The sequence below is a fragment of the Candidatus Amarolinea dominans genome (assembly GCA_016719785.1).
Classification (GTDB): domain Bacteria; phylum Chloroflexota; class Anaerolineae; order SSC4; family Amarolineaceae; genus Amarolinea; species Amarolinea dominans.
On record JADJYJ010000028.1, the window covers coordinates 115,344 to 173,014 of the forward strand.

Annotated in this window: 39 protein-coding genes, 1 tRNA gene and 1 other RNA gene (2 of these 41 cut by a window edge); 15 read left to right on the forward strand and 26 right to left on the reverse strand. The window is 61.5% G+C overall.

Features of this window, described 5'->3' with window-relative positions:
- Window positions 1-270, reverse strand: partial view of a hypothetical protein gene (locus tag IPM84_21615; GenBank protein MBK9095304.1) — the 5' portion only. It extends 2,673 nt beyond the left edge of the window; the window shows 270 of its 2,943 coding nt (coding positions 1-270); its start codon is at window positions 268-270; its stop codon lies off the left edge, out of view.
- Between the two features lie 502 nt (window positions 271-772).
- Here IPM84_21615 and lon point away from each other — a divergent pair.
- Both lon and IPM84_21625 read left to right on the forward strand, forming a co-directional pair.
- Entirely contained in the window at window positions 773-3,151 is a 2,379-nt protein-coding gene (gene lon / locus IPM84_21620; protein ID MBK9095305.1) for an endopeptidase La, read from the forward strand.
- A 192-nt stretch (window positions 3,152-3,343) separates the two neighbouring features.
- A complete protein-coding gene (locus IPM84_21625; protein MBK9095306.1) occupies window positions 3,344-5,221 on the forward strand; it encodes a putative DNA binding domain-containing protein in 1,878 nt (625 codons plus the stop codon).
- A gap of 116 nt (window positions 5,222-5,337) precedes the next feature.
- Here IPM84_21625 and IPM84_21630 read toward each other — a convergent pair whose 3' ends face one another.
- Window positions 5,338-6,255, reverse strand: coding sequence for a decaprenyl-phosphate phosphoribosyltransferase (locus tag IPM84_21630; GenBank protein ID MBK9095307.1), 918 nt, complete (start codon window positions 6,253-6,255; stop codon window positions 5,338-5,340).
- Between the two features lie 98 nt (window positions 6,256-6,353).
- On the opposite strand from IPM84_21630, the gene IPM84_21635 reads away from it, so the two are divergent.
- The 4 genes from IPM84_21635 to IPM84_21650 all read left to right on the forward strand — a co-directional run bounded on the left by IPM84_21635 (window position 6,354) and on the right by IPM84_21650 (window position 17,129).
- On the forward strand, window positions 6,354-7,163 hold the full coding sequence (locus IPM84_21635; protein MBK9095308.1) for a TlyA family RNA methyltransferase: 810 nt from the start codon (window positions 6,354-6,356) through the stop codon (window positions 7,161-7,163).
- Between the two features lie 342 nt (window positions 7,164-7,505).
- The gene (locus IPM84_21640) at window positions 7,506-11,396 is read left to right on the forward strand and encodes a DNA-directed RNA polymerase subunit beta (protein MBK9095309.1); all 3,891 of its coding nucleotides are present in this window, start codon (window positions 7,506-7,508) and stop codon (window positions 11,394-11,396) included.
- Between the two features lie 78 nt (window positions 11,397-11,474).
- Window positions 11,475-15,932: a DNA-directed RNA polymerase subunit beta' gene (locus IPM84_21645; GenBank protein MBK9095310.1), complete on the forward strand. Its 4,458-nt coding sequence runs from the start codon at window positions 11,475-11,477 to the stop codon at window positions 15,930-15,932.
- Window positions 15,933-16,196: 264 nt separating this feature from the next.
- Window positions 16,197-17,129, forward strand: coding sequence for a hypothetical protein (locus tag IPM84_21650; GenBank protein ID MBK9095311.1), 933 nt, complete (start codon window positions 16,197-16,199; stop codon window positions 17,127-17,129).
- A 155-nt stretch (window positions 17,130-17,284) separates the two neighbouring features.
- Here IPM84_21650 and IPM84_21655 read toward each other — a convergent pair whose 3' ends face one another.
- Window positions 17,285-17,692 (reverse strand): response regulator, encoded by a 408-nt coding sequence (locus IPM84_21655; GenBank protein MBK9095312.1) that lies wholly within the window; start codon window positions 17,690-17,692, stop codon window positions 17,285-17,287.
- A gap of 425 nt (window positions 17,693-18,117) precedes the next feature.
- Here IPM84_21655 and IPM84_21660 point away from each other — a divergent pair, with 425 nt between their 5' ends.
- A complete protein-coding gene (locus tag IPM84_21660; GenBank protein MBK9095313.1) occupies window positions 18,118-18,993 on the forward strand; it encodes a tRNA (adenine-N1)-methyltransferase in 876 nt (291 codons plus the stop codon).
- A 107-nt stretch (window positions 18,994-19,100) separates the two neighbouring features.
- Here the strand turns inward: IPM84_21660 and IPM84_21665 are convergent, their stop codons facing one another.
- The 4 genes from IPM84_21665 to IPM84_21680 form a co-directional block, all read right to left on the reverse strand.
- Window positions 19,101-21,209 carry an immune inhibitor A gene (locus tag IPM84_21665; GenBank protein MBK9095314.1) on the reverse strand — a complete coding sequence of 703 codons (2,109 nt, stop codon included), beginning with the start codon at window positions 21,207-21,209 and terminating at the stop codon, window positions 19,101-19,103.
- 73 nt (window positions 21,210-21,282) lie between these two features.
- On the reverse strand, window positions 21,283-21,738 hold the full coding sequence (locus IPM84_21670; protein MBK9095315.1) for an NUDIX domain-containing protein: 456 nt from the start codon (window positions 21,736-21,738) through the stop codon (window positions 21,283-21,285).
- Window positions 21,739-21,805: 67 nt separating this feature from the next.
- Window positions 21,806-22,630, reverse strand: a complete 825-nt coding sequence (locus IPM84_21675; GenBank protein MBK9095316.1) for a hypothetical protein — start codon at window positions 22,628-22,630, stop codon at window positions 21,806-21,808.
- A 168-nt stretch (window positions 22,631-22,798) separates the two neighbouring features.
- Window positions 22,799-23,386 (reverse strand): sigma-70 family RNA polymerase sigma factor, encoded by a 588-nt coding sequence (locus IPM84_21680; protein ID MBK9095317.1) that lies wholly within the window; start codon window positions 23,384-23,386, stop codon window positions 22,799-22,801.
- Between the two features lie 242 nt (window positions 23,387-23,628).
- Between IPM84_21680 and IPM84_21685 the strand changes: the two genes are divergently transcribed.
- The 4 genes from IPM84_21685 to IPM84_21700 all read left to right on the forward strand — a co-directional run bounded on the left by IPM84_21685 (window position 23,629) and on the right by IPM84_21700 (window position 32,135).
- Window positions 23,629-27,327, forward strand: a complete 3,699-nt coding sequence (locus IPM84_21685) for a DUF11 domain-containing protein (protein ID MBK9095318.1) — start codon at window positions 23,629-23,631, stop codon at window positions 27,325-27,327.
- Entirely contained in the window at window positions 27,215-28,546 is a 1,332-nt protein-coding gene (locus tag IPM84_21690; GenBank protein ID MBK9095319.1) for a hypothetical protein, read from the forward strand. Before IPM84_21685 ends, IPM84_21690 begins: the two co-directional genes overlap by 113 nt.
- Window positions 28,547-28,821: 275 nt before the next feature.
- Entirely contained in the window at window positions 28,822-30,780 is a 1,959-nt protein-coding gene (locus IPM84_21695; protein ID MBK9095320.1) for a DNA primase, read from the forward strand.
- A 29-nt stretch (window positions 30,781-30,809) separates the two neighbouring features.
- Window positions 30,810-32,135 carry a sigma-70 family RNA polymerase sigma factor gene (locus IPM84_21700; GenBank protein ID MBK9095321.1) on the forward strand — a complete coding sequence of 442 codons (1,326 nt, stop codon included), beginning with the start codon at window positions 30,810-30,812 and terminating at the stop codon, window positions 32,133-32,135.
- Window positions 32,136-32,213: 78 nt separating this feature from the next.
- Here the strand turns inward: IPM84_21700 and IPM84_21705 are convergent, their stop codons facing one another.
- A complete protein-coding gene (locus IPM84_21705; GenBank protein MBK9095322.1) occupies window positions 32,214-33,365 on the reverse strand; it encodes an ATP-binding protein in 1,152 nt (383 codons plus the stop codon).
- A gap of 266 nt (window positions 33,366-33,631) precedes the next feature.
- Here IPM84_21705 and IPM84_21710 point away from each other — a divergent pair.
- From IPM84_21710 to ssrS, 4 genes are all read left to right on the forward strand, one after another.
- Window positions 33,632-33,704 (forward strand) — tRNA-Asn (locus IPM84_21710).
- 75 nt (window positions 33,705-33,779) lie between these two features.
- A complete protein-coding gene (locus IPM84_21715; protein MBK9095323.1) occupies window positions 33,780-34,811 on the forward strand; it encodes a homoserine dehydrogenase in 1,032 nt (343 codons plus the stop codon).
- 24 nt (window positions 34,812-34,835) lie between these two features.
- A complete protein-coding gene (gene carB, locus IPM84_21720) occupies window positions 34,836-38,231 on the forward strand; it encodes a carbamoyl-phosphate synthase large subunit (GenBank protein MBK9095324.1) in 3,396 nt (1,131 codons plus the stop codon).
- Window positions 38,232-38,299: 68 nt separating this feature from the next.
- A non-coding RNA gene (gene ssrS, locus IPM84_21725) (6S RNA) lies at window positions 38,300-38,478 on the forward strand.
- A gap of 49 nt (window positions 38,479-38,527) precedes the next feature.
- Here the strand turns inward: ssrS and IPM84_21730 are convergent.
- The 18 genes from IPM84_21730 to metH all read right to left on the reverse strand — a co-directional run.
- On the reverse strand, window positions 38,528-39,601 hold the full coding sequence (locus IPM84_21730) for a radical SAM protein (protein MBK9095325.1): 1,074 nt from the start codon (window positions 39,599-39,601) through the stop codon (window positions 38,528-38,530).
- Window positions 39,602-39,605: 4 nt separating this feature from the next.
- Window positions 39,606-41,129, reverse strand: coding sequence for a radical SAM protein (locus tag IPM84_21735; GenBank protein ID MBK9095326.1), 1,524 nt, complete (start codon window positions 41,127-41,129; stop codon window positions 39,606-39,608).
- Between the two features lie 18 nt (window positions 41,130-41,147).
- Window positions 41,148-42,638 (reverse strand): radical SAM protein, encoded by a 1,491-nt coding sequence (locus IPM84_21740; GenBank protein ID MBK9095327.1) that lies wholly within the window; start codon window positions 42,636-42,638, stop codon window positions 41,148-41,150.
- A gap of 16 nt (window positions 42,639-42,654) precedes the next feature.
- A complete protein-coding gene (locus tag IPM84_21745) occupies window positions 42,655-44,097 on the reverse strand; it encodes a cobalamin-dependent protein (GenBank protein ID MBK9095328.1) in 1,443 nt (480 codons plus the stop codon).
- A 32-nt stretch (window positions 44,098-44,129) separates the two neighbouring features.
- A complete protein-coding gene (locus IPM84_21750) occupies window positions 44,130-45,296 on the reverse strand; it encodes a radical SAM protein (GenBank protein MBK9095329.1) in 1,167 nt (388 codons plus the stop codon).
- Entirely contained in the window at window positions 45,287-46,756 is a 1,470-nt protein-coding gene (locus IPM84_21755; protein MBK9095330.1) for a radical SAM protein, read from the reverse strand. The genes IPM84_21750 and IPM84_21755 overlap by 10 nt, the downstream gene beginning before the upstream one ends.
- Window positions 46,757-46,932: 176 nt before the next feature.
- Window positions 46,933-47,703 (reverse strand): radical SAM protein, encoded by a 771-nt coding sequence (locus IPM84_21760; protein ID MBK9095331.1) that lies wholly within the window; start codon window positions 47,701-47,703, stop codon window positions 46,933-46,935.
- Window positions 47,633-48,436 carry a cobalamin-dependent protein gene (locus tag IPM84_21765; GenBank protein ID MBK9095332.1) on the reverse strand — a complete coding sequence of 268 codons (804 nt, stop codon included), beginning with the start codon at window positions 48,434-48,436 and terminating at the stop codon, window positions 47,633-47,635. The genes IPM84_21760 and IPM84_21765 overlap by 71 nt, the downstream gene beginning before the upstream one ends.
- A gap of 196 nt (window positions 48,437-48,632) precedes the next feature.
- Window positions 48,633-49,064, reverse strand: a complete 432-nt coding sequence (locus IPM84_21770; protein MBK9095333.1) for an HNH endonuclease — start codon at window positions 49,062-49,064, stop codon at window positions 48,633-48,635.
- A 4-nt stretch (window positions 49,065-49,068) separates the two neighbouring features.
- Window positions 49,069-49,440, reverse strand: coding sequence for a hypothetical protein (locus IPM84_21775; protein ID MBK9095334.1), 372 nt, complete (start codon window positions 49,438-49,440; stop codon window positions 49,069-49,071).
- A 90-nt stretch (window positions 49,441-49,530) separates the two neighbouring features.
- Window positions 49,531-49,881: a rhodanese gene (locus IPM84_21780; GenBank protein ID MBK9095335.1), complete on the reverse strand. Its 351-nt coding sequence runs from the start codon at window positions 49,879-49,881 to the stop codon at window positions 49,531-49,533.
- Window positions 49,882-49,883: 2 nt separating this feature from the next.
- Entirely contained in the window at window positions 49,884-50,252 is a 369-nt protein-coding gene (locus tag IPM84_21785; protein ID MBK9095336.1) for a DUF5615 family PIN-like protein, read from the reverse strand.
- The gene (locus IPM84_21790) at window positions 50,249-50,482 is read right to left on the reverse strand and encodes a DUF433 domain-containing protein (protein MBK9095337.1); all 234 of its coding nucleotides are present in this window, start codon (window positions 50,480-50,482) and stop codon (window positions 50,249-50,251) included. Before IPM84_21790 ends, IPM84_21785 begins: the two co-directional genes overlap by 4 nt.
- Window positions 50,483-50,541: 59 nt before the next feature.
- Window positions 50,542-51,993, reverse strand: coding sequence for an RtcB family protein (locus IPM84_21795; protein ID MBK9095338.1), 1,452 nt, complete (start codon window positions 51,991-51,993; stop codon window positions 50,542-50,544).
- Between the two features lie 113 nt (window positions 51,994-52,106).
- Window positions 52,107-52,481: an iron-sulfur cluster assembly accessory protein gene (locus IPM84_21800; protein ID MBK9095339.1), complete on the reverse strand. Its 375-nt coding sequence runs from the start codon at window positions 52,479-52,481 to the stop codon at window positions 52,107-52,109.
- A 63-nt stretch (window positions 52,482-52,544) separates the two neighbouring features.
- A complete protein-coding gene (gene moaA / locus IPM84_21805) occupies window positions 52,545-53,534 on the reverse strand; it encodes a GTP 3',8-cyclase MoaA (protein ID MBK9095340.1) in 990 nt (329 codons plus the stop codon).
- Between the two features lie 41 nt (window positions 53,535-53,575).
- On the reverse strand, window positions 53,576-54,235 hold the full coding sequence (locus tag IPM84_21810; GenBank protein MBK9095341.1) for an ArsR family transcriptional regulator: 660 nt from the start codon (window positions 54,233-54,235) through the stop codon (window positions 53,576-53,578).
- 109 nt (window positions 54,236-54,344) lie between these two features.
- A protein-coding gene (metH, locus tag IPM84_21815; protein ID MBK9095342.1) for a methionine synthase crosses the window boundary here: on the reverse strand, window positions 54,345-57,671 show its 3' portion. Its footprint extends 222 nt past the window's final position; the window shows 3,327 of its 3,549 coding nt (coding positions 223-3,549); its start codon lies off the right edge, out of view — the gene reads right to left on this strand; it ends in the stop codon at window positions 54,345-54,347.

The window sequence follows — 57,671 nt, forward strand, 5'->3', positions numbered from 1 at the left end:
AAGCGCCACTCGAGAGAAAGGGGCTGCAGTTGGCTGCACCTGCGCACGAATCGAGCCTGCTTCCTCATGCGCAAGCGTGAAGGTTGTTCTCGCTGGCAGCATGGATGGTGGTTGGGCCGCCACAATCGGCTGTCCGAGCAGGCAAATGCAAAGACAACATAAGGTTAAACGGCTTACCAGGCTCCTGGAAAGACTGACGGCGGTCTTGGAAGACAGAGGCGTTGCGCGTGAATTGGACAAACGCGAGCGTGAAGAGGTGAGATGGAACATGACCACGGACTCCTTTCATGCAGCAATCGAAACAGGACGGGTCAGGGAGATTCCCGGAAGGCTTCGGGTTTCTTCGAGAAATCCGAAGTCTGGGAAACCGCTGACTGCTGAAGGAGGTCGCGGGCGGGAGAAAACACTCTCGCCAGGGACTTCCGGCGGCGAGAGACGACTCGGAAGGCGGGGGGCAGGCTTGTGACTGGTGACAGCATACCACGCGCGCGGCGCGCTGTCAAGAGGCAGAATTCGGGGGCAGACCGCGGGATGATCTGTGATTGCCGCTCACCCCGGCTTGTGGTACAATGACGCCTTGTACTTTGTTGCCTGAACAAGGAGGTTGATCGTGCCACTATTTGGACGCGATCGGGGACGCAAGAAGTCAACTGACGAACAGAATACGATCATCGAGCCGGTTGCCAGCCCGCATGTCAACGGGTTTGATGACGAAAGCCATATTCCAAACGATCTGCCCATTTTGCCCTTGCGCGGGGTGGTGGTCTACCCGATGATGTGGCTGCCGCTGACGGTCGGGCAGGAGCGTTCGATTCGCCTGGTCGAATCAGCGGCGGATGACAGCCGGGTCATTGGCCTGGTGACCAGCCGCAACCCCGACGCTGAAGAACCAACGCCCGCAGACCTGTATGAAATCGGCACGGCCGCGGTGGTACACCGCCTGCTGCGCGCGCCGGATGGCACCATCCGCCTGATCGTGCAGGGCTTGGAGCGTATTCGGGTGGGCCGCTATATCCAGGATGAGCCTTTCCTACGGGCGCAGGTGATGGCGGAAGTGGATGCGGAAGAGGACTCGGTTGAGGTTGAGGCGCTGTCGCGCAACGCACAGGACCTGTTTCGCCGCCTGATTCAACTGGTGCCGCACCTGCCGGACGAATTGGAGATGGCGGCCATGAACGTAGAGGATGCGCGCCAGCTCGTCTATCTGATCGCTTCCAGCCTGCGCCTGGAACTGGCCGATGCACAGGAGATCCTGGAAATCAACCGGGTGCGCGATAAGCTGATCAAGCTCAATTCGCTGCTCTCCAAAGAACTGGAAGTCCTGGAGTTGGGCCGTAAGATTCAGTCCGAAGCCCAGAATGAAATGGAAAAGATGCAGCGCGAGTTCTATTTGCGCGAGCAACTGAAGGCCATTCAGAAAGAGCTGGGCGAGGAGGATGAGCAGGCGGCTGAGATCAAAGACCTGGACGAGCGCATCGCCCAGGCCGGCATGCCGGCGGAGGCGCAGAAGGAAGCCAAGCGCGAGTTGGAGCGTCTGCGCAAGATGCCCCCCCAAGCCGCCGAATATGGTGTGATCAAGACCTACCTGGACTGGATGGTCAGCCTGCCCTGGCAGATGGTGACAGAGGACAACCTCGATATTGCGCACGCCCGTCAGGTGTTGGACGAAGATCACTATGACCTCAAGGAAATCAAGGAGCGCATCCTGGAATTCCTCGCGGTGCGCAAGCTGCGCGTGGAGCGCAAGGGGCAGTTTGCGGCCGAAGACGAACATCCCGACCTGATCCGCAAGCAACGCGAAGGCGTCATCCTGTGCTTTGTCGGCCCGCCCGGCGTGGGCAAGACGAGCCTGGGGCTTTCCATTGCACGGGCGCTGGATCGCAAGTTCGTGCGCCTGGCATTGGGTGGCATCCATGACGAGGCCGAAGTACGCGGCTTCCGTCGCACCTACATTGGCTCCATGCCAGGGCGCATCCTGCAGATGCTGCGTCGCGTGGAAAGCCGCAACCCTGTCTTCATGCTCGATGAGGTGGACAAGTTAGGGCGTGACTTCCGCGGCGACCCGTCCGCGGCCCTGCTGGAAGTGCTCGATCCTGAGCAGAATAGCGAATTTCGCGACCATTATCTGGACGTGCCATTCGATCTGTCACAGGTCATCTTCATTACCACCGCCAATTGGCTGGAAACGATCCCTGATCCATTGCTCGACCGCATGGAAATTCTGCAGCTCTCCGGTTACACCGAACTGGAGAAGGTGAAAATTGCCCAGGGTTATTTGATTCCACGCCAGTTGCGCGAAAATAGCCTGCACGCCAGCGAGGTCATCTTCGAAGAGGCGGCGCTGCACCGGATGATTACGGAGCACACGCGCGAGGCAGGCGTGCGTGCGCTGGAGCGACAAATCGGCAAGATCTGCCGCAAGATCGCCACACGCGCCGCGGAACGCGGCCCCAGCAGCGACGGGACGCTGCCGACGATCACGATTACCGTGGACAATCTGACCGAATACCTGGGTAAGGCCAAATTCTACAATGAGGTGGCTGAGCGCACGGAGCGACCTGGCGTAGCCACCGGCCTGGCGGTCACGGCGGTGGGGGGAGACATCCTCTTCATCGAAGCCACGCGTATGGCGGGCAACAAGGGCTTCATCGTGACCGGCCAACTGGGCGAGGTGATGAAGGAATCGGCGCAAGCGGCCCTGAGCTTCGTGCGCTCTATGAGCCGTGACTTGGGCGTGGACGAGGATTTCTTCAACAAGAGCGATATCCACCTGCACATTCCGGCCGGCGCGGTGCCCAAGGATGGCCCCTCGGCCGGCGTGACCATAGCCACGGCGTTGGCGTCCCTGCTGACCGGTCGCCTGGTGCGCTCCAACGTGGCCATGACGGGAGAAATTACCCTGCGCGGGCAAGTTCTGCCGATTGGCGGCCTCAAAGAAAAAGTGCTGGCCGCATCACGGGCCGGGCTGGACACCGTCATCATGCCCAAGCGCAACGAGCCTGATCTGGATGACTTGCCGGATGAGGTGCGTCAGAAGATTCGCTTCGTGATGGTGGAGTCTGTGTCCGATGTTTTTCAGGCCGCCCTGGAGCCACCGGCGGCCCTTGGCGCCCACACAGAACAGACGCCGGCAGTGATAATCCAGCCTTGAGAAGGCAGAAAGGAGAGAATGAGGGTTCGCAAAAGAATGAGCTCCCGCATCTTGCCGAGAAAACGCTGAGAAATACGGGAAGTGCAGTTTTTACGAACCCTTCTTCAGAAAATTATTGGTATGATTGAACCTGAAAGGAGAAGGGTACCCAATTTGGCACCGAAAAAGACTCTCAAACGTCAATGGTGGTGTATGGACATGCACCTGCACACGCCGGCTTCGGCCGACTGGCAGGAGCCAAACACCACCTATCTCGATTGGTTGCAAAAGTGCGAGGCTCGTGGCCTCGACATCGTAGCCATCGCCGATCACAACACCGTCGCGGGCATCGCGCAGTTGCGCCAGGACATTGAACGCCTGGGCTGGCTGGAAGAACAAGGACGCCTGCGCCCGCAAGAAAAACGCACGCTCGACGAATACCGCCGCATCGGCAACAAGCTGTTGGTCCTGCCGGGCTTCGAATTTACAGCCACGTTCGGCTTTCACATCCTCGGCATTTTTCCGCCAGAGACTTCGATCCGTGAACTGGAACTACTGCTCCTGCGCCTCAATGTGCCGGCAACTAAGCTGGATGTTGGCTCAACCGAGGTAGGCGCCACCACCGATGTGCTGACGGCCTACAAGCTGATTGATGAAGCGGGCGGCCTGGCTATCGCGGCCCACGCCAATTCGACCCACGGCGTTGCCATGCGCGATTTCCCCTTTGGCGGCCAGACCAAAATTGCCTACACGCAAGACTCTCACCTGCACGCCCTGGAAGTGACCGACCTGGACAGCCGCAGCCGGCGCGCGACCGACAGTTTCTACAACGGCTCTAAACCAGAATATCCTCGCCGCATGCACTGCATTCAAGGCTCAGATGCGCATCGCCTCCACCGATCCCCAAGCGAAAAGCATATTCTGGGCATCGGCGACCGCGCGACCGAAATCTCATTATCCGATATTTCCTTCGAAGCCATTGCCGAGGTGCTCAAGGGCAGCGATTTTGCGCTGACACGACCCTATCGCCCAAAGAAGGAACCGTTCGACTACATCGCTGCTGCACGCGAGCAAGGCCCCAATATCGTGCAGTCGTTTCATGAAACCTGGACCCGCTCCGGCGGCCGGTTGACCGCCATTCTGAGCGACGTCGTGGCCTTCGCCAACACCAACGGCGGCACGGTCTACGTGGGCGTAAGCGCCACGCGCAAAGGCACACCCACCGGGGTGGAAGGGGCGGACGAAGCGATCGTCGCGCTGAAGCTGGAAATCCAGAGCAAGATCGTGCCGCCGCTCGACGCCACCGTGGACGTGTTGGAATCACAGGCGCGCCCAGTGCTGCGCGTCATGGTGACGGAGGGCAAGGAAAAGCCCTACTGCCTGGATGACAACAAAATTTACGTGCGCCAGGAAGCCGAAACGAGCATGGCGGTACGTGACGAAATTGTGCAGCTCGTGCGCGCCACCCTGCTCGATCAAATGCGGGCAGAAATCAGCACCGAAGCCACGGCCGACAAGAAGGCAGCTCCGGCCAAGGCCCCGCGGCGCAAGCCCAAGGCCGCCAGCGAAACGTTGACGATCACTGCGGCGCCCGAACTGGCCGAGCTTCCTGTCCCGTTCGAGCGGCCAGCGCCAGCCGAGCCTGAAAGCGATGCGGTGCGCGACGACGAGGCAGACGAAATGGCGGCGGCCGCGTTGGCGCTGGTGACCCCGGACGATGGCACACTGCGTCCGCCGCGCGTGGGCGTAGAGATTCTGGAGGCCGAAGCCGGTCGCGGCTCAACGAGTTATGTCATCAAAGACCTGCGCAACGGCGGCGTCATCCGCAACGTCACGCCCAAGTCGGCGCGCAAACTGTGGAGTTACGCCATTGCCCAGCATGAAACCAACCCATTACAGGCAGACCGTATGCAGTGGGTCGGCGACATTGGGCTGTGGCAGGCCAGCAAGCGGGCCGGCAAGATGCGCTACGACCTGGTGCAGCGCATTGGTGACACCCTGCACGTCTATTACGGCGTCACTGATGATGGCATGAGCGGACCGTGGCGCCAGTTCTTGCAGGAGAACGGGGTGTCCGAGACCACGAAGTAAGGGATAAGTAAGGGACGAAAAAACCGCCTTCGGAAGTCTGCGCAGGTGCGTTGCGACCGACTTCCGAAGGCCGGAAATAGATGAAAAAAAGCGGGCATGGCCTTGCGCCTGCCCGCTTAACGCCAGAAGTAGAGTGCGGCGATGACCACCGCGACCCAGAGCACCACATCAATCAGCAAGGGCCAGTCGCGCAGCAGCAGTTCTTCAGGCGCGCCGCCCTGGCCCTGCACGTGGATCAAATAGAGATAGCGAAAAAGCCCGTAAATCACAAAGGGAATGGTGAGCATCATCGCGTGGTTGGCCGGCATGTTGGGCGCAGAGAAGGTGTAAAGCGAATAGGCCATCACCAGGGAGGCCGTGACCATGGCGATCATCTCGTCCAGAAAACGCACCGTGTAGTCTTCGAGGATGGCGCGATGGCTGGCTGCGCTGGCGGTCAACAGGTTGAGTTCGTGACGCCGCTTGCCCATGATCATGAACAGGGCCAGCAACCCCATGCAGACATACATCCAGGGCGAAAAGCGAGCGACACGAATCACGGCCACCCCGCCGGCCACACGCAGCACAAACCCGGCCGCGACCACGATCAGATCAACGATGACGATGTGCTTCAGATAGAAGGTGTACGATAGCGTCAGCGCCAGATAGCCGAGGAGGATCGCGCTGAAGAGGCTGTCAAGTCGGTAGGCAGCTGGCAGACAGACGGCCATGAGCACCGCCGCCGCCGCGACAGCGACCCACGGCGGCAAGATACCGGCCGCCAGCGGGCGCAGGCGTTTGGTGGGATGCTGCCGATCCTTTTCGATGTCAGCCAGGTCATTGATGAGATAACCGGCGCTCGAGACCGCACAGAAACAGACAAAGGCCGCCACGGTGCGCAAGAAGGAATCTATGCTGAAGAGCTGCCCATCGAAAATCAGTGCGGCGAACACGAAGCCGTTTTTCGGCCATTGTCGCGGCCGCATGGCCCTGAAGAGGGCACGTAGAATGACCAGTGGCTGGTTGCCGTTATGAGAGGTTGTGGTTTCAGACATAGGGCCACATCTTACCGTAAACCGCCCGCTTCGTCAAACCAACTTGGCAGGATGCAGGCGCAGATGATGTCATTGCCCCAGGAGTCAGAGCAACGCGCGTGAGCAAACAGCGGATAGATACCCTGTTGATGGAACGGGGCCTGGCCGCGAACTGGGCGCAGGCACGTGGGCTGATTTTGGCCGGGCAGGTCATGGTTGACGGCGCCGTGACCGACAAAGCCGGCGCCCTGGTGAAAAACACGGCCCAGGTGACGGTGCAGCAAGGGGCGGCCTACGTCAGCCGGGGCGGCATCAAACTGGCAGCAGCCCTCGATGCCTTTGCCATTCCGGTGGATGGGCTAATCTGCGCGGATGTCGGTGCGTCCACGGGCGGCTTCAGCGACTGCCTGTTGCAGCGCGGCGCCGCGCATGTCCTGGCGATTGATGTGGGCTACGGGCAGTTGGCCTGGAAACTGCGTCAAGACGCCCGCGTGACGGTGCTGGAGCGCACCAACGTGCGTTATCTATCCAGCCTGCCGGGTGATTGCCTGGTTGACCTGGTTACGATTGATGTCTCATTCATCGGCCTCAACCTGGTCATCCCGGCCGTGGCGCCCTGGTTGCGTGCCCCCACCGGCAGCATCGTGGCACTGATCAAGCCGCAGTTCGAGGCCAGCAAGCAGCAGGTGGGCAAGGGTGGTGTCATCAAAGACACGCGTGTACACTGGGCTGTGCTCACCCAAACGCTGACCTGGGCACAGCGCCAACAGTTGGATATCCTGGGGCTGATTCGTTCGCCAATTACCGGGCCGGCCGGCAACAGCGAGTTTCTGGTTTGGCTGTGCCCCGGCAGCGGCGCGGGCGCGGTGTCGGCCCTGGTTGACGGCTGCCTACCGGCCGACAACACGCCGATCCTGTCCGTCTCCTGACCGGCAGCCAGCCAGGCCCGCGCCGCCGCACCGCACCGCACCGCACCGATGGCGGTAGCTTTTTTTGACACAGCGCGTCGTCCACGCTATAATTGCTGCTTGCACGCAGTGCATCTGCACGTTGTCCATGGCCTATCATGAAGTTGTTATCGAGAGACACCCATCCGCGGAGGAATTGGGTCACGAAGACCTATCCGCAAGATGGGTCATTTGTTGTTTAATGGGCAATATCTGGACAGCGGCAGGCCCAGTATTGCCTTCCGATCTACCTGCCAGTTGACTGACAGATTGCACAACCACGGCATCGGTTGATGCGAGCCTGATCTAAGGAGTGGAGAGCGCATGACGAACTTTGCCACTGGTCGCCAGAACATACCGGCTTTTCGCAAGAACTATGGTCGTATCCATGATGTTCACCCCCTACCACCGTTGATCGAAGTCCAGTTGGAAGCCTTTGAATGGTTCAAGGCCGAAGGATTACGCGAATTACTCGAAGAGATTTCGCCGATTGTAAGCTTCAACAAGCAATTAGAATTGCATTTTGGTGATTTTTGGTTTGGTACACCAAAGTATTCAGAGAAAGATTGTCGCGATCGCGATATGACGTTTGCCGCGCCGCTGTGGATCAAGGTACGCCTGATCAACAAGGCCACCGGTGAGATTCCCGAACAAGATGTGTTCATGGGTGATTTCCCGCTCATGACCGAGAATGGCACCTTTGTCATCAACGGCGCGGAGCGCGTGGTGGTCAGCCAGCTCATTCGTTCGCCTGGTGTGTACTTCAAAGTGGATGAAGACCGCACCACCGGCCGCGAGCTGTGTGCTGCCAAGCTGATCCCCAGCCGCGGCGCCTGGCTTGAGTTCGAGACCAGCAAGCGTGATATCATTTCGGTCAAGGTGGACCGCAAACGCAAGCTGCCGGTCACGATTCTGCTGCGCTCCATCGGCTTTGGTAGCGATGAAGAAATCTACGAGTTGTTCCGGGACGTGGATACGGTACCCGAACATCAGTACATCAGCGCAACCCTGGAACGCGACCCCACCTCGACGCCCAACCGTGGCGATTCCGAAAAGGGCATGCGCGACGCCTTGTTGGAGTTCTACAAAAAGTTGCGCCCTGGCGACCCGCCAACCGAGGATAACGCCCGTAGTTTCATGCAGAACCTGCTCTTTGTGCCGCGTCGCTATGACCTGGGCAAGGTTGGGCGCTACAAGCTGAACAAACGGCTGGCTTCGCAGGTGCCGCTGGCGACCCGCATCCTGACCAAGGAAGACCTGGTTGCGGTCATCGCACGCATCATCCAGGTGAACAACGGCGTCTTTGCCGAGGATGACATTGACCACCTGGGTAATCGCCGCGTGAAGACCGTGGGCGAGTTGATTCAGAATCAGCTGCGCATCGGCCTGCTGCGCATGGAACGCGTGGTGCGCGAGCGTATGAGTACGCGTGACCCGGAGCAGGTCACGCCGCTGGCACTGGTCAACATTCGCCCGGTGGTGGCTGCAACGCGTGAATTCTTCGGCGGCAGCCAGCTCAGCCAGTTCATGGATCAGACCAACCCACTGGCCGAGTTAACCCACAAGCGCCGATTGAGCGCCCTCGGACCTGGCGGTCTTCGTCGTGAACGCGCCGGCTTTGACGTGCGCGACGTTCACCACAGCCACTATGGCCGTATCTGCCCCATCGAGACGCCGGAAGGCCCCAACATCGGCTTGATCGGCTCGATGGCGACCTTTGCACGGGTCAATGAGTATGGTTTCATCGAAACCCCGTACCGCCGCGTCTTCAGCGCGGTGCCCAACCGCGCCGACAACCTGACGGGCCGAATCCTGCGCGAACGTCTGGTTGATCCCATCAGCAAGGATGTGATTGCCGAGCCAGAGACGGAAATTACCGCGGACATGGCTGAGTTGATCGCGTCTTATGCTGAGGCCTACAGCGAGGTGCGGGTCAAGTCCTTCGCCTCCACGAACGTCGTCTACGCAACGGCCGATGAGGAAGAGAGTTTTTCCATTGCGCAGGCCAGCGCCGCGCTCAATAGCCGTGGCGAGTTCCTCAACCCACGCGCATCGGCGCGCCACAGCAAGGATTTCCTGTTCGAGGTGCCGGAGCGTATCGAGTTCATGGACGTGTCGCCCAAACAGAGCGTCAGCGTGTCAGCCGCGTTGATTCCGTTCCTGGAGCATGACGATGCCAACCGCGCGCTGATGGGATCGAACATGCAGCGCCAGGCCGTTCCCCTGTTGCGCCCCGAAGCCCCCATCGTCGGCACCGGCATGGAATACCAGGCGGCCGTGGACTCTGGTCAGGTGGTGGTTGCCCGCAAACCGGGCGAGGTTACCAGCGTGACCGGTCGAGATGTGACGATCCTGGAAGAGGATGGCAGTCGCCGCGTCTACGCGCTGCGCAAATTCAACCGCTCGAACCAGTCCACTTGCATTGACCAGCGCCCTGTCGTCCGCAAGGGCCAGTGGGTGCGTGAGGGCGCCGTCCTGGCCGATTCAAGCTCGACGGAGGTCGGTGAACTGGCGCTAGGGCAAAATGTACTGGTGGCCTTCATGAGTTGGGACGGCGGCAATTACGAAGACGCCATCCTGATCAGTGAACGCATGGTCATGGAAGACAAATATAGCTCCATCCACATCGAAAAGCATGAGGTGGAAGCGCGCGATACCAAACTGGGGCCGGAAGAAATCACCCGCGATATTCCCAACGTGGGTGAGGATGCACTGAAGGACCTGGACGAGGAAGGCGTGATTCGCGTCGGCGCCGAGGTGGGACCGGGCGACATCCTGGTCGGCAAGATTACACCGAAGGGTGAAACCGAACTGACGCCAGAAGAAAAATTACTGCGAGCCATTTTTGGCGAAAAGGCGCGTGAGGTCAAGGACTCCTCGCTGCGTCTGCCCCACGGCGAAAAAGGCAAAGTGGTAGACATCAAGGTTTTTGGCCGCGATGACTACCGCGACCTACCGGCAGGCGTGGAAAAAATGGTGCGCGTCAGTGTGGCACAACGGCGCAAGATCATGGAAGGTGACAAGATGGCCGGCCGTCACGGCAACAAGGGTGTCATCTCCAAGATCGTGCCAGTGGAAGACATGCCCTACCTGGAGGATGGCACACCGGTGGACATCATCCTCAATCCGTTGGGCGTGCCGGCCCGTATGAATATCGGTCAGGTGCTGGAAACCCACTTGGGCTGGGCAGCCGACCGCTTGGGCTTCCGCACCAACACCCCCGTTTTCGATGGCGCCAAGGAGCGCGAGATCGAGGCCGAACTGGCCCGTGCCTGGTTGATTGACCTGGCCTGGCGCGACGCCTCGCAGCGAGCCTGGCACTGGGTGGCGGCACAAGGTATCCCCGCCGAAGAGATCGAGGATGATGCCGATGCCCGTACCCGCTTCCTGATTGATTTCCTGTCGGAGCGCGGGTATGACCCGGAACTGGTGCTCAGAGATACGACCTTTGCACGTCGCGCCACGCTGCGCGAGTGGCTGAGAGATCAGGGGTATCATCCCGATGACGTTTTGATGTTCGAGGATGTGGCCTACAATCGCGACCTTCGCGACCGCGCGGACACCCAGGCCATTGATGTCTGCCTGCACGAATGGATCAAGTATTACGATCCAGACACCAGCCCGGGGACATTGGCCCTGTCGGAATTAGCCTTGCATGAGGCGGCCGAGCAGGTGAGCCTTAAAGTCGGCTGGCCCCTACCCACGACGGGCAAACAGGTGGTGCATGACGGCCGCACAGGTGATCGCTTCGACCGCCCAGTGACCGTGGGCATCATCTACATGCTCAAGCTGGCACACTTGGTCGAAGATAAGGTGCATGCCCGCTCTACCGGCCCGTACTCGCTGGTGACGCAGCAGCCGCTCGGTGGCAAGGCGCAGTTCGGCGGTCAGCGCTTCGGAGAAATGGAAGTGTGGGCGCTGGAAGCCTACGGCGCCGCGCACATCCTGCAGGAAATGCTGACGGTCAAATCGGACGACGTCACCGGGCGTGTGAAGACGTACGAATCAATTGTCAAGGGCGAGCCGATTGCCGCGCCGGGCGTTCCAGAATCGTTCCGCGTGCTGGTGAAAGAACTGCAATCGCTCGGCCTGTCGGTTGAGGTCATCAACGAGAAGGACGAGATCATCCAGTTTGGCAAGGAAGATACCGATGAGCGCCTGCCGAAGCTGGGATTTAGCCTGAGTTTACCGGGGCCAATGGCCGGACGCGACTGAGAAATGCTGCAGGCCGCGCGTCGAACGAACGGTTCGACGCGCGGTGTTCAGCGTTGCGCCTTTCGATAGGGGGTAACCGTGGAAGTAAACGATTTTGATGCGATTCGGATTAGTCTGGCGTCGCCGGAGCAAATTCGCTCCTGGTCACACGGGGAAGTCCTGAAGCCAGAAACAATCAACTACCGGACGCTGCGGCCCGAACGTGATGGATTGTTCTGTGAGAAAATTTTCGGTCCCACGAAGGACTGGGAGTGCTACTGCGGCAAATACAAGCGTGTGCGCTACAAGGGTATCAAATGCGATAAGTGCGGCGTCGAAGTGCTGCCCAGCCGCGTGCGCCGCGAGCGCATGGGGCACATCGAGCTGGCCTCGCCGGTCAGCCATATCTGGTACGTCAAAGGTGTGCCCAGCCGGCTCGGCCTTCTGCTGAACATCTCGCCGCGCAACCTGGAGCGCGTGCTCTACTTTGCCCAGTTCATCATTACGCGGGTAGACGAGGAAGCGCGGGCGCGCATGATTCAGCGCCGCGACCGCGATCTGAATCTCAAACTGCAGCGCATGGAAAATGACCTGCAGACCAAGCTGGCCGATTATGAACATCGCCTGGCCGATGCCCTGACCCGCCTGGACAATGAAGAAGCGCGCCGCATCGGTGACATCGAAGATGAGATGGCGCGTAAGACCAACGAGGCGATGGGCACGGGCAGCCAGATTCAACGCCAATTGGAAGGCCAGATCGGCAAGGTCGCGGCCGAGGCTGTGAACCTGCCCTGGCTGAGTGACGCCCTGGTGCCGGTCGGCGAGCCGATTGACCGCCACAGCCTGAATCGGCTGGGCGATAGTATGCAGCAGCGCCTGACCGAGATCAAGGAGTCCGGTGATCAGGACAAGGCGCAGATTGGTCTGCAGGCGGCTGCTCGGCGCGACCGCTTCCGCCATGAGGTGTCCGAGAAGAGCGAAGGTCAGCGCCGGGATGTGGAACGCGAAAAAGAAAAACTGCGCGTGACCCATGATCAGGATGCGGCCGAGATCAAGAGCATCAAGGAGCTTGATCTGCTGACCGAGACCCGCTACCGCGAACTACAGGAGCGCTGGAGCTCGCTGTTCGATGCCGCCATGGGCGCCGAAGCCATTCGCGATGTCGTGGCCCGCATTGACCTGAACAAGATGGCCAAGGAACTGCGCCACGAGATTCGCATCAGCAAGTCGAAGCAGCGCCGCAAGAAGGCAGCCAAGCGCCTGCGCGTGGCCGAATCGTTCCGCAAGTCGGGCAACCGGCCGGAGTGGATGATCCTGACCGTGCTGCCGGTCATCCCACCGGATCTGCGCCCGATGGTGCAGTTGGACGGTGGACGTTTCGCGACCAGTGACCTGAACGACCTGTATCGCCGCGTGATCAATCGCAACAACCGCTTGCGCCGCTTGCTGGAGCTGGGCGCGCCCGATGTCATCGTGCGCAATGAAAAACGCATGTTGCAGGAAGCCGTGGACAGCCTGATTGACAACGGGCGCCGTGGCCGGGCCGTCAGCCGCAGCGGTAAACGTAAGCTAAAGAGTCTGAGCGACATGCTCAAGGGCAAGCAAGGACGCTTCCGCCGCAACCTGCTGGGCAAGCGCGTGGACTATTCGGGCCGCTCTGTGATCGTGATCGGCCCCACGCTGGCCCTGCATCAGTGCGGTCTACCGAAGAAGATGGCCCTGGAGCTGTTCAAGCCCTTCGTCATGCGCAAACTGGTGGAAGCCAACTTCGCGCACAACATCAAGAGCGCCAAGCGCCTGGTGGACCGGCTCAGTCCGGAAGTGTGGGACGTGCTGGAAGAGGTGTCGTTGGAGCGGCCGGTGCTGCTCAACCGTGCGCCTACGCTGCACCGCCTGGGCATTCAGGCCTTCGAGGTGGTGTTGATCGAAGGTCATGCCATCCAGATTCACCCGCTGGTCTGCTCGGCCTTCAACGCTGACTTCGACGGCGACCAGATGGCCGTGCATGTGCCGTTGAGCGATGAAGCGGTGCGTGAGGCGCGCGAACTGATGCTGTCGTCACACAACCTGCTGAAACCGGCCAGCGGCGAGCCGATCGTCGGGCCGTCCAAAGACATGGTTCTCGGCATGTACTGGCTGACGGGTGAAAAGCCGGGCGTCAAGGGTGAAGGCAAGGCCTTCGGCAACATGGACGAGGTCAAGCTGGCCTATGACCTGGGCGCGGTGGATCTGCGTGCCAAAATCAGGCTGCGCTACCACGATTGGCTGCGCGACGTGTCCCTGGGCAACCTGCACTTGGGGCCGAAGGCGCACGCCGCGCTGGAAGCAGCCGGCGTCACCACAGCCGCCCAGGTGGTCGAGCTGATGCAGCAGGCGTCAAGCGGCCAGCCCTCGCCGGTGATCGGTCATACTGAGGAAATTCGCGCACATCTGCTGCGCCTGGGTGTGGCCGCCGAAGCCCCGCGGATGCATGGTCTCATCGAAACTACGGTTGGACGCGCGATATTCAATATGGAGCTGCCGCGCGAGCTGCAGTTCGTCAACAAAGTGATGGACAAAGGCTCGGTCAACACGGTGGTTGCCGACTGCTACCATCGCCTGGGTGTGCGTAAGACGGCCGACCTGGTGGACAAGATCAAGCAACTGGGCTTCATCTACGCCACCCGCAGCGGTATGACGATTGCGGTGAGCGACATCCAGGTGCCGGAAATCAAACAACAGATCATTCAGGACACCACCACCGAGGTCGAGAAGGCCGAGCGCCAATATCGCCGTGGCCTGATCACGGAAGAGGAGCAGTACAACCGCATCGTGGAGCTGTGGACGCGTGCCACCGATGACCTCACGCAGGCGGTGAAGCAGCAGTTGGATCCGCTGGAAGGGCTAGGCGCGATGGCTATCAGCGGCGCCACCAAGGGCGGTGTAACGCCCATTCGCCAATTGGCCGGTATGCGCGGCTTGATGGCCGACCCTTCAGGTCGTATCATTCCGCTGCCCATCCGTTCCAACTTCCGCGAGGGCCTGACCGCCCTGGAATACTTCCTGAGTACGCACGGCGCCCGCAAGGGTTTGGCCGACACCGCGCTGCGCACCGCCGACGCCGGTTATCTGACTCGCCGCCTGGTAGACGTGGCGCAAGATGTCATCATCAGCGTGGACGACTGCGGCACCGACGCCGGCATCTGGATCGAAGCCTCCGTGAGCAGGCTCATTGGCGAGGCGTTCGGTGATCGTCTCGTTGGGCGCTATGCGGCCGGGGCCATCCTGCATCCACAGACCGGGGATGTCATTGTGGAGAAGGGCCAGATGATTGACGAGGTGGCCGTATCGGCCGTTCTTGCGGCCAAGGTGCAGCGAGCCTATGTGCGCTCGCCCTTGATCTGCACGCTGACTTTCGGCCTGTGTGCCACCTGTTACGGGCGCGACCTGGCCCGTGGCGGCATCATCCGCCAGGGCGAGGCGGTCGGCATCATCGCGGCGCAGTCCATCGGCGAGCCGGGCACGCAGTTGACACTGCGCACCTTCCATACCGGTGGTGTCGCGGGCACCGAAGACATCACGCAGGGTCTGCCCCGTGTGGAGGAATTGTTCGAAGCACGCAATCCCAAGGGCGAGGCTGTCATTGCTGAGATTGACGGCAGTGTGGGCATCTATTGGGAGGGCGAGCAGCGCAAGCTGAAGGTGACGAACACCAAGCTGTTGTCGCAAGAACGTGACATTCCACGCCACTTCCGCCTGGCGGTCGGTGACAGCGATCGCGTGCAGGCCGATACGCCGCTGGCTGTGGCTGTGAATGAGCAAACGGGCGAGCCGATCAACATCACGGCTGGGCTGGATGGTCACGTTTTCATCGAGGAAACCGATGACGGCTGGCGGGCGGTGGTGCGCCGCGAGGAAACTACGGTCTGGGAAAAGGCCATTCCGCCGAGCGCACGTCTGCGCGTGGACAAGGGCGACGTGGTGAAATCGGGTCAGCAGTTGACCGAAGGCGCCAAGAACCCCAAGGAAGTGCTGCGCATTCAGGGCCGCGACACCTGCCAGCTCTACCTGGTGGAAGAGGTGCAGAAGGTGTACCGCTCACAAGGCGTGAACATCCACGACAAGCACATCGAGGTGGTCGTGCGCCAGATGATCCGCAAGGTTCGGGTGCGCGCGACAGGCGATACCGAGTTCCTGCCGGGTGAGTTGGTTGACCGCTTCAAGTTCGACGAGGCGAACCAACGCCTGATCGAGCGCGGACGCACCCCGGCGCGTGGTGATACGGTGCTCCTGGGCGTCACCAAAGCCTCCTTGAACACGGAAAGCTTCCTGGCCGCGGCCTCCTTCCAGGAGACGACACGCGTGCTGACGGAAGCGGCGGTACGCGGGGCGCAGGATAACCTGCGCGGCCTGAAAGAGAATGTCATCATCGGCAAGCTGATCCCGGTGGGCACCGGCTTCGAGAAGCGCCGCCAGCGCGTGCGCACCGAAGGGCACGATGTGGGCCGCGAAGAAGCCGCCCTGGCCGAGCGTGGCCTGGCCGCCGAGCATGGCGACGTGGAAGCCGATCCTGATTGAGCGACTAGCCGGGCGCTGGCATGAGCCGGCGCGGCAGTAACCGGTTTTTGTACGAGAGAACGGGAGATCAGCCCTGGCTGGTCTCCCGTTTTGTTTGGGAAGAGGGCAAACCTCACCATACGTGCCGCAACCATTCACATTTTTTTCACAGGGGAGTTGCCGACGCAATTTGGCAATTCACGCAACTAGGCACAATCGGCTGAGTGTGCTAGAATACGTTCACTCGTTCCACTTTCCCCTGCGTTCATGTTAGGAGGTATGCACATGCGTAGAACTACTCGGTCTCTGTTGGTCCTCGGTCTCGTGCTGCTGCTGACTCTGTTCAGCGTCTCGCTGATGGCAGCCCAACCGAGCGCGCCCGTCTCGGATGACGGCCCCACCCTGGCAGGCGTCAATGCACCGCCGACTCAGCGCGTCGGCCCTGGCCCCAGAAGCCCCTACAGCGATCTCTTCGACAATGGCCCCCTGGTCAACAGCCCAGGCACCGGCCCCGGCGGCAGCGACGAGAGCATCGCGCTGAACGTCACCGTGGGTCTGACCAGCCGTGGCTTCAACGCATCGGCCAGCGGCCTCTTCCGTATCTCTGACGATTTCGCCATTCCCAGTGGGGCGAGTTGGCAGATCACCGGGGTTCGCCTATACGCCTACATGGGGGGATCGCCCACTTCGCCCAGCCCATTCACGGCAGTCAATTACCAGATCTGGAACGGCCCGCCCAGCGACCCCGGCAGCACCGTGGTCTTTGGCGACACTACCACCAACCGCCTGGTGAGTTCAACCTGGGCCAACATGTACCGCCGCCAGGAGTCCACTCCGACCGACTACACCCGTCCCGTTTTCGTACTCAACAACAGCGCCGGGGTGACGCTGGCGCCAGGTCACTACTTCATTGACTGGCAGGTGGACGGAGACATCAACTATACCGGGCCCTGGCAGCCGCCGGTGACGATTGACGGGCAGACCACTACGGGCGATGCCCAGCAGATGGTCAGCGGCGTCTGGCAGCCGGTTGTGGATGCCGGCCTGCAGACTCCCCTCGGTGCGCCCTTCGTCATCGAAGGCACGGTAGTCAATCCCACGGCCGTCGAACTGAGCAGCCTGCAGACCGACAGCACTCCCAGCCTGTCCTGGCTGCCCCTGACAATCCTGGCTCTGTTGGCCGCCGGCCTCACTCTGCGTCGCCGCCTGGTGCGCTAACAATTCGTATCAACGCCGGACTTGGGCGACAAACCGGGTCCCTGGTTGAATCGAAAAAAAATAACAGGGCGTGGCATCTGTGTTGATACCACGCCCTGTTGTGTGATCGTTACAAAGCGGGCGACTGTGCATATCGCGGCAACGATGACGCAAACCTAGGTGCGTTCGACAACCGGCTGACTCCGCTCAGACAAAACCCGCCCGATCGTCCCGATCAAATCGTGCATGAAAAACGGCTTGGTGACGTATGCCTGCGCCCCCGCCACGTGCAGACCATAATCACGGTCCTGGGCCAGGGCTTTGGCCGTCAGAATGATCACCGGCATGTGCTGCAGCGCAGCGTCCGCCCGGATACGCCGCAGCACCTCCCAGCCGTCCATCCCTGGCATCATCAGATCCAGCAGCACCAGGTCGCATGGCTGCTGCCTGAGCAATTCCAACCCCGCTGGGCCATCAGCGGCTGTGAGCATGTCGTAGTCCTGGCGTGCCAGAATCAAGCGCACCAGTTCGACAATCTCCGGTTCATCTTCGATATAGAGAATCGTTACCCTATTTTCGCTCATCAACAAGTGCCTCCGCTTTTGACGCCGTCCACGATGCATGAATACTGTGAGCGTCACCCATTGGGAACCTGCGCGCCCTGGCGATGCTGCGGGCAAGACGCCCGCGCGCCCAGCCTGTGACGCTCTCGGAGGGTGCATTTCAGTCCTGGGGCACAGCCCACGCAGGTGGGCGTCGCAGTCGTTGCAGCGACTTGCAGTCGCCGGGCCTGCCCCCAATTTGAAATGCACCCCTCTCCGGATGTTCAATTGCAGCGCAGCGCTGCCCGCGGTATAATCGGTGCTCCCGTTCTCCTGGGGTTACAAACCAAAATCCCCTCAGAAATTCGTTTTCGGCGAGAGAGCGATTTCTGACAACGAATTTTGCCGACAACAGAGCAAAGGGAGCAACTACCTTGTCCGCACTCGCCCAGTCCAACGATCTTGTCTTGCTTGTCAGCGAGGACGAGAAACGCTACCTGGTTCGCCTCAAAGCCGGCTCGATTTGGCATTCTAATCGCGGTCGTCTCCCGCACGACGCCCTCATTGGGCAGCCGTTTGGGCAAACCGTGCAGACCCTCATCGGGCGCCCGCTGCTGATGCTGGAACCGACAACATACGATCTGATCTCGCTGCTCAAACGCGTCACGCAGATCATCTTTCCCAAAGATGCGGCCCACATCCTCATGCGCCTCAACCTGTTTCCGGGCCGCCGCGTGTTGGAGGCGGGCACCGGCAGCGGCGGTTTGACGCTGGCCCTGGCGCGGGCCGTCATGCCCAGCGGCCATGTCTACACCTACGAGATCAAGCCGGAGACCTTCACCCTGGCCAAGCGCAACCTGGAAAGCCTCGGCCTCTTGCCCTACGTCAGCCTGCAGCAACGTGACGTGACCGTCGCCGGCTTCGACGAACAGGATGTGGATGCCTGTTTTCTTGATCTGCGCGAACCCTGGGCGACCCTGCCCGCTGCCGTGACTGCTCTGAAGACCGGCGGCATCTTCGGCAGCCTGGTGCCCACCACGAACCAGGTTGAAGAGATGCTGCGCGCCCTGCAAACACACGGCTTCAGCGATATCACCGTGGAGGAGCTGCTGCTGCGCAGCTACAAACCAGTGCCCGACCGCCTGCGCCCCGCCGACCGCATGGTGGCCCACACAGGCTACCTGATCTTTGCGCGCAAACTGGCAGAAGGTGAAGCGCATCGCTGGCGACCGCGTGAGCAGAAACGCTATGCCGGGCGCCTGGCGGCCCTGGCCGGCCCGGTCACTACATCCCCCGACAATGACCTGGCCGACGCTGACGACGCCGAGTTGGCGACGCTTTGACTTTGCCGGCCAAATCGTGCTGACCCCTGTCTTGCGACGGGGGTCAGCATTTTTTGTTATCCGTTACATCCGTCAAACTCCAAGCCGGCTTCGTGACCCGACTGAGTCTATTGCTGCCGCACCTCGAAGTTGTACGAGGCCGGTTCCGTTGTGACCGGGGCGATGGCGCTGACGATCAGGTAGGCCACCTTGCCATTGTTGCCAATGGCCGGCACGACGAGCGAGCCGCGACCATCTGCACCGACCTCCATCACCGACACCTTGACGCCTTGACGATCCTGTTCCACCACCTGAATCAGCCAGCGCTGGGTCAGCACGTTATCGGTGCGCAGCCAACCCTTGCTGATCCAGCCCCCGTCGCCATCTTCGACATCACTGCTGTAGTTGAGTTCAGGGATGCTGATATCATCGAGCAGAATGCCCGGCTCATTAGCCGCGTCGTCGGTAATGTACTGGAAACGCACCTGCACCTGCTGGCCTGCATACGCGCTCAGGTCAATGCTCTCCTGCACCCATTCCGGTGCGCGTCCGCCGCCGCTGACGCCGGTGTAGCCTGCGCCGAAGCTGTTGCCGTTCGGATTTGTGGTCACACTATAACGACCTGCCAGAATGGTCCAGGTCGCGCCCGCGTCGGTCGAGGTTTCGACATAGGCATAGTCGAAGTCTTCTTCCAGGTCGTACCAGGCCCAGAAGTCCAGCGTCGCGTTCTTGACCCCACTCAGGTCGAAGTCGTGCGTCAGGGTGGCGTCGCTGTCATCGGTGCGATTGCCCCACCAGGTGAAGGCGCCGCTGTGAGGCTCTGCATCCACCAGGCCAACGGTGGTGCTGCCGCTGAAGTCAATCGTCACATCACCGCTGCCCTTCAGCGCAAAGTAGTCGGCGGCATACTGAGAAACCTGACCGCCATCTTCGACGGCCGGGTAGCGCCGGAAGCTGGCCTCAAGGCTGACCTCACCGGGGTCTGCGGATTGATAGCCAAAACGGCCATTATGCACGGACGGATCATCGAGCAGATTGGCGACAATCCAATCGGCAAAGACGGCATCAAAGTTGGCGCTGGTGTTGTTGGCAGTCAACACGTCGTCGAAGCCGGCAATGCCGTTGAGACCCGATGCAACCAGCGAGCGCGTCATCTCTTCACCGAACTGCTCCAGGAAATAGGCCATGAACAGATACGCGCTGCCGTAGTGCGGGGCGTTGGTGCCAGGCTCGGAACCCCAGGTGGTCAACTGCGTGTCCGGGTTGGCCGTGAAGGCGCGGTCGGCGCCGCCCGGATCGAAATCGTTGAGCGCCGAGGCAAGCTCGGACGAGCCTTCGTTGACCCACGTCTCTTCATTGCGGTCGTTGTGCCAGTGGATCATGTGCTGGAACTCGTGCGCCAGGGTCCCATCGTAGAAATCGGTGCCTGGTTCGTTGTTATCAATGTTGATGTAGAACATCTCCTTCTCGTTGGAGAAGGGTTGGGCCTTGCGCGAGAATTCATCCGCGGAGGAGTAATAACCGGCAATGCTGTCGCCCAGGTCGCTGGCGTGCAGAATGTGCAGATGCACGTCGTTGTCAACGCCTGGCGTCCATTCGCTGCCGAAAAACTCCCGATTGGTGGGATAGGTCTTGGCCTCGAACAACTCGGCCGAACGTTCCAGGCCGTCTTGATTGACACGTTGGTCCTTTTCAACCCACATGAAAAGGTGTGGCGTCTCATAGCGCAGCTCGGCCTCGATCTCGAAGTGGCGGTTGTCATCCACATTGCTCACCGTGAAGGTGGCGACATCGCCCACCTCGAACACGGGTGGCGTTGAATTGACGGTTTCGGGAATGTCACCGATACCCGGACGCAACTGCATGGCCAGCAAGCGCAGATCACGCTCTGGCACGTTGACTTCTCGCAGCAGGCGCTCGGTCTCCGAACCGGTATCGGAACTGGAGACGGTTGGGCGCGGTGTACCCGCGACCGCGGTGGACCGCGCCGGCGGGGTGGAGGTGACACGCGGTGTGCGCGGGGTGGGCGTGCCGGCCACACGGGTGAACTCAACCACCGGCGTGGACCAATCGCTGATATTGGATTCACCCATGAAATTGAAGAAGATGGTGCCGCCGGCAATCAAGGCCAGGCAGCAGCAGCACAGGAAGATGGCCGCGGCGCCCAGGACGATCCACAGCGTGCGCTGTGAAGAGGGCGTGGCCGGGGCTGATTCAGGCAGTGGAAATTGACTCATCCGTTGGGAACTCCTCGTTGCGTGATAATTGACTGACTTGATGGATTGGATCAGAGGTGTGCGCTTGGTCCCATCACCTGGTATGCACCAATCCTTCGTCCCCGCGATCCAACCAGGCGCGGGCACGACGCACAAACTCGCGTTCTGTCTCATAAGAGAGATGAACCACGGCTTCGTCGAGCTTGAGCCAGCCAGGTTCAAACTGAAGCTCATGGGCGTCACGCGCGACCTGGCGCGGGCTGCCAAGTCGAAACAGGAAATAAAACTCCTGGCGCATCACATGTTGATTCTTCTCTGGTAAATCGAATTCGACCACCTGTACGCCCAAGCTTGTGATCAACTGCAAATCGGCGTACCCTGACTCCTCTCGGATTTCGCGTGCCGCTGCGTCTTCCAACAGCTCACGCGCTTCGACATGCCCCTTGGGTAGGCGGATTTCGTTGTTGCGCGAACGGTAGAGTACGAGGATGGCACCCTGTTCATCCAACACCACACCGCCCGCCGCGTCGTAGGATACGCGTCTTCTCACAAGTCATTCCTCATGCTCACGACTCCATCTTACGGCTCCGTCGGCGCTCGGCAAGTCCGGAATACAGCTAAGGCACTGGCTGCCCCACCGCAAACGGATAGGGCGATTCGGGGAACGGCGCCGACCAACATTCCTGATCCAGGGGCAGGACGCCGCCGCCAATCGTCAGCGCGCCGGTGGCATCCAAGTCAATATAGACGCGACGCCACGGTACATAGAAAAAGGTGTAGCTGCGCAGGCAAACGCGCCATTCCGGCCCTGTGGGCGGCGGCAGGCCGGGCGCATCGGGCTGCAAACGTTGGGGCAGACGCCGCACATCCTCCAGCGCCAGACGCTGAATTCGCCAGTCCAGGCCGCCCAGCGCCCGCGCAGCCAGGCGTTTGGCATTGATCCCCAGACGCTGCGGGTCACCACGCACGGCCGGCTCCGGCGGCGCGGCGTAGCGCGGAATCAACGACCACAGGCCAACCACAACCGCAGTGATCAGCAGCACCTTGCGCCAGGCATATGCCGGCGGCAGGCGCCAATTCCGCTCGGCCGCACTCCAGAGGGCTGCCACCAGGAGCAGCAGCAGGCCATGAAACAGAAAATTGATCCCCAGCCCGATCGGGCTGACCGTCCACGTGCCATGCATGGTGCTGAGCGCCGTTGGCACCGGGTAGCCGCGCCAGCCGGCGCACAATTCAGGGCATCCCGCCAGATAGTCCGGCACTTCGAACAACTGACCCGCCGACCAGGTGAATAACCCCGCCAACGCCAGCGCCAATGCCAGCCCATAGCCCCAACGTCGGCTGCGCTCACGCCACCAGATGATCAAGAGCAGCAGCGCAACCAGACCTGCCAGCGTCACCAGGAAAACAGTGGTTTGCGATTGCAGCCACGTCGGCGTCATACGCGACCTTTGCCAAAAACAATGGGTGCATTAGAGTTTATGCACAATAGTGTGAACAAACTCTATTTTACGCTAAAGTGCGGGACTTGCCAAACAGTGGAAGGGTGATGAGGAGCCGCCCGGCGGTTCAAGCCGCGGCGGGTACACAAACGGCCCGGATGTCCGGCATCAGGAATAGGCCACCCGGGGCGCCAGGCTGAAGTTGGGCAGAACGAGGCGATCGCGCAGGCGGGCGCGCCCGCGCGCGATGCGGGATTTGACCGTGCCCAGAGGGATGCCGACCAGGTCGCTGATCTCGTGGTAGTTGTAGCCCTCGATATCGCTCAGCACAATCACCAGGCGCTGGTCATAGGGCAGATCGGCAATGGCCGTTTCGATCTGATGGCGCAATTCCCGGCGCAGCGCGTGATGCTCAGGCCCCTCGCCCGGGTCAATCATGATCGTGGCACGTTCGGGCTGTTCTACCAGGCTCTCCAGCGAGGTGACGGGGCGCCGGCGCATGGCGCGCAGGCGATCATAGCAAGTGTTGATGACAATGCGCAGCAGCCACGCCTTGAAAGAGCCACCCCGATACTGGTCGAGCTTGCGGTAGGCTTTCACAAACGCATCCTGGGTGGCATCCGCGGCCAGATCGGAATCGCTCAGCACCCGGCGGGCCACGCTGTAGGCCAGGGTTTGATACGTTGTCACCAGTTGGTTGAACGCGTGTAATTGGCCTGCACGCGCCGCCACGATCAGTTTTTGCTCGTCTAACATACGCCACACTCGCAGGAAATGGATTGAACGATGGTCAGGTCTCAGTCGGGAAGGGCACGGGCGGATTGGCTCACGCTGTCACCCTGATTATGCCATCGCGGCGCCGGCAGCACATCCGGCGGATTATTCAGGGTTCTCTACGCCGTTTGGCTGAGAAAGACCGGGGAAAGTAGCGCAGACCGCACACCCTGCCACGGCCGGTGTGGTATAATACGCGGACTGACCATCAACGAGAGAAACCTATGCGTAACGCCCTACTTTGCCTCTTGGCAGCCCTACTCCTAACCCTTTCGACCAACGCCAGCGCCGGAGTACCCTATCCGGTCGTCACCCTGAGCAAAACCGTCTCGCCCAACTCCGTGGCGCCCGCCGCGGCCGTGACTTACAACATCACCTTGACCAACAGCGGTGACGTGGCCGCCAACGATGTCAGCGTCACCGACATGCTGCCCGCCGGTTTCAGCTACCGCGCGGGTACCACGCGCATCTACCGCAACGGCGTCCTCATTCGCTCGTCTGACCCCAACGTCAGCGGCCGCAGCCTGACCTGGAGCGGGCTGACTGTGCCTGCGCGGCGCGGAGACAGCTTCTACGGCATCAACACCTTTGTCCAGGAAAACTGTAACATCAACACGATCACCTGGCAGTTGGACCGCGCGCGCGAACTGATGGGGTACCATGCCCTGGCCAAGCAGTTCTTCTACGGCATCACCAATAACACCGGCGGCCCCGAATCGTGCTGGCTGGATTATGTCAATGCCGCTTATGACCGGGGCTTCGATGTGCTCCTGCGCCTGCAAGGCACGCACGATGGGGCCAATTGGGTCAAGCCACAAGCGGACTGGGCCGGCAATTACAGCAGCGTGGCACAGGCGTTTCGCCGCGTGGTCGCGGGGCTGCCCCGGCGCGACGGATTCACGCTCTACATCCAACTCTGGAACGAGCCAAACCTGAACCTGGAATGGAGCGGCGCGGCCAATGCCACCGAATACGCCCAATTCCTGGAGCAGGCGGCCGGCGCGATCCGCTCCATCGGCGATAGCCGCATCCGCATCGTCAACGGGCCGCTCTCGCCCGGCGGCAACATCAGCCCGGTGACCTTCATCAATCAGATGTTCACGGCCGCGCCCAACGCCCGCTGGGCCTTCGATGTCTGGGGCACGCACCCCTACCCATCCAATCACCCACCGGAGTACAACGTGCATCGTGGCACCGCCGGTCAGCCGCAGGCCACCATTGACACTTACCTGCGCGAACTGAACGCCCTGGCCACCTGGGGTCGTCGCGACGTGGATGTGATTCTGTCTGAGACGGGCTACCAGCTCGGTGACGGCATGTTCACCTGGGAAGGCTACCCGATCATCACCGAAACCAACCGCGCCGATTACATCACGCGGGCCTTTCGCGACTACTGGCAGGGTTGGGCCGAGGTGCAGGCCGTGGCCCCCTTTGAATTGAATGACCCCAGCGGTGGCTGGGCGGTCTGGGATTGGATCTCAGCCAACGGTACCCCGCACACGCAGTTCACCAGCGTGCGCGGTCTGGACAAAACCAGCCCCTACGCCAGCGCCAGCCTGGTCATCAGCTTTGGGGCCAACGCGGCCAGCAGCGGCGGCGCCTACTACAACGATGTCAGCGCCACCAGCTCCAACACCACCATTGCGCCGCACAACCAGGTGGCGCCGGTCATCGTGCGCCAGCCAACGCCGACGCGCACGCCGACGAGAGCCGCCACGCCCACCGTGACACCGACACCCTCGCACACCCCCACCCTGACCCTCACGCCGACGGTCACCAACACACCGACCAGGTCGCCGACGCCCACGGCGACGCCAACGCACACGCCCACCGCCTCCGCGACGCCGACGCGCACACCCACCGTCACGCCAACAGCAACCCCCACCGCGACGCCGACGCGCACGCCGACAGCAACCCGCACCGCGACGCCCACGCGCACGCCCACCGCGACCCGCACCGCGACGCCGACGCGCACGCCCACCGCGACCCACACCGCGACGCCCACGCGCACGCCCACCGTCACGCCAACGCCCACGCTGACCTCCACCGCCAGCCAGACACCAACCGCCACGCACACCCCGACCATGACGCCAACGCCAACGGGCACCGTGCCGACTGCAACCCCCACGCCGACACTGACGCCGACGCCGCTTCCCACGGCCACGCCCAGCGCAACCCCCAGCGCAACACCAACGGATACCCCCACCCCGACTCCCACCGCAACCCCTACGGCCTCGCCGACCGCCACCCACACGCCGACCGCTTCGCTGACTCCCACGGTCACCCACACGCCGACGTTTACGCCAACGGGTACCAACACACCGACGTTTACGCCAACCGGTACCGACACCCCAAGTGCGACGCCGACGCCGACGCCAAGTCCAACGCCGACGCCGACGATCACGCCGACGGCTTCACCGACACGCACCGCCACCCCCACGCGCACCCCCACCCACACGCGCACCGCCACGCGCACGCCGACGATCACCCCAACGCCAACGGCCAGCGCCACGCCGGTGGGCGTGCTCGGCATTCTGCGCGTGGGGCAGGAGCCGCAAGGGCTGGCATTGGATGGCGCCGGGCGCCGGCTGTTTGTGGCGAACGGTCTCAGCGGCAATGTGTCCGTGGCCAACCTCGACACCAACCAGATCGTGGCCACATTGGGCCTGGGCGGCGCCGCGGGGCCGGTGGGGCTTGATTTCGACCCGGCGCGCCAACGCCTGTATGTGGCCGCCCGTTTCAGCGATGTCCTGGTGGCCGTGGACGCGCCGCCGGGCCTCACGGGCGAAATCGTGGGGGCGGTCCTGGTGGGCGTCAGCCATCAACCGGTCGCGGCCGCGGTCGAAGTCATCAGCGGGCAAGTGCTCGTCGTTGGCGCCGGTGACAGTTCCCTCGCGCTCGTAGACGGGGCGGCCGTTACTCTGACGGAGATTCGACGCATCGGCAGCGGGCCGCTGGCGATTGCGCGGCATGACACCGCGCCCAGCTTTCTCATCCCCCATCGCCTGGATGACACCGTGGGCGTCTACGACGAACGGGGATATTTGCGCTTTCTGATCCCAGTCGCCGGCGGGCCGATCAGCGTGGCAGTGGACAGCGTGCGCCAGCGCGCCTATGTGGCCGCCCAGGATGGCTTCGCGATCGCGGTGATTGACCTGGCCAACGCCGCGGTGGTCAACACCGTGCCGCTCAACTGTATGCCAGGCGCCGTGGCCGTCAATCCCAACAATGGTCGTTTCTTCGTCGTCTGCCCAGACGAGCGCGCCGTTCACTTCTTCCAGGGTGGCGCCGACGCCTGGCTCTACTGGCTGCCGGTGGGGAATGACCCCAGCGCCATCCTGCTCGATCCGTCCACCAACCGACTCTATGTCAGCAACCGCGCCGATGACACGGTCACGATCTTGCAGGACGAAGGGCCGGTGGCAACGCCGACGCCCCTACCCTACCGTGTCGCCAACCAGCGGCAGCACGTCAACCATGACACCAACCCCCACGAGTACCCCTGGCCCCAGCGCCACACCGACAGCCACGCGCACTCCCGGCCCCACGCCGACACCGACGCCGACCGCCACGGTCACGCCCACGCGTACCCCCGGCCCCACGGTGACGCCGACCGCCACGCGCACCCTTGCTCCCAGCGCTACGCCAACGCTCACGCCAACGCCAACGCCGTTTGGGTCTTGCACAGCCCAGCCGGATACCTTCGAGCCGGACGACACGCCGTCCGCTGCGCCGCCCACGTTTCCTGGCCCCTACACGCAGTTGCACAGCTTTCATCGGGCCGGCGACGCGGATTGGAGTCGCGTCGAGGTGCAGGCCGGGGTCATCTATCGCCTGCAGACGCACCTGCTCGGTACCCTCGGCGACACGCGGCTGGAGCTGTGGAACGAAAGCCTGAACATCCTGCTGGCCGAGAACGATGATTGGATCCTCTCCGCGCCCGACTCCCTGATCCAGTGGGTCGCGCCCTGGACCGGCGCCGTGTACGTACAAGTGGCGCAAGCTCACGGGCAAGGCGGCTGCGACAGTGATTACACCTTCCAGATCACCACGGTCACGCCCAACTTCGTGCCACTCATGCTGCAGGCGCCAGCCGCCGAATTGCGTGACGAGATGATGACCCCAGCGCCAGCCGCCGAATTGCGTGGCGAGATGATAACCCCAGCGCCAGCCGCCGAATTGCGTGGCGAGATGATGACCCCAGCGCCAGCCGCCGAATTGCGTGACCAGGATGCGGCGCCGACGCTCGACGAGCCGACCTTCAGCCACGCCGTGGTTGCCGTCAATCCCGTGGATGGGAGCCGTATCCTGGGGTCCGGGCGCACCCTCATCATCGGGGACGCCGCCGGAACCGCGCGCCAGCAGATTGAGCTGCCCGGCGATCTCGTGGCCCTGGCCGTGGACGCCAACGGCCAGAATATCTTTGCCAGCACGTGGGCTGCGCCAGGCGCTGCGCCCAACCACCTGGGCACGGGTGGCCGCTTACTGCGCCTGGACGCCCGCAGCGGCGCGGTGCAGGCCATCTCTGCGCCATTGGCACGCTTGGGCGGGTTGGGGTTGGCGGGTTCGCAGGTATGGCTGGCCGAGACCGGCGCCGATCGCCTGCTCAGGCTGGACGCCACGACCCTGGAGGTGGTGCAAACCATCCACCTGGCGCCGGCGCCGTGGGTCGTGGTGGTCAATCCGGTCGCGGCGCGCGTTTATGTGGCCCTGGCCGGCAGCGATGAAGTGGCCCTGCTCGATGCCAACCGCGGTGACCTGGTCAGCCGGGTAGCCGTGGGAGGCTTCGGTCATCCCCTGGCGCTGGCCGCAGATGTGGCCGGAGGGCGCCTGGCGGTGCTCTTCTGGCGCGGGCCACACTACGGCGAAGTGGCCTGGCTCGATGGCGCGACCGGGACGCCGATTGGCGCCCTGCTGCCCACGATCACCCACCCGCTGGCTGGGGCGCAGGCGCTGGCGTTCGATCCGAGCACGGGCGAACTGCTCATCAGCGATCGGGCAGGCATACAACGCTTCGCGGCGGCCGACGGGCGCTTCCTCGGCAGCCTACCGGCGCCGCTGGTCACATCGCCGTTTGGCCTGGCCCTGGACGCCGGCCGGCAGCGCATCGTGAGCGGGGTCGCGATCCATCCCATCCGCTAACCCAGGCAAGCCAGAACAAAATAGGACGGTCTCCGCCATGAATTGGCCCCATTGTTTTCGTGCAATTCGTAGCAGGAGAGTCTGTGCTCCCTGTGCAAGAAGTCAACGCTCCGGCCGCAAGCCGCACGTTGCGGGCGAGACGCCCGCGCTCCCAGGGCGAAACGGACGTACTCCGGCCGCAAGGCTTGGCGTTTTGGGTGTTCACCGATATAATTACGGGGAAGCCCTCCGTAGCCAGTTCGTAGGGAGGGCATTGGCTCTCAGAGGTACCGGGCATGAGCGTGGTAGACGACATCAAAGGCCGCCTCGACATCGTGGACGTTATCTCGGCATACGTCCCCCTCAAGAAAGCCGGGCGCAACTTCAAAGGATTGTGCCCATTCCATGCCGAGAAGACGCCCTCGTTCGTGGTGTTCCCAGACAATCAAAGTTGGCACTGCTTTGGCTCCTGCGGCATAGGCGGCGATCTTTTTTCTTTCATCATGAAAAAAGAGAAGCTCGACTTTGGCGAAGCGCTGCAGGTGTTGGCGCAGCGGGCCGGGGTGGAGTTGACCGCACACGGCGAGGAAATCTCGCCCGAAGAGCAGAACCGTGAGCGGGTGCGCCAGGTTTTGCAAACCGCGGCCGCCTACTTTCACAATCTGCTGCTGACCGCACCGGCAGCGCAGATCGCGCGCGACTATGTGGGCCGGCGCGGGTTGAACAGTGACACGCTGGCTCGCTTTCAGTTGGGTTATGCGCTCGATGACTGGGAAGCGCTCAAACGCACCCTGCTGGCACAGGGCTACACCACCGATCACCTGTTGGCGGCCGGGCTGCTGATCCACAACGAGGAGCGCGGCAGCATCTATGATCGCTTCCGTCACCGTCTCATCATTCCGATCCGCGATGTGCAGGGCCGCGTGATCGGCTTTGGGGCGCGTGCTTTCGACGACATCCCGCCCAAATACCTCAACTCACCGCAAACGGTGGTGTTCGACAAAGGTCATGTGTTGTATGGACTTGACCAGGCGCGGCGCGCCATTCGGGATGCCGGGCATGTCGTCATCGTCGAGGGTTACATGGATGTGCTGGCCGCGCACCAGTACGGCGCCAGCAACGTCGTGGCCTCCATGGGCACGGCGCTGACCGAAACGCAACTGCGCCAACTACGGCGCTACACCAACGAATTCGTCCTGGCCCTGGATGCCGATGACGCCGGTAGTCAGGCCACCATTCGGGGCGTCGCCCTGGCCCGGCAAGCCCTGGAAAAAGAGACGGTGCCGGTGCCCACAGCCAGCGGCGCCGTACGCCAGGAGGCTCGCCTGGCCGTCAACGTGCGGGTGATGACTCTGCCCCAGGGCTTTGATCCGGACGACCTGATCCGCCAGGACGTGGCACAATGGCACGCCCTGGTCAAGGCTGCGGCTCCCCTGGTTGATTTTCTGTTTGGGGTGGCCGTGCAGGAGAACGACCTCAACACGGCCAAGGGCAAGGCCACCGTGGTGCGCGAACTCGTGCCGTTGATCCAGGAATTGGCCGACCCGATCGAGCGGGCGCACTACGTGCAACGCCTGGCACGCCTGACCCAAGTAGACGAGCGCACCATTCAACGCGAAATCGAACGCCAGGCCGCCGCCAGTGCAGCGGCCGGCAACGCAGAACGGCAGGCCCGTCATGGCGGCCCCACACGCCTGATCCGTACCGCGCCCGTCACCCTGGCGCCCAAACCGGGCGATGGTCTGGCCGGCTATATTTTGCAACAGGTCATGCTGCAGCCGCACCTTCTGCCTGAGGCCGATCGCCAACTGGTTGCCATGGGCTTCGTGCCGCTGGGCGAGAGCGATTTTGGCCGCAGCGAACAGCGCACCTTGCTGCAGGTGCTGACCGACCTGCGTGGCCGCGGTGAGACGTGGCAACTGCCTACCCTGCAAGAAGATGTGCCGCCCTTCCTGCGGGCCTACCTGGCCGACCTGGTAGCCGGACTGCAAGCGCGGCCATTGGTTGCCCTCGACCAGGCCGCGTACGATCTAATCAATGTCGTGTTGCGTTTGCGCCAGAGCAATCTGCAGCAGCGCTTGCAAGAGCTACGTCATCTGCAGGCCGACGACGCGGGGACACAGGCCGAAGCCAGCGATGGCGAGCGCATTTACCGGGGCTTGGTAGACGCCCATCGCCGCGACCTGGGCAAGCTCCAGGTCGCCTTGAGCCGCCGTTCCCTGTTGTCACAGGATGGGCAGCGCCCAACTCCCTAGGCCGCCGCGCTGACAGGAACTGAGAACCTATGATGGAGAAAAAGAGACGACCCTTGCCAGGGTCAATCTCAACGCCAACCGCAGCGGAAGCTACCGCCGCGCCGGTGAAGGAGCGACGCCGGCGGCGCAGCGGCAGCCCTGCGGCCGCGACAACGGCGCCTGAAACAATGACCGCCATCACCGCGCCCGTTGCCACAGATGTGCGCACGCGGGTGCTCGCCGCGCGTCACCCTGACAGGGAGAAAGCGCAGAACACGCACCACGTTCAGATAGAGGTTGATGAGGAATTTGCCACCGAGGTCGCAGCCGACGCGGCCAGGCCGATCGAGCAAATTCTGAAAGAGACGCATGACTACGCGAGCGTCGGCGACCCCGTGCGCATGTATCTCAGCGAAATTAGTCGCCATGCGCTGCTGACCACCCTACAGGAAGTTTCGCTGGCCGAGGAGTTGCACGCCGGGCTGGCGGCCGCATCTCGTCTACGGTGGGCCGACCTGACCGACGCCGAGCGCGCCACGCTGGAGCAACTTGTGCAGAAAGGCAATGCCGCCCGCTGGCGGTTGGTGCAGAGCAACCTGCGCCTGGTCGTCAGCATTGCCAGGCGCTACCTGAGTCGCGGCATTTCATTCCTGGATTTGATCCAGGAGGGCAACATCGGCCTGCTGCGCGCAGTCGAAAAGTACGATGAGACGCTTGGCTTTCGCTTCAGCACGTATGCCACCTGGTGGATTCGACAGGCCGTTTCGCGCGCCATTGCCGACCAATCACACACCATTCGGATCCCTGTGCATGTGACGGAGAACATCAACCGGCAGACACGCCTGCAGTATCAATTCATGCAAGAACTGGGCCGCAAGGGCACGCCGGAGGAGATCGCCCGCGCGATGGAATTTCTGTCGGTGGAAGACTCCGCGGCCATCGAAGCGGCCCATGCCAGCGGTCAAGCGCTGCCGCCGGCCCTGGAGCAGCGTTGGCAGCGCGCCGCCGCACGCGTGCGCGAACTTGCGCGTGCCTCCGAAGAGCCGATGTCGCTGGAAAGCCCGGTGGGCAGCGATAACAACAGCTACCTCGGCGATTTTATCGAGGACAACGGTATGCTTGGCCCGGCCGACGAAACTAACCGCCAACTGCTGCGCGAACAGATGCGCGATGTGCTGGCCGCGCTGACCGACCGTGAGCGCCGCGTGCTGGAGATGCGTTTTGGACTGAACGACGGCATCAGTCGCACGCTGGAAGAAGTGGGACTGGAGTTTGGCGTCACGCGCGAGCGCATCCGCCAGATCGAAGCCAAAGCCCTGCGCAAGCTCCGCCACCCCATGCGCAGCCGGCGCCTGCGTGATTACCTGAGCTCCTGAGCCTGAATTCCTCGGACATTCTGTCAATCCCGTGAACCCTGTCGAATTTCCAGGCAGGTTGAGCAGTTGCGCCTGGGGTTAAGATGGGATGCGATCCAGGTGACGCCAACTGATGAATGCACCGGTACTGGTTTGCATTGACTGATCCCCGCCGTAGACCACAAAACCTTGATCCTCTGGCAGATCCGCCAGCGCCCGCCAGTATTTGAGATTGTCAAAATAGCTTATAGACATCGTCTTGCCGGCTTTGATCTCAACCGGCGTAATTTCTTCACCATCCACTAGCAGACAATCAATTTCCTTGCCATGGCTATCCTGCCAGAAAAAGGGCTGACGATTCTCGCCGCGGTGAAAACTGCGTTTGATGAACTCGTTGATCACCAGATTCTCGAACAATGCACCTTTCAGGTAGTGTAGATTGATCTGATCCGCGTCGCGAATGCCCAGCAGTGAACAAGCGACGCCCGTGTCGTAGAAATAGAGTTTGGACGATTTGACCAGCCGCTTGTTGAAATTACGATAATAGGGTAGTAAACGATACAGAATGAATGAGCTTTCCAAAATGGAAAGCCAGCTCCTGGCTGTGTTCGGGCTGATACCAGCATCGCTTGCCAGGCTGGCGTAGTTGAGCAGTTGACCGACGCGCCCGGCGCACAGCCGGGTAAACTGAATGAAGGCGTTGTAATCCCCGATGTTCTTGAGCAAGCGTACATCTCTTTCGATGTACGTCTGGATGTAGGCCGGGTAAAAATCGGTGGGAGCCATGTCACGGTCGTAAATGCGCGGATACTGGCCCTGGAAGATGACGCTTTCCAGCCGCTCGGCATCCGGCTTCAATTCGGCAAGGGAAAACGGCAGCAGGTGTAGAACCGCAGTACGCCCTGCCAGGGTCTGGCTAATTTTCTCCATCAATAGAAAGTTCGATGAACCGGTCAAGATGAACTGAATCTGTCGGTTCCCGTCCACCAGCCCTTGGATGTAGGAAAGGAGATCGGGCGTGTGTTGGATTTCGTCCAGGATGGCGCCGGCAGGGTAGTTGGCAAGAAAACCGCGAGGGTCGGTCAACGCAATCTGGCGCATATCCGGTTCTTCCAGGGAGGCGTAGGGCATGGCCGGAAAGGCAGCACGAACGAGAGTGGTCTTGCCAGACTGGCGCGGCCCGGTGAGGGTGATGACCTGGAATTTCTGCGCCAGGGCAATGATTTTGGCTGTCAGGGTTCTTGCGATCATGAGAACGCTCCATTTTGTCGAAACGAGAAACCAGGAGATACGCAACCAGAGTGAACAGCCCCATTGTATCACATTTTGCACAAATATGCAATTGGATTGCAGATTTGTACAAGTCGAAGTCCAAGGCAAGGTGCGATTCCTCTGCGCTCTCTGCGCTCTCTGCGGTGAAAAATCTGCGGCGAAAAATGAGATTACGCTTGGAATTGCTGGTGACGACGCCAAAAATTTGACAGCCCATTGCAGGTGAGTATAATTCGCTTTGTCCTTCCTCGATAGCTCAATTGGCAGAGCAAGCGGCTGTTAACCGCTAGGTTCTTGGTTCGAGTCCAAGTCGGGGAGCCTAACCATCCATCACAAGAGCAGCGAAAACGCTGCTCTTTCTGTTATACTGCAACGGAAAGCAGGTATGTGTCCATGTCCCAGACGATCCGGGTTGCGCTTGTCGGCCTCGGCCATGTTGGCCGGGGCTTTCTTACGCTCATGCTCGACAAGAAGGACACCCTCGCCTCTCGCTTTGGCCTGAGCATCAAGCTGACGGCCGTGGCGGATAGCTCCGGGGCCGTGCTCGACGCGCGCGGCATTGACCCGACCCTGCTTTTGCAGCACAAACTGACCCACGGCGGCATCGGCACGTTCCCCTATGGCGGCAAGCCGGGCCTGGCCGCACCCGACATGGTCAAACGGGCCAAGGCCGATCTGCTCCTGGAGGCATCGCCGGTCAACATGGAAAGCGGCCAGCCAGGGCTGCACTGTCTGCGCCTGGCGCTGAGCCAGGGCTGGCATGCCGTGCTGGCCAACAAGGCGCCCCTGGTATTGGCCTATCAGGAGCTGAGCGCGGCCGCGGCGGCACAGGGCAAGCACCTGGCCTTCAGCGCCACCGTCTGCGGCGCGCTGCCTGTGGTCAACATCGGGCGCCGCGATCATGTGGCGGTGCGCTACGCCAAGATCGAGGGCGTGTTGAACAGCACCAGCAATTACATCCTGACCACCATGGAGGCCGGCAAGACCTACGCGGAGGCGTTGCGTGAGGCGCAGGCCGAGGGTGTGGCCGAGGCCGATCCTGCGCTCGACGTGGATGGCTGGGACACGGCCAACAAACTGACCATCATCGCCAACAGCGTGCTCGACTTCCCCTGCACCATCACCGATGTGGAGGTGCGGGGCATACGCGGCATCGGCCCGGAAGACCTGCGCCGCGCCCGCAGCCAGGGCGAGGTCATCAAACTGCTGGCTGTCGCGCTGCCCCTGGGCGCCGGCTACCGCTTGAGCGTACACCCGGCGCGCCTCCCCCTGCCCCATCCGCTGACCACCGTCAACGGCTGGGAGATGGGCGTTGTCTGGCACACCGACATCATGGGGGTGCAGTTTGCCAAGGTGGACGAGCGCGGGCCGATTCCCACGGCCGCGGCCATGCTGCGCGACGTGATCAACATCAGCCGCGGCTAACAGCGGCGGCGCACAGAAGAACGAATGCCAAAACGAACCGACATCCATTCCATCCTGATCCTGGGCGCCGGCCCCATCGTCATCGGCCAGGCGGCCGAGTTCGACTACAGCGGCACGCAGGCGGTCAAAGCCCTGCGGCGCGAGGGCTACCGCATCATCCTGATCAACTCCAACCCGGCCACGGTCATGACCGACCCGGAACTGGCCGATGCCACCTACGTGGAACCGCTGACCATCGAGATCGTGGAGAAGATCATTGCCCAGGAGCGCCCCGATGCCCTGCTGCCCACGGTCGGCGGGCAGACGGCCCTCAACCTGGGGGTGGCCCTGGCCGAGCAGGGCGTTCTGGCCCGCTACGGCGTGCAACTGATCGGCGCCAGTCTGCGTGCGATGAAGGTGGCCGAAGATCGCCAGCTCTTCAAGGAAGCGATGCTCGGCGCCGGGCTGAGTGTGCCGCGCTCCGGCCTGGCCGCCACGGTCTCTGAGGCGCTCACGATTGCCGCAGAGATCGGCAGCTTTCCACTGCTCATCCGTCCCAGTTTCACCCTGGGCGGTTCCGGTGCTGCCATTGCGTACGATCGCGACGATTTCATCGAAAAGATGGAATTCGGCCTGCGCGAAAGCCCGGTCCGTGCCTGCCTGGTCGAAGAATCGGTCCTGGGCTGGAAAGAATTCGAGCTGGAAGTGATGCGCGACCACGCCAACAACTTCGTGGTGGTCTGTTCGATTGAAAACCTCGACCCCATGGGCGTGCATACCGGGGACTCGATCACCGTTGCGCCGGCGCAAACCCTCACCGACAAGGAATACCAACGCCTGCGCGACCAGGCGCGCCTCGTCATGGAGACGGTAGGCGTTGAAACAGGCGGCAGCAATGTGCAGTTTGCCGTCAATCCGGCCGATGGCCGCGTGATCATCATCGAGATGAACCCGCGCGTCAGCCGCTCCAGCGCCCTGGCCAGCAAGGCGACCGGTTTTCCCATCGCCAAGATCGCGGCCCTGCTGGCTGTGGGCTACACCCTGGATGAGATCAAGAACGACATCACCCGCGAAACGGTGGCCGCGTTCGAACCGAGCATTGACTATGTCGTGGTGAAAATTCCACGCTGGGCGTTCGAGAAATTCGCCAATGTGGATCCCACCCTCGGCCCGCAGATGAAATCGGTGGGCGAGGTGATGGCGATCGGGCGCACGTTCAAAGAGGCGCTGCTGAAAGGGCTGCGCGCGCTCGAATGGAAACCGACCCATCTGGCCCCCGGCGCGCTGGGAGACCTGGCGGCGCGACTGAGCGCGCCGACACGCGAACGGATCTTCCATACCTTCAGCGCCCTGCGCCAGGGCGTTGACCAGGCGCAGATCGCCGCCTGGACTGGCTTCGATCCCTGGTTCGTCGCACAGATGGGGCAGATTGTGGACCTGGAACAGGCCATTGCCCACCACACCCTGACCAGCCTGCCGGCCGAGCTGCTGCGCCAGGCAAAACGCTTCGGGTTGGCGGATCAACAGATTGCGGCGTTGGTGGCAGCGGAAAAAACATCGAAGCCCACAGCCCACAGCCCAAACACGGCGTGGGAGGGTCAGCAACCTCAATCCGGGAGCTGGCTGCAGACGCCAGAACAGGCGGTGCGGGCGCTGCGCAAGGCGTTGGGCATTATGCCGACCTATCAGCGGGTGGACACCTGCGCCGCCGAGTTCGAAGCGTACACGCCCTATCTTTACAACAGCTATGAAACGCAGGATAAAACGCCGCCCAGCGACCGTCCGAAGGTCATCATCCTCGGCGGCGGCCCCAATCGAATCGGGCAGGGCATCGAGTTCGACTATTGCTGCTGTCATGCCGCGTTCGCCCTGCACGACCTGGGCTATGAAACGATCATGGTCAACTGCAACCCGGAGACGGTGAGCACCGACTATGACACCTCGGACCGCCTCTACTTCGAGCCGCTGACGCTGGAAGATGTGCTGAACATCGTGGAGCGGGAGTTGGGGGAACTCCTAAAGCCTGCAGCCCAAACGCTCATACAGGGCGGCGTGACGCAAGGTTCGCGGGATGACAGCGAGAGCACAGATACGGAGACACAGGCCAGTGGGCTGCGGTCAGGGGTGATTGTGCAGTTCGGCGGGCAGACGCCGCTCAACCTGGCGCGAGGGCTGGCGGAGATGGGGGTGCCGATCCTGGGCACATCATGGAATGCCATTGATCTGGCCGAAGACCGGGGACGCTTCGGCAATCTGCTGGCGGAGTTGGACATCCCCGCGCCGGCCAACGGCATGGCCACTTCCGTGGCCGAAGCCAGGCGCGTAGCGCGACAGATTGGCTATCCGGTGCTGGTGCGTCCCAGTTATGTGCTGGGCGGCCGGGCGATGGCGATCGTGTATGACGACGACACCCTGGCGCGCTTGGTGCAAGAGGCGGCCCAGGCCAGCGAAGGGCGCCCGATCCTGATTGATCAGTATCTCGAAGACGCGTTCGAGGTGGATGTGGACGCGGTGGCCGATGGCGCCCGCGTGGTCATCGGTGGCATCATGCAGCACATCGAAGAGGCCGGCGTGCATAGCGGCGATAGCGCGTGCGTCCTGCCGCCGTATAAAATCAGCTACTACCACCTGAGCATCATGCGAGAGTACACAGAAAAGTTGGGGCTGGCGCTAGGCGTCCGCGGGCTGATGAACATCCAGTACGCGATCAAGGATGACATCGTCTATGTGCTGGAGGTCAATCCGCGGGCCAGCCGCACGGTGCCCTTTGTGAGCAAGGCCACCGGCGTGCCCTTAGCCAAAATCGCTGCGCAGGTCATGGCGGGCCGTTCCCTGGCCGAACTTCGTTTCACCACAGAGCCGCCGATTGACGGCTTTTTTGTCAAAGAAGCGGTGCTGCCGTTCAGAAAATTCAGCGGTGTGGACACCCTGCTGGGGCCAGAGATGCGCTCGACCGGCGAGGTGATGGGGCACGCCAGTCACTTCGGCCATGCCTTTGCCAAAGCGCAAATGGCCGCGGGCGAGCGTCTGCCCCTGGCCGGCACAGCCTTCCTCTCGGTCAACGATTTCGACAAGGGCAGCATCCTCAAGATCGCGCGTGACCTGCATCGCCTCGGGTTCACCCTGCTGGCCACGCGCGGCACGGCCGCAACCCTGGTGCGCGCCGGTCTGCCGGCCGCGCCGGTCAACAAGGTCAAGGAAGGCTCGCCACACGTGGTTGACCTGATCAAGGCAGGGAAGATTCACCTGATTATCAACACGCCCCTGGGGCCAACCGCCTTCGACGACGGCAAGTCCATTCGCACAGAGGCCGTGCGCCACGGCGTGCCCCTGATAACCACGCTGAGCGCGGCGCAGGCTGCGGTGAACGGTATCCGCGCCCTGCAAGGCAAGGAGATGCGCGTGCGCAGCCTGCAGGAACACTACCAACGGCAGGGGTAAAAGGATAATAGTCCTGAAAAACGCCCTTGATTTGCCAGAAGTGACCGGCTATGCTAAACTATGTTCAGAGTACCCTGCGGTGTGCGTGATGTCAACCAAGTGCTCTGAGCCAACACCTGATAATCGGGTGCCGGATGTTCTGGAGGCCAGGCGTTAGCTCCCTGCGAGCAAGGCTGATGTCGTCGGACAGGTACCCACCTGCGCAAGCAGGTTCAGGCCCTATGGCACACGGCACGGCGGGGCACTTTGTCCTTATCAGCGACCACTCTGTTGCCAGAGTGGTCGCTTTTTTGTAACTATACCATGTCTAACGCGACTTTGACCAGGGTTGGCGGATGCAGCAGCATGTTGGTGTAGTTGGCGTTGGCCATGGGGCAGGCGCATTCTTTGGCTGCAATGCTGCGGCGCAATTTTGCCATCTCCGGGCTGAACCAGATCGGCGCCAGGTCATAGTTTGTCTGGCGCAGGTTGCCCACCGGCTCGGCGCGAATGCAACAGCTCCAGATATCGCCGTTGGGGGCGATGTGCGCACTGGCCCAGCCAGCATAACAGTCAATGACCTGCGTGCGTTCCTGCAAGGTGCGCTTGGCCAACTGGTAATACTGGGCGCGAAACGCCTGGGTGAAGCGCGCAATGCCCTTGACCGGTTTCTGTCTCGCTTGGGCGCTCAGGAAATCTGCAACGGGCGCGTACTGCGCGGCCAGCGGAGTGATCCCCCAACCCACCGTGTCCAGTTCGACACGCTCCTCGGCCACCTCGGTGATGTAGGAGTCGGGCGCCAGCTTCTGCAGGCCCGCGTAGGTTTCTTCGAACAGGTGGATGTTGAAGCGCGAGATGACGGTGTGGATGGTGAGCACCAGATTCTTGTGGCGCGGCTGCAGCGCCTTGAGCTGCTCCCAGGTCTTCATGGAGCGTTCCCAGTTACCGTTGACCCCGCGGATGTCGTCATGCACATCGCCCAGGCCATCCAGGCTGAGATTGATGCCGATCTGCGCGCCGGGACAGGCGGCACAGATGCGCGCCACCCGTTCGACCACGCGCTCCGTCAGCAGGCCGTTGGTGGGGATGGTGATGACCTCCGGGCGGCATTCCTCATAGCCGGCAATCACCAGTTCATCCAGATCGGGGCGCAAGAAAGGCTCGCCGCCCGTAAAGGTCATGTAGAACGGCGTACGCCCCAGGTTGTGAAAGACCTGGCGCCACTCAGCGACCGTCATATCATCATTGGGTTTGCGCCAGACATCGCAGGTGCGGCACTTGGAATTGCACTTGTAGCTGATGCTGACCACAATGCTGAAGGGGTACAGGCGCGGCCAGCCAAAGCGACGAAAGGCCCAGTAAGCGGGCAATTTGGGAATCAGGCTAATCATACTGTTAGCCCAGCGGCCGAATGGTCCCTAGCCCCAAGCCGCGGCCGCGAATGGAATGCACGGTCTTCTGGGTGAGCAGCAAGGGATGGCGCGCCCAGAAGCGCCAATCGTTCAACACGCGCTGCACCTTGAGCTGCCAGCCGTTGTTGATGTCGTCCACAAATGCCATCATGTCGGTGACAATCTCGCTGAAGCGTTCGCGCGAGATGTTCTGGACGAAATGATTCTCCGGGCTTTGGTGGCTGAAACGGCTCCAGTCAATCTTGGCCGGCAGCAGGTTGAGCCGTTTGGCCACCTCGTGCTGCGGCGTGCCCGGATAGGGCGTGAAGATGGACATGATGATGTGATTGGGCTTGATTTCCTGCATGAAGCGCTTGGTGGCCTCGATGTCTTCCTCGGTTTCTTCAGGGAAGCCCATCATGAAAAACGCCGACCAGTTCAGCTTGTACTTGGTCATCAACTGGCTGGCTTCTGCCACGCGCTCTGGCGTGGTGGCTTTGTCAATCAACTTCATCATGCGCGCGCTGCCGGTTTCCACGCCAATGTCCACACCGCTGCAGCCAGACTTCTTCATCCACATGACCTGTTCTTCATCCAGCAGATCCACGCGCGTGGTGCAGCTCCAGGAAATGTTGAGTTTGTCATCCAGGATGCGTTTGCACAGATCGAGCGTACGCTTGCGGTTGACCGTAAAGCTGTCATCCCAGAAGGAAATCTCACGCGTGCCAAACGTCTGGATGATGTGCTTGATCTCGCGCACGGTGTAATCCACGGAATGAAAACGCACGGAGCGTCCCCAGGTCTTGTGCTGTTCGCAGAAACCGCAATAGAACGGGCAGCCGCGCAGCGTCACCATGACGCCCAAGTGGGCCGGATCGTAGCGATCGAGGTAGAGCGACAGGTGTTTGGCCGGGAAAGGCAGCACGTCCAGGTTGGGAATCTTGGCACGCGCCACATTGTGGACAACCGCGCCATCTGTCTGGCGCCAGCACAGGCCTTCGATGGCCGCGAACGGCTTGCCCTTGCCTTCCAGGGCTTCCACCAGTTCCAACAGAGTGTACTCGCCCTCTTCACGGACACAGAAGTCAACGGTTGGGTAGCCCATGACCTCCTCAGGCAACACAGTGATGTGCGGCCCCCCCATGACAACGATAGTTTCAGGGTGCTCGCGCTTCCACATCTCAGCCGCTTTGATGGCCGCGGGCCATTTGGGGCTTTTGACCGTGAAGCCAATCATGTCCGGATTGAACTCGCGCAGGGTCTGCATGAATTCCGCCCACACGACGTGGTTATGTTCATCCACTTGCGGCCGCAGGGCATTCAGCCATAATTGGTGGCCGTGCAACAAATTGTCGTACGTCTCGTGACCGATCTCCTCGTTGCGCGCCGGCACCTCGGCGTTGTAGATGCGGACCTCATGCCCGGCCTGTTCAAGCACGCCGGCCAGGTAGCCGCAGCTCAGGGGAAAGTAAATGCTAGAAACCTTCTTCAAGCGTTGAAAGGGTGGATTGATCAGTAATACACGCATCGTTACGTACCTCCTCGCTCACCCCAAGCGCCGGGCGGCCGGGCCACTCCAGGCTGGAGTCTTGGGCGCCGCGCTCAGGTTACCCAGGAAAAAGCGCTTGGCATCGCGCAGGCGTGCCGGCGCATTGCGCCAGGTATCCCACTGAGTCAGGCGCCGGGCCAAACGGTTGGGTCGCATGTAGAATCGGCGATAGGCCTCGTGCCATTTCTCTTCGACATCTTCGGCGCGCAGGCCGTCAACTTGAAAATGCGCCTTGTTGTCTTGAATCGCCAGGTCATGCCAGTCATGGCTGAAGATCTCGGCGCCCATCTCCTCCAGCATGTCCCACAGACGCGTGCCCGGATATGGCGCCGCGATCATGAAGTTCGCCAGGTCAGGGTCAAGCTCCAGCGCAAATTTAACCGTGTCTTCCATGGTTTCAGGCGTTTCACCTGGCATCCCCAGGATGAAAAAGCCCATCGTCTGCAAGCCGGCCGCTTTGGCGTTCTTGAACGCGTCGCGCACCATGTCGAGCGTCTGGCCCTTCTTGATGATGTTGTTGAGCACGCCCTGGTTACCGGACTCCACACCGAAGCCTACGCGCCTGGCGCCGGCGGCCTTCATCAACTGAAACAGCTCGGCGTCGCCATAGTTCACCTTCATGCCATGCACCGTGACCCAGGGCACCGTATTAAGCCCTTCTGCGATCAGGCGCCGGCACAGCTCTTTGGCGCGTTTGAGGTCGCGGTTCCAGATGTCATCGGTGATGCCGATTTCGGTCGCATGCAAGTCGCGCACGAGCCAACGCCATTCGCCCAGCACGTTATCCACCGAACGATTGCGCCAGGTGTCCCCGGTGATGGGCTTGGAGCAGAAAGTGCATTTGAACGGACAGCCGCGGCTGGTTACGATCGTGTAGCTGCGCGAACCCGGAATCAGCCCGTCGGTCAGCGGATTCAGGTTGGTGTAGCGGTCAATCTTGAACAGGTCGTGGGCCGGAAAGGGGATGTTGTCCAGGTCCGGGCGCAGCGGGCGCGCCGGGTTGTGGCGCACGTCGCCGTTGCGATACGAAAGGCCCAAGATCTCTGACCAGCCCTTGTGGCTGAAGCGGCGGGGAGCGGTCGGTGTGGCCTGCAGGCCAGGGTCAAGGTCGAGCATCTGCATGATCTCGATCATGGCGTCTTCGCCCTCACCGCGCAACACCAGGTCAACCTCATCATGTTCCAGCGACTCGGCGGGCTTGAGCGTCAAGTGGGGACCGCCCAGAATCGTCACCGCGCCGGTGGCTTTGGCCACGACGGCCGTTTGCCACGCCTCGCGGATCAACGGCGTGGGGCTGGAAATGCCCACCACATCGAAGTGCTCCCGCTGCAAGACGTCGGCCAATGGCTCGGTTTCAACGGACGCGTCGTACAGGCTCACAGCGTAACCGGCGTGACGCAGCGCGCCCGCCAGATAGCCCAGTCCATTGTGGATGTGCTGGCGCGAATTCCAAACCTTCGACTCTGGACTCGCCAATAAAACTCGCATGATTACCTCATTCAGGTTAGCCCGCGTGCGGCTTGACCGGCAGCGGGCGCAAGGCGGATGGCTCGTCGCGGGTTAGTCCCAGCAGCCGGCGCGCCTTGTTGACATACTTGCGCGGGTCCGTGTATTTCTCGACCACGGCATTGTACGTCCGGCGGGTCTGGTTCTTGAATTTGCGCTTCTGACTGTAGTCGCGTGCCCACTTCAAAAATTCGTAATCCTGGCCCTTGATCTTGGGTTCGGTTGGGTTACGCCGGTACGAGTCATAGTCGGCCACCAGGCTCAGATCGTGCTCCACGCAGTAATCGTAAAGATCAGTGCCGGGGTGCGGGGTGAAGAACGACGGGCTGTAATAGTCCGGGTCTATCTCACGGATCATGTTGACCGTATCCATGACTTCTTCCTTGGTTTCGGTCGGGATGCCCATCATGTAGTTGGCCCAGATGACCAATCCGTATTCACGGCAGACCGTGGCCGCCTCCAGGTTGCGGTCCACGGTGGTGCCCTTGCGCAGGAAGTTCAGGACGCGCTGATTGCCGCTTTCGAAGCCAATGAAGTATCCCTTCAGGCCGGCATCGCGCATCATCTTGACCATATCGGGGTGGCGGGTGATGATGTCGGCGCGACTCTGGCAGAAGAAAGACTGCGTGAAACCTTCCGCCCGATACTTGGCGCAAAACTCGGTGACCCACGCGCGATCCTCGGTCAGGCAGTCATCGTGGAACATGAAACTCTGGAAGCTGTACGTGTCGCGCAGATTTTTCAGCTCGGCGATCACGTTGTCCACACTGCGGCGGCGCACGCGCTTGCCGAAGATGTAATCCTCACCGGGCTTGCAGAACGAGCAGCGATAGGCACAGCCGCGACCGGCAATGATCGTCAGGAAGGGACCGGGCAGTTCTTTGACAAAGGGAACCTCAGGGCTGTTGAGGGTGTAGCCCCAGTTGCGCCATTCACCCAGGAACAGGGCACGATCGGCAAAGGGGATGCGATTCAGGTCGGGCGTTTCCCCGCGCAACACCTTCTGCTCAGGCCGCTTGCCTTGCTCGATCTGGCGCAGCAGCTTGGGGAAGGTGATTTCGCCCTCGTTCGTGATGAGATAATCGGCGTTGGGAATGCGCAGCGAATCTTCCAACGCCAGCGTGACGTGCGCGCCGCCCAGAATGGTGACGCACTCCGGCTTGATTTCCTTGATGATGCTGAGACAGCGTTTGACCGGGTTGTAGTCCACCGACATCATGGTGATGCCAATGACATCCGGGCTGCGCTTCTGAAACTCCTCGCGGAAATGATCCCAGCTCTGCAACGCACGCAGGTCAATCAGATCAATCTCGAAACCTTCGGCCCTGGCACTGGCGCTAATCGAAGACAGGCCGTGCGAAACCCAGCCGGCGTCCATTCCCTGGCTCAAACAGTTGAACCCACGACCCGCAATACCGGGATAAATGAGCGTCGTCTTCACAGAAATACCTCCTCGAAACAATCGGGTGCTGTCTAGTTCAAATTCGTCGTCTGATGCTCGCCAAAACCAACATCAGCAAGAGCAACAAAAGCGCCTGGTGTGCCGTTGTGATGTTCGTCTACTTGCCGGGCGGCCAGACGCTGCGATTCGCCCTGCTCCACCGGCCGGTTGCCCTGGCTGGTGAAAAGGGTCGGCTTCCACCAGGCCCACTCGCTGCACGAATTGCAGGGCGCCAGGTCGTGGATGTCATTGGTCACATGGCGCCGGCGCAGGGTCTGCATCTGCGGCCCATTCCAGTTCTTCATCACGCGCACGCTGCCATCCGGGTCAATGACGTTGCCCAGGGGAAATACGCTATTGAAATCACGATCACACATGGCGATGGAACCATCCCAATAGATGTGAACGTGGTACCACAGGTTGGGGCAGGCGTAGCGTTTGACCGCGGTCGCCGCCTGTCCTGGTCGCAGCTCGCTAATGGCCTCGATCTGATCGGCCCAGGAATCAAAAGGCTTGACATTGATACGATCCACGCCCGGCAACTGCCACGATTGCATGAACTCATCAATCTCGCCCAGCGTCTGCTGCATCTGAATGATCTGCAAGTTGACGTAGGTTTGATAGTGACCCGCCTGCTTCAGTTCGATGAAGCGATGGATGTTGCGATTGGTCTTGGCGTAATCGGCGTTGACGCGGATGGCCTCGTAGGTCTCCGGGCGCATGCCGTCCAGGCAGAGGTAGATCGCATCCAGGCCGGCGTCGAGCAGCTTTTGGGCCTTCTTCTCATCCAGCAGCGTGGCGTTGGTGCTTATCTCGCTGCGCAGGTTGTGCGCACGACAATAGGCCACCATGTCGAAGATGCGTTTGTGCATCAGCGGCTCGCCCCAGATGTGCAGCGTCGTCGCCTTGACGTGCGGCGCCATCTCGTCCACAATCTGCTTGAAGACATCGAACTCCATGAAGCCCTTGGGGCGTAGAACCTCCTTGCGTCCGGTGGGGCACATGACGCAGGACAGGTTGCACATGTTCGTGGACTCGATGTACATTCGATCAGGGTGCGGCACCAGGCGGGTCTGACCGGTGGTGTAGGCCAGCCATTTGACCGGCGCCAACGCCTGTTGGTTGTAGTAACGGAAGCGGTTGCGCACTTTGTCTTGAAAGGTGCGGTTGGCCTCGACCGACGTGAAGCTTACCCCCATGAGTTGGCTCCTGCCCGCTCACGCACCTGGCGGAAACTGCCGAGCATCCCGGCGCCGAGCAGGGCATTACCCAACTGGCGCAGCGGCTTGATGCGTGACACTTCCCACAGTGCGGGGCCAAGCGTCTTGCCGAAGGACCGCTCGTACATGCGGCGGCGCTTGGCCTCATCAAAGCGGCGCCGCGCCTCGATCGCCAGGCCACTCAGGCGCTCGTCGGGCACATCGCTGACATTCATGAACGGCGCAATCTCGGCCGTGTATGAATTGTAGTAATAGGTCTTGGTAAAGTCGGCATTGTACTGCGTCTCAGGATGGCGACGTACCAACTCATCCCACAGGCGCGTGCCGGGGAACGGCGTGGCAATGGAGAACATCGCTTCGGTCAACGGCAGGCTGGAGGCAAACTCGATGGTTTGCTCCAGTGTTTCCTCTGTGTCGCCTGGCAGCCCCAGGATGAAGTAGCCCTTGCTGTCAATACCCGACTCCGCCGTCCACTCGATCGAACGACGCACCTGCTCCAGGCTGATGTGCTTGGCGGTGGCCTTGAGCACATCATCGTTGCCCGATTCGATGCCATAATGAACCTGGCGGCAGCCGGCCGCGTACATCTTCTTGAGCAGCTCCGGGTTGACGCGATCCACACGCGCCAGGCAGCGCCAGCGGATATCCATCTTCTGCTCGATGAAATAGTCCATGATCTTTTCCAGGCGGCGCAAGTCAATCGTGAACAGATCGTCAATGAAGTAGAAGTTGCGCACCTGGTACCGCTGCTGCAAGTGGCGCAGCTCTTCGACGATGCTCTCCGGCGAACGCTGGCGGTAGGTGCGCCCGACCACGCCCTTGAAGCAAAAAGAGCAGTTGTACGGGCAGCCGCGGCTGGAAAGCACGGTCACCATCTTCTCACCATCGGGTGCGTAGAGCGGGTATTTGTCCAATTCGAACAGGTGACGGGCCGGAAACGGCAGCGCATCCAAGTCTTCGATCAACTTACGCTGGGGGTTTTGCACGACCTTGCCGTCGTCTTTCCACCACAAGCCGGCGATGCGACCGTAACGCGTATCACCGGCCTCGATGGCTTGCAGCAGATCGAGCCAGACCTCTTCGCCTTCGCCGTAGATCAGGTAATCCAGATGCGGGTTTTCGATGGTCAGTTGCGGCAAAGAGGTCGCGTGCGGCCCGCCGATGATGGTCGGTACACCCAGGGTCTCTTTGACAATCTCGACCAACTGCTCGATGTGGTGGTAGGAAGTCGTCATGGAAGTGAACGCCACGACATCGGGCTTGTCATCGAAGATCTTTTGCGCGTCTTCGGCCAGGGTCGTGTGCGGGTGCAAGCCAAAATCGTGAACCGCGACCTGGTGCCCGGCGCGCTCCGCCACTGCAGCCAGGTAGCCCAGGCCCAGCGAAGGATAGCTGTTCACCATCTCGTTCCATTTCGGTCCAACCAAAGAAATTTTCATGCATCCTCCTCGTGATCTGTCAGCGTGTGTCGGGTAACCTATTTTCACTATCACGCGCCATGATGAAGTGCGCATGAACAGAGGTCACGATCCACTTGACAGTTTGTTCATCAGGAAGCAGATTGAGGGTCTCACCGACATGCATCAGGGGAAAAACTACTTCTCTCGCCCACACGCTAGATCAGGCCCTCGGCTTCGATCTGGCGGCGCAGTTCGGTCTTCTCCTGGCGCGGGAAGATCGTGTGCCAGGCGACACGGAAGGTGCGACGGTAGTTGAGCCAGAAGTCTTTGCGGGTCATGGTGCCCAGGATGCGATGCGGGCGCAGGTAGAACTGGCGATAGGCCTTCTTCCACATCTCGGTCATCAACTCGGCCGTCAAGTCGCCCAGTTCGTAACGAGCCTTGCCGTCGAAAAAGACGTAGTCTTCCCAGTCCTTGACCAACATGCGGCCCTGGCGCTTGACGGTTTCGTAAACCTTGGTGCCAGGGTAAGGCGTCATCATACTGAAATTGGCAATCAGGGGGTCCAACTCGCAGGCAAACTCGATGGTGCGCTGCATGGTGGCGCGGGTGTCGCCGGGCAGGCCGATGATGAAGAAGCCGATGGTCTCCAGGCCGGCGGCCTTGGCATTCTTGAAGGCCTGGCGAATGGTGTCGTGGTCAACGCGCTTGTCAATCGAAGCCATGATCTCCGCGTCGCCGGTTTCCACGCCAAACGCCGTGCGCTTGAGGCCGGCTTGCTTGAGCTTTTTCATCAGTTCCAGGCTGGCCAGGTTGGCGCGGATGCCGTTGACAAAAATCCACGGCACGTGGTTGAGCTGATTGGCGATCAGCATGTCGGCCAGCTTGTTCAGGCGGTCCACCCGGATGTTGGCGCTATCGTCCAGGACGCCGATTTCCGAGCGCGTCCAGGTCGCGCACCAGGTGGCGCCACTCCTCCAGGACATTCTCCGGCGAACGCGCGCGCCATTTGATCGGCATGATGGACTGCGAACAGAAGGTGCAGCGGTAGGGGCAGCCGCGGCTGGTCATGATGGAGAACGACTGTGCGCCGCTGACATGATCGGTGGCCGGCTGCAGATTGGTGTACTTGTGCATCTTGAAAAAATGATAGGCCGGCCAGGGCAGGCTGTCGAGGTCAGGCATGGCTGGGCGGTCAGGGTTGCGGTGCAGTTGGCGGTCACTGGTCTTGAAGCTGATGCCGAGGACATCGCTCCACAGATTCCGCTCGGGATCAAAAATGTCACGGCTCTGGTAGGTGGGCTGATCCCTCAGGTAACTTTCAATGCGTTCACTGATGATCGTCCAACTGGTCTCGCCTTCGCCACGTACCACCATGTCCACGTCGGGCTGCTGGCACGATTCAAAATCAAGGCTTTCGGCCGCGACGCTGACATGGGGACCGCCCAGGACGATCGGCACATCATGCACCTTCTTGATCTTGGCCGCGGTGCGCCACGCCTGTTTGACCTGCGGCGTGTTGGCGGTGATGCCCACGAGGTGTGGGCGGAACTCCTGGATGAAATCCTCGAGCGGTTGTTCTTCGACATCGGCGTCATAAACACGCACCTCATCGCCGCGGCGGGCCGAAACGGCCGCCAGATAGGCCAGGCCGAGGTGCGCCGTGGTGCGGGTATCAATGGGTAGACGGAATCTGGGGTTGATCAAGGCGACTTTCATGCAAAGTCCTCCTATGTTGATTTGCCGAAAGGCGGCGCCAGCACATGACACCATGTGCGCTCTGCCCTCAGGTGGGCAGGCCGCGATTATAGTCGCGCCCGTGGAAACTGTCAATTCTTATCATGCTTATCTACAAAATTACAGGTCGCCGCCCAACGTACTGCGATGGTGGTCTCTGGTATTGCCAGGAAGATGCTCAATCTTGCGGTGGATGCCAGCCTGCCATTACCCAGTAGCTGCGCACCGCCAGGGCATCCGCATCATCGCTCAAATGCAAAGCTGCGACTGTGGCTCGCCCCGTCGGAGTCAAGCCAACGATGAGCAGTCCATTGTCTGTCCATCTGAAATGCTCATACCAGACCTGAGTGCGTGGGTTGAAGAGGGAGACTGTCAGACCCGTTTCGGGGTCCATAGTGTGAGTTTTTTCGCCCTTTGCCCGGTTACACAACGGGCAAGCCAGCCACAGATTGGACTCCGTGTTGACGCCGCCTTTTGCCAAAGGGATGATATGCTCCACTTCCAGGCGCGCCATCACCAGATGCTGTGGGCTGAGGCAGTATCCGCAGCGATTGCGAGCCACAATTCGCACGCTTCGTTCGACGGCTGCCGGGATTCGTGGGCGATTCACCTGGCTACCTGTCGAGACTCAGAGGAGGTCGAAGGCCGCGCTGCACGGCTACATGAATCGCCTGCGCCTTACGGACGAGGCCGCGACGGTAGACTTGCATCAACTCGTCGAGGCGGCGGCGGTCGTCTCCGCTGAGCCAACCCTCACGCTGATGCGCCAAAAGCCTGCTCAACTGTTCTTGCTGCGCGTTCGTCAGTTGCGAGTCACACAACGCCAGCACCTGGCTATCGGGAAGAGCCTCAACCGGCAAATCAGACATCGTTCGATCTATCCAATCAACGAGCAAGTCTTCCAGCCGTCGCTGCGTGCGGGTCGCAATCTCACGGGTACTGCGTGCCAATCTATCGGGAAGCTCCAGGACAATCGTTTCGCTCATCGTGACCCTCCCTCATCGCCTGCTCTTCTGCCCAATTGTACCGCGTACAGGACTGAAGCGCAAGACCCTGTCTCACTCTCGGTTCTTGGCTCAATAACGCGGTACGCGCGGATCAATGCGCAGTGACCAATCATCAATACCCCCGGCCAGGTTGAATACGTTGTTGAAGCCGAGCTGGCGCAGCCAGGCCGTCACCTGGACGCTGCGCACGCCGTGGTGGCACTGCACGATGACATGGCTATCGGGAGTCAGGTCGGCCGGGAACGCGGCGGTCAACTCACGAGCCAGGCGAGAGAGCGGCAGCAACTGCGCGCCCTCGATACGGGCAAGTTTCCACTCATGTTCCTCGCGCACGTCCAACAGCACATGCGGCGTCTCATCATCGCGCAGGCGCTTGAGCTCTTCAACGCTGATTTGTGGCAATTCAGTCTGCTTTAGCATCTCTAATCCTTGAGTCTCTGAATTCGTCTAAATCGGTATCCAGTTGGTTCTACGACAACAAATGCATTTCTTAGCTCTACTTCACCATGTGAAACTAACACATAACTCAATTGCTCATGCGCCAGATGTTGATTAGATGGCAGCAACCGCAGATAGATCACGCCCGCGCCTTGTCCACTGACAAACACCAGGCTCCCGTAGTCGCGGTCACGAGTCACTAATATGCGTTCCAACTCCTGGGCGGTCTGGAGCAATTTTTCATCCGATGCCTGCGCCAAGCCGATCTCGGACACAGTGATGGCATCATGCCCCAGGCTGCGCAAGAGGCGCGTTGTCGCAGCAAAAACATCTTGGTCTACTAAGAATCTCATGCTGGTACCGCTGCCAGATGAACATCTTCTGCCGCGACCAAGGCAATTGCATAACGTAAGCAAGCGTGAACGTCTTGGGTGTTGATATCAGGGTAGTATTCCTGAATGATTTTGGCGAAAGGAATTCCTTCTTCCACCAATTCAAGTATGTTTTGTACGGGTATGCGAGTCCCAGCAATACATGGCTTGCCGAAATGAACGTGCGGATTGACAGCAATACGATCGAACATGTTATCACCTCTTATTCTTCACACGGATCCATGAACCGAAGCCATTTATGCCCGGCATGTTACCCCTTGACCACGGCCACGGGCACCAGCCGCGCGACCCTGCGCGCGATGCCGGCGTTGTGTACGACATCCACGACGTGATCCACATCTTTGTAGGCGCTGGGGGCCTCTTCAGCCAGGCCGGCCAGGCTGCCGGCGCGCACCTCGATGCCCTGCGCCTGCAAATGACCCCGCAGCTCGCCGCCCTGCACCAGCCGCTTGGCCGCGGACCGGCTCATGACGCGGCCGGCGCCGTGACAACTGGAGCCGAAGGTCTGCGCCATGCTGCCCTCTGTGCCCACCAGGACGTACGAAGCCGTACCCATGCTGCCCGGCACCAACACCGGTTGGCCGATGTCCTGGTAGTCGCGCGGCAGCACGTCCGCGCCGGGGCCAAAGGCGCGGGTGGCGCCCTTGCGATGCACACAGACCTGCAGCCGCTGCCCATCCACGTCGTGCATCTCGATCTTCGCCATGTTGTGCGTGATGTCATAGACCTGGAACAGATCGAAGTTCTTCACCTTGCCGGCCAACACGGTGCGAAAAGCCTGACGAACCTGGTGCGCCAGCAGTTGGCGGTTGGCAAAGGCGAAATTGGCCGCGCAGCTCATGGCCGCGTAATAGGCCTGCCCCTCTGGCGACTGCAACGGCGCGCAGACCAATTGGCGGTCCGGCAGATGGATGCCGTACTTGTGAATGACCTTCTGGAACATGTCCACGTAATCGGTGCAGACCTGGTGACCGAAGCCGCGACTGCCGCAGTGAATCATCACCACGATCTGGCCGGGGAAAAGGCCCATGGCCTGCGCAGCCTCGTCATCGTAGATCTCGGCTACCTCATCCACTTCCGCGAAGTGATTGCCCGAGCCAAGCGTGCCCAGTTGACTCTTGCCGCGCTCTTTGGCCCGTGTGCTGCAATGAGCCGGATCCGCGCCGGCCATCATGCCGCGCTCCTCGGTGTTCTCCAGGTCGTCTGCCCGCGCAAAACCCTTCTTCAGCGCCCATCGGCTGCCCTGCGCCAGAACCTCGTCCAACTCTTTGACCGATAGGCTGACAAATCCCTTCTCGCCCGCGCCGCTAGGAACCTGCTTGTAAAGCTCTGTCGCCAGCGCGGAGAGATAGGGCTGGACACTCTGGCGGTCCAGGTGCGACGCCAACAAACGCACGCCACAGTTGATGTCGAAGCCGACTCCGCCCGGAGAGATGACGCCATCCGCGCCGGCCGTGGCAACCACACCGCCGATGGGGAAGCCATAGCCCTGATGAATGTCCGGCATGGCCAGCGCGTAACCCACGATGCCGGGCAGGGTGGCGGTGTTGATCAGTTGATCCAGGCAGTCATCGTTCAGAGCCTGTTGCAGAATCAGCTCGTCGGCGTAGAAGCGGGCCGGCACGCGCATGTCGTGACGAAAGTTGCGCGCCACTTCATACACGTAGGGCCGAATCTGACGAATGTCTTTACGCATCACCATGAGGTCACCTCCAAAAAAAAACGAAGGACGCAAGATGAAGTCTGAACGGCTGTTGGCGCCGATTCGGAGACCCTCTCCCGTCCTTCGTCAAGCGACCAGCGCCCGTCGTTGTTCTAGTTATGGCCGCAAGAAGCGGGTTCTTCGCCACTGTGCGTCTGCGCAGTGCGGAACGAACTGCCACAGCCGCAGCTTGATACGGCGTTCGGGTTCTCGATATGGAAACCGCCGCCCATCAGGTTATCAACGAAATCAATCTGCGCACCGTTGACGTAGAACATGCTGGTGGGATCCACAAACACCTTGATGCCAAAAGTTTCGTAAACTTCATCCACCTCGCGCGGATTGCCCTCGAAGGTCATGCCGTACTGCATACCGCCGCAACCGCCGCCCTGCACGAACACGCGTAACCCATGCGTGGCCTCGCTGAGGCCTTTGCTGTGCAGGACATCTTGCAGCTTGCTCGCTGCTGTAGGTGTCAATGTAATCATGAACGTCCTCCCTGAAAAAGATAGATCAACAACTTGTTGTGTAAATTTACACGGTCGCCCGGCTCAGCCGCCAATCTGCGACATAACCCGTAGCGCCGGAACCACGTCATGGGCCAGGCCGTGGCCCCACGGCTTACCCCAGACGGCCACGCGCAGCAGCGCCTGAAGTTCGTCCAGTGAACAGCCCTGGCGCAGCGGCGTCAGCAAGTCTACTTCGTTGTCACGCAGAAGACAGAGTCGCAGCTTACCATCCGCAGTCACCCGCACGCGGCCGCAGCCGGCGCAAAAAGGCTGGGTGACCGAGCTGATGAAGCCCAACGTGCCCTGTGCGCCCGCCAACCGATAGGGCCGCGAGGGGTCATGACCATCGTAGCCGGGCACAGCGATCAGGGGGCCGAGCGCCTGCTCGATCTGTGCCATCGTCTCCTGGTACGGCACCACCGCATTGTGGGCGAAGTTCGCCACCTCGCCAAACGGCATCAGTTCGATAAAACGCACCTCCCAGGCGTGAGCAAACGTCAATCGGGCCAGATCGGCCACCTCCTGATCGTTATAGCCGCGCGTGACCACGCAGTTGAGCTTGATCGGCTTCAAGCCGGCGGCCTCAGCGGCTTCGACGCCCGACCACACATCGTGCAGCGAACCCCAGCGCGTGATGCGCTGGAAGCTGGCGGCGTCGAGCGTGTCTACGCTGATGTTGACCCGATCCAGGCCCGCGGCCGCCAACGGGAAGGCCAGTTCGGTCAGCAGGACACCGTTGGTGGTCATCGCCACTTCCTGGATGCCCGGCACCTGCTTGACGCGCCGCACCAGTTCCACGATGTGCCGGCGCACCGTCGGCTCGCCGCCGGTCAGCCGAACCTTGCGCACGCCCAACCGGGCCGCCGCCTGCACGATAAAGATGACTTCGTCATCCTGCAAAAGTTCAGCGCGTGGCTGGAATTGCATCTCTTCAGGCATGCAGTAGACACAGCGCAAATTGCAGACATCGGTCAGGGAAATGCGCAGGTAGTCAATCCGTCGTCCAAACGCGTCGTGCAGGCCGTCGTGCATGGGCACAAGCTTCGATGGCTGTAACGTGATGGTTGCTGCGGTCATCCCTGTCCCCCCGTTGGCTCCCCAGTGTGATTCAACTCAAACATGTACGAGCAACGGCCATCGCCGGCAGCCAGGCGCCCCAGGCAGCGCGGTGCGCTCGCGCTGAGGCCGGACATCAATTCAGAGACCAGAATCAAATCCATCTGACACAACTCAGGGTGTTCCGCGGCCAGCCCTGCGTAAGGGCAGTTGCAGGTGTGCAGCAACAACTGCCGGCCGTTGTGATGCTCCCATTGCGCCAGATAACCCTTGTCGCTCAGAAACGTGGTCACGTCCGCCACGCGTTCATCCACCGACTGGCCGTAACGGGCAAGCGGCGCCTCTGCCAGCGTGCGCTCCGCCAGGCGCTCGACGATGCCGTTCAGCGCACTGGCCGGCAGCAGGCGCTTCACTTCGTGCAGGACATCGGTTGCCAGCGCGCGAAAACTCTGCGGAAAGAAATCGTTGGCGGCTGCGGTCAGCAGATAGACCTGCTCCGGCCGCCCGACCGTGCGTTTGTGCTGCACCAGGGATGTGACCAGGTCCTGACCCTGTAAAATATCCAGGTGATGACGCACCGAAACCGGCGCCATGTCCAGCGCCTGCGCCAGGTCCATCACCGTCGCTTTGTTTTCGATCTTTAGAATTTCAAGGATACGGCGACGGGTGGCTTGCACGTCTTGACCCCTTTGCTCACAACCAGGCTCACTGCACAGCTCAAGCCTCAAGATTGTAACACAAGGGATAGGTGCTTGTCAATTCTTATGAAAACTATAAGAATAATTCTCAGCGCAGCAACTGCTCAACCCGACTGCCGCCGATGACGTAGTATTTCGCGGCCGGATGGTGTACGATGAGCGCGGCCGTGCTTTGTTCGGGCACCAGTTGAAAAGCGGTGGTCAGGCTCATGCCCAGCTCCTGTGCGGCCGGCAGCAGATCGAAGAGCACGCTGTGGTCGTTGAGGTCCGGGCAGGCGCCGTAACCCCAGGAATAGCGCTTGCCCCGCGGCCCGCGACCAAGCTCCTTCTGAATGCGATCATGCAGCCAGGCCGCGGTGGCCTCGGCGGTCTGCACGGCCAGGCCATGCATGAAGTAGGCTTCGCTGTAGTCACCGGCCGCCTGCAGTTCTTCGAAGCGCTGCGTGGCGCCTGCGCCCACCGTCACCACCTGCAGAGCGACGACATCGAGCAGGCCGGACGCGGCCGGGGCAAAGTAGTCAGCGATGCACAGATGCGCATCGTCCTCCTGGCGCGGGAAGGTAAAACGGCCTATCACCGGTAGGTTCGAAGCGTTGGCGGCGCTTTTCATGGCGGCCGGGTCGTAGATCAGCAGATCATTGCCATCGCTCTGACAGGGGAAATAGCCATAGACGGCCTGCGGCTGCAGCCAGCCGCTCTTTTGGGCCGCCGCGGTCATGCCAGCCAGGCGGGCATCGAACTGGGAGCGCAGCGTTTCCCAGGCCGCGCCGTGGGTATTTTTGGCCCCCCATGACAGGCGGTAAAGTTCGTCCTTGTCCAGGAAAGGAAAGACCTGGATGGGCGGAATGTGACGGATCGTGCTGACGCCCCAGAAAGGCGGCGCCGGGATGTCGGCCTGGGCCAGGAGCGGCGTGTCGGAACGGGTACGGCTGCTGGGCGCCGCCGTCTCCACGGGGCGCTGCAGCTCGGTCAGACCTTCCTCCCGATTGCGCTGCACCAGGTCGGCGCGCTGCGCGGAAAGCAGCGATCCCACGGTGTCCAGGCCCTCGAACGCGTCCTTGCAGTAGAAAACGCCGGGCGCATAGGGCGTCGTCGTGCCCTCGCCATCCTTGACAAACAGGATGCGCCGGCCAAAGCGACGGTTGATTGCCGCGCCGCCTACCAGCACCGGGAACGCCAGCCCGCGTGTGTGCAACTCCTGCACGATCAGCGGCATCTGTTTGGAGGTGCTCACCAGCAGGGCGCTGAGACCAATGGCATCCGCGTTGACCTCCACGGCCTTGTCAATGATGACGTTGGCCGGCACCTGCTTGCCCAGGTCGAACACGGTGAAGCCGTTGTTGGTCAGGATGGTGTTGACCAGGTTCTTGCCGATGTCATGCACGTCGCCGTAGACAGTTGCCAGCACCACCTTGCCCTTGGTCACGCCTTCGGCGCGTTCCAGGTAGGTCTCCAGTCGCGCCACGGCCTTCTTCATCACCTCGGCCGATTGCAGCACGTAGGGCAGGATCAATTCGCCGGCGCCGAACTTGTCGCCGACCTCTTTCATGGCCGGCAGTAGCACGTGGTTGAGCACCCACACCGGATCACGGGCGGCGATCGCTGTGCTGACCAGGTCCTCCACGCCTTCCTTCTGACGATGGACGATCTGCCAGTGCAGCTTTTCCTCCACGCTCATGCCCTCGGTGGGGTCCACTTCGGCCTGGCGCTCGCCGATGGCGTCCTGGTGTTCTTCGAAATACTGAATGTAGCGCGCCAGGGCATCGGGCTGGCGGTTGAAGATCAGGTCCTCGCACAGTGTACGCAGCGCGGCCGGAATTTCGGCGTAGGGCAGCGTGTGCTTGGGGTTGATGATCGCCATGTCCAGCCCGGCCCGTACCGCGTGCCAGAGAAAGACGCTGTTGAGCGGGCCGCGCGTGGGCAAGGCCAGGCCAAAGGAAAGGTTGCTGACGCCCAGTGAGCAGAAGACACCCGGCAGGTGGCGCTTGATGAGGCGAATCCCCTCCAACGTCTCGACCGCGCTGTTGGCAAATTCAGGGTCGCCCGTGGCCAGGGTGAAGGTCAGCGCATCGTAGATCAGGGCGTCGGGCGGCAGGCCGTACTCGTTGACGGCAATCTCGTAGATGGCTTGGGCCACTTCCAACTTGCGCGCGGCCGTTTTGGCCATGCCGATCGGGTCAATGGTCAGTGCGACGACGGCCGCGCCATGCTCCACCGCCAGCGGCAGGACTGCATCGCAGCGCTTGCGCCCGTTTTCCAGGTTGATCGAGTTGATGATGGGCCGGCCGGGGATGTTTTCCAACGCCACTCTGAGCACGTCCACTTCGGTGGAGTCAATGACCAGGGGCGCGTCCACCGCTTGCGATAGCAGGCGCACGGTGCGGCGCATCATTTCCGGCTCGTCGGCGCGCTCGGTCAGCGCCACGCACACGTCCAGGGTATGCGCGCCGCCCTCGATCTGGTCGCGCGCAATCTGCAGCAGGCCATCGTAGTCATCGGCCAGCAGCAGCCGCTTGACGATCTTACTGCCCTGCGTGTTGATGCGTTCGCCGATCAGGTGCGGCGCCGGTTCCTGCACCAGGCCGGTGGCACGCATGGCCGAGGCCACCAGGGCCGGAAAGACCGCTTTGGCCGCGATGCGTTGCAGGCCAGGCGCGCGCTGCCTCAATGGCCGCACCAACTCGACGATCTGGCGAATGTGCTCGGGCGTGGTGCCGCAGCAGCCGCCCACGACGTTGACGCCCAGGTCGCGCACGAATTCGACCAGCGTGCCGGCCAGCGGCCGTGGTTCCATCGGATAGACGGCCTTGCCGTCCACGTTGAGCGGCAGGCCGGCGTTGGGAATGACCGAAATCGGCAGGTTGGTGTTGGCGGTTAGATAACGGATCGGCTCGCGCATGTAATCGGGACCGGTGGAGCAATTGAGGCCGATGACATCAATGGGCAGATAGCGCAGAATGGTCAGCACCGCGGCAATGTCGGTGCCCAGCAGCATGCGTCCGGTCACATCGAGCGTGACCTGCACCTGCACTGGCACACGCACGCCGGCCTGACGGAAGTAGCGGTAGATGCCTGCCACGGCCGCCTTGACCTCCAGAATGTCCTGCTGCGTTTCCAGCAGCAGCAGATCCACGCCGCCTTCCACCAGGCCCCGCGCCTGTTCACCAAAAACCGTCGCCAGTTCCTCGAAGGTGATATTGCTCAGCGTGGGATCGGACGCGCTGGGCAGATAGCCGGTCGGCCCGATGGAGCCGGCGACGCAGCGCGGGATGCCGGTGGCATCCGCAAAGCGATCGGCCGTCTGCCGGGCCAGGCTGGCCGCGGCGCGGTTGATCTCCAGGATGCGATCCTGCAGCCCGTACTCGCGCATCGTCAGGCGGTTGCTGCGGAAGGTGCAGGTTTCGATCACCTCCGC

Bases quoted from the DNA above. Each gene is read 5' to 3' on its own strand.
- lon (MBK9095305.1), top strand. From the start codon at position 773: ATGATGTGGCTGCCGCTGACGGTCGGGCAGGAGCGTTCGATTCGCCTG.
- IPM84_21625 (MBK9095306.1), top strand. From the start codon at position 3,344: ATGGACATGCACCTGCACACGCCGGCTTCGGCCGACTGGCAGGAGCCA.
- IPM84_21630 (MBK9095307.1), bottom strand. From the start codon at position 6,255: ATGTCTGAAACCACAACCTCTCATAACGGCAACCAGCCACTGGTCATT.
- IPM84_21640 (MBK9095309.1), top strand. From the start codon at position 7,506: ATGACGAACTTTGCCACTGGTCGCCAGAACATACCGGCTTTTCGCAAG.
- IPM84_21650 (MBK9095311.1), top strand. From the start codon at position 16,197: ATGCGTAGAACTACTCGGTCTCTGTTGGTCCTCGGTCTCGTGCTGCTG.
- IPM84_21655 (MBK9095312.1), bottom strand. From the start codon at position 17,692: ATGAGCGAAAATAGGGTAACGATTCTCTATATCGAAGATGAACCGGAG.
- IPM84_21665 (MBK9095314.1), bottom strand. From the start codon at position 21,209: ATGAGTCAATTTCCACTGCCTGAATCAGCCCCGGCCACGCCCTCTTCA.
- IPM84_21675 (MBK9095316.1), bottom strand. From the start codon at position 22,630: ATGACGCCGACGTGGCTGCAATCGCAAACCACTGTTTTCCTGGTGACG.
- IPM84_21680 (MBK9095317.1), bottom strand. From the start codon at position 23,386: ATGTTAGACGAGCAAAAACTGATCGTGGCGGCGCGTGCAGGCCAATTA.
- IPM84_21685 (MBK9095318.1), top strand. From the start codon at position 23,629: ATGCGTAACGCCCTACTTTGCCTCTTGGCAGCCCTACTCCTAACCCTT.
- IPM84_21695 (MBK9095320.1), top strand. From the start codon at position 28,822: ATGAGCGTGGTAGACGACATCAAAGGCCGCCTCGACATCGTGGACGTT.
- IPM84_21700 (MBK9095321.1), top strand. From the start codon at position 30,810: ATGATGGAGAAAAAGAGACGACCCTTGCCAGGGTCAATCTCAACGCCA.
- IPM84_21705 (MBK9095322.1), bottom strand. From the start codon at position 33,365: ATGATCGCAAGAACCCTGACAGCCAAAATCATTGCCCTGGCGCAGAAA.
- IPM84_21715 (MBK9095323.1), top strand. From the start codon at position 33,780: ATGTCCCAGACGATCCGGGTTGCGCTTGTCGGCCTCGGCCATGTTGGC.
- carB (MBK9095324.1), top strand. From the start codon at position 34,836: ATGCCAAAACGAACCGACATCCATTCCATCCTGATCCTGGGCGCCGGC.
- IPM84_21730 (MBK9095325.1), bottom strand. From the start codon at position 39,601: ATGATTAGCCTGATTCCCAAATTGCCCGCTTACTGGGCCTTTCGTCGC.
- IPM84_21735 (MBK9095326.1), bottom strand. From the start codon at position 41,129: ATGCGTGTATTACTGATCAATCCACCCTTTCAACGCTTGAAGAAGGTT.
- IPM84_21740 (MBK9095327.1), bottom strand. From the start codon at position 42,638: ATGCGAGTTTTATTGGCGAGTCCAGAGTCGAAGGTTTGGAATTCGCGC.
- IPM84_21750 (MBK9095329.1), bottom strand. From the start codon at position 45,296: ATGGGGGTAAGCTTCACGTCGGTCGAGGCCAACCGCACCTTTCAAGAC.
- IPM84_21755 (MBK9095330.1), bottom strand. From the start codon at position 46,756: ATGAAAATTTCTTTGGTTGGACCGAAATGGAACGAGATGGTGAACAGC.
- IPM84_21760 (MBK9095331.1), bottom strand. From the start codon at position 47,703: ATGTCCTGGAGGAGTGGCGCCACCTGGTGCGCGACCTGGACGCGCTCG.
- IPM84_21765 (MBK9095332.1), bottom strand. From the start codon at position 48,436: ATGAAAGTCGCCTTGATCAACCCCAGATTCCGTCTACCCATTGATACC.
- IPM84_21775 (MBK9095334.1), bottom strand. From the start codon at position 49,440: ATGAGCGAAACGATTGTCCTGGAGCTTCCCGATAGATTGGCACGCAGT.
- IPM84_21780 (MBK9095335.1), bottom strand. From the start codon at position 49,881: ATGCTAAAGCAGACTGAATTGCCACAAATCAGCGTTGAAGAGCTCAAG.
- IPM84_21785 (MBK9095336.1), bottom strand. From the start codon at position 50,252: ATGAGATTCTTAGTAGACCAAGATGTTTTTGCTGCGACAACGCGCCTC.
- IPM84_21790 (MBK9095337.1), bottom strand. From the start codon at position 50,482: ATGTTCGATCGTATTGCTGTCAATCCGCACGTTCATTTCGGCAAGCCA.
- IPM84_21795 (MBK9095338.1), bottom strand. From the start codon at position 51,993: ATGGTGATGCGTAAAGACATTCGTCAGATTCGGCCCTACGTGTATGAA.
- IPM84_21800 (MBK9095339.1), bottom strand. From the start codon at position 52,481: ATGATTACATTGACACCTACAGCAGCGAGCAAGCTGCAAGATGTCCTG.
- moaA (MBK9095340.1), bottom strand. From the start codon at position 53,534: ATGCACGACGGCCTGCACGACGCGTTTGGACGACGGATTGACTACCTG.